Annotated in this window: 54 protein-coding genes (2 of these 54 cut by a window edge); 39 read left to right on the top strand and 15 right to left on the bottom strand. The window is 61.9% G+C overall.

What is annotated here, in order from left to right; translation table 11 throughout:
• Positions 1-1,263, bottom strand: partial view of a S8 family serine peptidase gene (locus CXR43_RS09125; protein ID WP_103333661.1) — the 5' portion only. 54 nt of this gene lie to the left of the window's left edge; only the first 1,263 of its 1,317 coding nucleotides appear in the window; it begins with the start codon at positions 1,261-1,263; its stop codon lies off the left edge, out of view.
• A 189-nt stretch (positions 1,264-1,452) separates the two neighbouring features.
• Here CXR43_RS09125 and CXR43_RS09120 point away from each other — a divergent pair, with 189 nt between their 5' ends.
• From CXR43_RS09120 to CXR43_RS09100, 5 genes are all read left to right on the top strand, one after another.
• Positions 1,453-1,974, top strand: coding sequence for an RNA polymerase sigma factor (locus CXR43_RS09120; RefSeq protein ID WP_103334148.1), 522 nt, complete (start codon positions 1,453-1,455; stop codon positions 1,972-1,974).
• Positions 1,971-2,717 (top strand): anti-sigma factor family protein, encoded by a 747-nt coding sequence (locus CXR43_RS09115; protein ID WP_103333660.1) that lies wholly within the window; start codon positions 1,971-1,973, stop codon positions 2,715-2,717. Before CXR43_RS09120 ends, CXR43_RS09115 begins: the two co-directional genes overlap by 4 nt.
• A 104-nt stretch (positions 2,718-2,821) precedes the next feature.
• Positions 2,822-4,051 carry a putative DNA modification/repair radical SAM protein gene (locus tag CXR43_RS09110; protein ID WP_103333659.1) on the top strand — a complete coding sequence of 410 codons (1,230 nt, stop codon included), beginning with the start codon at positions 2,822-2,824 and terminating at the stop codon, positions 4,049-4,051.
• Positions 4,051-5,496 (top strand): UdgX family uracil-DNA binding protein, encoded by a 1,446-nt coding sequence (locus CXR43_RS09105; RefSeq protein WP_103333658.1) that lies wholly within the window; start codon positions 4,051-4,053, stop codon positions 5,494-5,496. The genes CXR43_RS09110 and CXR43_RS09105 overlap by 1 nt, the downstream gene beginning before the upstream one ends.
• Before the next feature lie 405 nt (positions 5,497-5,901).
• Entirely contained in the window at positions 5,902-7,563 is a 1,662-nt protein-coding gene (locus tag CXR43_RS09100) for an ATP-binding protein (protein ID WP_103333657.1), read from the top strand.
• A 75-nt stretch (positions 7,564-7,638) separates the two neighbouring features.
• Here the strand turns inward: CXR43_RS09100 and CXR43_RS09095 are convergent, their stop codons facing one another.
• The 3 genes from CXR43_RS09095 to CXR43_RS09085 form a co-directional block, all read right to left on the bottom strand.
• Positions 7,639-8,061, bottom strand: coding sequence for a VOC family protein (locus CXR43_RS09095; protein WP_103333656.1), 423 nt, complete (start codon positions 8,059-8,061; stop codon positions 7,639-7,641).
• Positions 8,062-8,538, bottom strand: a complete 477-nt coding sequence (locus tag CXR43_RS09090; RefSeq protein WP_168219787.1) for a nucleoside deaminase — start codon at positions 8,536-8,538, stop codon at positions 8,062-8,064.
• 290 nt (positions 8,539-8,828) lie between these two features.
• The gene (locus CXR43_RS09085; RefSeq protein WP_103333654.1) at positions 8,829-9,014 is read right to left on the bottom strand and encodes a hypothetical protein; all 186 of its coding nucleotides are present in this window, start codon (positions 9,012-9,014) and stop codon (positions 8,829-8,831) included.
• A 434-nt stretch (positions 9,015-9,448) separates the two neighbouring features.
• Here CXR43_RS09085 and CXR43_RS09080 point away from each other — a divergent pair, with 434 nt between their 5' ends.
• Positions 9,449-9,673 (top strand): hypothetical protein, encoded by a 225-nt coding sequence (locus CXR43_RS09080; protein ID WP_103333653.1) that lies wholly within the window; start codon positions 9,449-9,451, stop codon positions 9,671-9,673.
• A gap of 23 nt (positions 9,674-9,696) precedes the next feature.
• On the opposite strand, the gene CXR43_RS09075 is transcribed toward CXR43_RS09080, so the two are convergent.
• From CXR43_RS09075 to CXR43_RS09065, 3 genes are read right to left on the bottom strand one after another with little or no spacing between them, the layout of a single operon-like run.
• A complete protein-coding gene (locus tag CXR43_RS09075) occupies positions 9,697-11,529 on the bottom strand; it encodes a response regulator (RefSeq protein ID WP_103333652.1) in 1,833 nt (610 codons plus the stop codon).
• A complete protein-coding gene (locus CXR43_RS09070) occupies positions 11,516-12,382 on the bottom strand; it encodes a CheR family methyltransferase (protein WP_103333651.1) in 867 nt (288 codons plus the stop codon). Before CXR43_RS09070 ends, CXR43_RS09075 begins: the two co-directional genes overlap by 14 nt.
• Complete coding sequence (locus CXR43_RS09065; RefSeq protein WP_246831320.1) at positions 12,379-15,420, bottom strand: hybrid sensor histidine kinase/response regulator; 3,042 nt, start codon at positions 15,418-15,420, stop codon at positions 12,379-12,381. The genes CXR43_RS09070 and CXR43_RS09065 overlap by 4 nt, the downstream gene beginning before the upstream one ends.
• A gap of 495 nt (positions 15,421-15,915) precedes the next feature.
• Here CXR43_RS09065 and CXR43_RS09060 point away from each other — a divergent pair, with 495 nt between their 5' ends.
• From CXR43_RS09060 to CXR43_RS09045, 4 genes are all read left to right on the top strand, one after another.
• Positions 15,916-16,680 carry an ABC transporter ATP-binding protein gene (locus CXR43_RS09060; RefSeq protein WP_103333649.1) on the top strand — a complete coding sequence of 255 codons (765 nt, stop codon included), beginning with the start codon at positions 15,916-15,918 and terminating at the stop codon, positions 16,678-16,680.
• Positions 16,681-16,695: 15 nt separating this feature from the next.
• Positions 16,696-17,580, top strand: a complete 885-nt coding sequence (locus CXR43_RS09055; protein ID WP_103333648.1) for an ABC transporter permease — start codon at positions 16,696-16,698, stop codon at positions 17,578-17,580.
• A gap of 51 nt (positions 17,581-17,631) precedes the next feature.
• On the top strand, positions 17,632-18,690 hold the full coding sequence (locus CXR43_RS09050) for an ABC transporter substrate-binding protein (protein WP_103333647.1): 1,059 nt from the start codon (positions 17,632-17,634) through the stop codon (positions 18,688-18,690).
• Between the two features lie 77 nt (positions 18,691-18,767).
• Positions 18,768-19,184 (top strand): allophanate hydrolase-related protein, encoded by a 417-nt coding sequence (locus CXR43_RS09045; RefSeq protein WP_210402070.1) that lies wholly within the window; start codon positions 18,768-18,770, stop codon positions 19,182-19,184.
• A 17-nt stretch (positions 19,185-19,201) separates the two neighbouring features.
• On the opposite strand, the gene CXR43_RS09040 is transcribed toward CXR43_RS09045, so the two are convergent.
• On the bottom strand, positions 19,202-19,870 hold the full coding sequence (locus CXR43_RS09040) for a GntR family transcriptional regulator (protein WP_210402069.1): 669 nt from the start codon (positions 19,868-19,870) through the stop codon (positions 19,202-19,204).
• 225 nt (positions 19,871-20,095) lie between these two features.
• On the opposite strand from CXR43_RS09040, the gene CXR43_RS09035 reads away from it, so the two are divergent.
• The 3 genes from CXR43_RS09035 (at position 20,096) to CXR43_RS09025 (ending at position 23,385) form a co-directional block, all read left to right on the top strand.
• Positions 20,096-22,066 carry a heme lyase CcmF/NrfE family subunit gene (locus CXR43_RS09035; RefSeq protein ID WP_103334147.1) on the top strand — a complete coding sequence of 657 codons (1,971 nt, stop codon included), beginning with the start codon at positions 20,096-20,098 and terminating at the stop codon, positions 22,064-22,066.
• Between the two features lie 5 nt (positions 22,067-22,071).
• Positions 22,072-22,542, top strand: a complete 471-nt coding sequence (locus CXR43_RS09030; protein WP_103334146.1) for a cytochrome c-type biogenesis protein — start codon at positions 22,072-22,074, stop codon at positions 22,540-22,542.
• Positions 22,543-22,608: 66 nt separating this feature from the next.
• Entirely contained in the window at positions 22,609-23,385 is a 777-nt protein-coding gene (locus CXR43_RS09025) for an enoyl-CoA hydratase-related protein (protein ID WP_103333644.1), read from the top strand.
• 85 nt (positions 23,386-23,470) lie between these two features.
• On the opposite strand, the gene ilvN is transcribed toward CXR43_RS09025, so the two are convergent.
• The 4 genes from ilvN to CXR43_RS09005 form a co-directional block, all read right to left on the bottom strand.
• Complete coding sequence (gene ilvN / locus CXR43_RS09020; RefSeq protein ID WP_103333643.1) at positions 23,471-24,031, bottom strand: acetolactate synthase small subunit; 561 nt, start codon at positions 24,029-24,031, stop codon at positions 23,471-23,473.
• 76 nt (positions 24,032-24,107) lie between these two features.
• Positions 24,108-25,862 carry an acetolactate synthase 3 large subunit gene (locus CXR43_RS09015; protein WP_103333642.1) on the bottom strand — a complete coding sequence of 585 codons (1,755 nt, stop codon included), beginning with the start codon at positions 25,860-25,862 and terminating at the stop codon, positions 24,108-24,110.
• Between the two features lie 343 nt (positions 25,863-26,205).
• The gene (locus CXR43_RS09010; RefSeq protein ID WP_103334145.1) at positions 26,206-27,120 is read right to left on the bottom strand and encodes a calcium/sodium antiporter; all 915 of its coding nucleotides are present in this window, start codon (positions 27,118-27,120) and stop codon (positions 26,206-26,208) included.
• Positions 27,121-27,287: 167 nt separating this feature from the next.
• Positions 27,288-27,989, bottom strand: a complete 702-nt coding sequence (locus tag CXR43_RS09005; protein WP_146036498.1) for an aminoglycoside phosphotransferase family protein — start codon at positions 27,987-27,989, stop codon at positions 27,288-27,290.
• 224 nt (positions 27,990-28,213) lie between these two features.
• Here CXR43_RS09005 and CXR43_RS09000 point away from each other — a divergent pair, with 224 nt between their 5' ends.
• From CXR43_RS09000 to CXR43_RS08900, 21 genes are all read left to right on the top strand, one after another.
• Positions 28,214-28,999 (top strand): ThuA domain-containing protein, encoded by a 786-nt coding sequence (locus CXR43_RS09000; protein ID WP_103334143.1) that lies wholly within the window; start codon positions 28,214-28,216, stop codon positions 28,997-28,999.
• On the top strand, positions 28,996-30,048 hold the full coding sequence (locus CXR43_RS08995; RefSeq protein WP_246831319.1) for a Gfo/Idh/MocA family protein: 1,053 nt from the start codon (positions 28,996-28,998) through the stop codon (positions 30,046-30,048). The genes CXR43_RS09000 and CXR43_RS08995 overlap by 4 nt, the downstream gene beginning before the upstream one ends.
• 148 nt (positions 30,049-30,196) lie before the next feature.
• Positions 30,197-31,456, top strand: coding sequence for a beta-ketoacyl-ACP synthase II (gene fabF, locus CXR43_RS08990; RefSeq protein ID WP_103333640.1), 1,260 nt, complete (start codon positions 30,197-30,199; stop codon positions 31,454-31,456).
• A gap of 3 nt (positions 31,457-31,459) precedes the next feature.
• A complete protein-coding gene (mltG, locus tag CXR43_RS08985; RefSeq protein ID WP_103333639.1) occupies positions 31,460-32,638 on the top strand; it encodes an endolytic transglycosylase MltG in 1,179 nt (392 codons plus the stop codon).
• 210 nt (positions 32,639-32,848) lie between these two features.
• Entirely contained in the window at positions 32,849-33,184 is a 336-nt protein-coding gene (locus CXR43_RS17985) for a hypothetical protein (protein WP_210402068.1), read from the top strand.
• A complete protein-coding gene (locus CXR43_RS08975; RefSeq protein WP_103333638.1) occupies positions 33,135-34,487 on the top strand; it encodes a DNA-packaging protein in 1,353 nt (450 codons plus the stop codon). The genes CXR43_RS17985 and CXR43_RS08975 overlap by 50 nt, the downstream gene beginning before the upstream one ends.
• A 41-nt stretch (positions 34,488-34,528) precedes the next feature.
• Complete coding sequence (locus CXR43_RS08970; RefSeq protein ID WP_103333637.1) at positions 34,529-35,719, top strand: phage portal protein; 1,191 nt, start codon at positions 34,529-34,531, stop codon at positions 35,717-35,719.
• Positions 35,716-35,958 (top strand): GTA head formation protein, RCAP_rcc01685 family, encoded by a 243-nt coding sequence (locus CXR43_RS08965; protein WP_103333636.1) that lies wholly within the window; start codon positions 35,716-35,718, stop codon positions 35,956-35,958. Before CXR43_RS08970 ends, CXR43_RS08965 begins: the two co-directional genes overlap by 4 nt.
• 4 nt (positions 35,959-35,962) lie before the next feature.
• Positions 35,963-36,511 (top strand): HK97 family phage prohead protease, encoded by a 549-nt coding sequence (locus CXR43_RS08960; RefSeq protein WP_103333635.1) that lies wholly within the window; start codon positions 35,963-35,965, stop codon positions 36,509-36,511.
• Positions 36,512-36,545: 34 nt separating this feature from the next.
• Entirely contained in the window at positions 36,546-37,742 is a 1,197-nt protein-coding gene (locus tag CXR43_RS08955) for a phage major capsid protein (protein WP_103333634.1), read from the top strand.
• A gap of 154 nt (positions 37,743-37,896) precedes the next feature.
• Positions 37,897-38,499, top strand: coding sequence for a head-tail connector protein (locus CXR43_RS08950; protein ID WP_103333633.1), 603 nt, complete (start codon positions 37,897-37,899; stop codon positions 38,497-38,499).
• Positions 38,496-38,834, top strand: coding sequence for a head-tail adaptor protein (locus tag CXR43_RS08945; protein ID WP_103333632.1), 339 nt, complete (start codon positions 38,496-38,498; stop codon positions 38,832-38,834). Before CXR43_RS08950 ends, CXR43_RS08945 begins: the two co-directional genes overlap by 4 nt.
• Positions 38,831-39,229 carry a DUF3168 domain-containing protein gene (locus tag CXR43_RS08940; RefSeq protein WP_103333631.1) on the top strand — a complete coding sequence of 133 codons (399 nt, stop codon included), beginning with the start codon at positions 38,831-38,833 and terminating at the stop codon, positions 39,227-39,229. The genes CXR43_RS08945 and CXR43_RS08940 overlap by 4 nt, the downstream gene beginning before the upstream one ends.
• Positions 39,230-39,262: 33 nt before the next feature.
• Positions 39,263-39,676 carry a phage major tail protein, TP901-1 family gene (locus tag CXR43_RS08935; protein WP_103333630.1) on the top strand — a complete coding sequence of 138 codons (414 nt, stop codon included), beginning with the start codon at positions 39,263-39,265 and terminating at the stop codon, positions 39,674-39,676.
• Entirely contained in the window at positions 39,676-39,996 is a 321-nt protein-coding gene (locus CXR43_RS08930; RefSeq protein WP_103333629.1) for a gene transfer agent family protein, read from the top strand. Before CXR43_RS08935 ends, CXR43_RS08930 begins: the two co-directional genes overlap by 1 nt.
• Positions 39,993-40,205 (top strand): rcc01693 family protein, encoded by a 213-nt coding sequence (locus CXR43_RS08925; protein ID WP_103333628.1) that lies wholly within the window; start codon positions 39,993-39,995, stop codon positions 40,203-40,205. Before CXR43_RS08930 ends, CXR43_RS08925 begins: the two co-directional genes overlap by 4 nt.
• A complete protein-coding gene (locus tag CXR43_RS08920) occupies positions 40,189-40,842 on the top strand; it encodes an RcGTA-type gene transfer agent tail tape measure protein (RefSeq protein WP_103333627.1) in 654 nt (217 codons plus the stop codon). The genes CXR43_RS08925 and CXR43_RS08920 overlap by 17 nt, the downstream gene beginning before the upstream one ends.
• 11 nt (positions 40,843-40,853) lie before the next feature.
• Positions 40,854-41,486, top strand: a complete 633-nt coding sequence (locus CXR43_RS08915) for a DUF2460 domain-containing protein (protein ID WP_103333626.1) — start codon at positions 40,854-40,856, stop codon at positions 41,484-41,486.
• Entirely contained in the window at positions 41,486-42,343 is an 858-nt protein-coding gene (locus CXR43_RS08910; protein ID WP_103333625.1) for a phage/gene transfer agent baseplate hub protein, read from the top strand. Before CXR43_RS08915 ends, CXR43_RS08910 begins: the two co-directional genes overlap by 1 nt.
• A 4-nt stretch (positions 42,344-42,347) precedes the next feature.
• Entirely contained in the window at positions 42,348-42,821 is a 474-nt protein-coding gene (locus CXR43_RS08905) for an NlpC/P60 family protein (protein WP_103333624.1), read from the top strand.
• Complete coding sequence (locus CXR43_RS08900) at positions 42,822-46,730, top strand: baseplate multidomain protein megatron (protein ID WP_354001007.1); 3,909 nt, start codon at positions 42,822-42,824, stop codon at positions 46,728-46,730.
• A gap of 430 nt (positions 46,731-47,160) precedes the next feature.
• Here the strand turns inward: CXR43_RS08900 and CXR43_RS08895 are convergent, their stop codons facing one another.
• Positions 47,161-50,850: a vitamin B12-dependent ribonucleotide reductase gene (locus CXR43_RS08895; RefSeq protein WP_103334141.1), complete on the bottom strand. Its 3,690-nt coding sequence runs from the start codon at positions 50,848-50,850 to the stop codon at positions 47,161-47,163.
• Between the two features lie 694 nt (positions 50,851-51,544).
• Between CXR43_RS08895 and CXR43_RS08890 the strand changes: the two genes are divergently transcribed.
• The 5 genes from CXR43_RS08890 to rarD all read left to right on the top strand — a co-directional run bounded on the left by CXR43_RS08890 (position 51,545) and on the right by rarD (position 55,671).
• Complete coding sequence (locus CXR43_RS08890) at positions 51,545-51,964, top strand: Fur family transcriptional regulator (protein WP_103334140.1); 420 nt, start codon at positions 51,545-51,547, stop codon at positions 51,962-51,964.
• Positions 51,961-52,860, top strand: a complete 900-nt coding sequence (locus CXR43_RS08885) for a DMT family transporter (RefSeq protein ID WP_103333623.1) — start codon at positions 51,961-51,963, stop codon at positions 52,858-52,860. Before CXR43_RS08890 ends, CXR43_RS08885 begins: the two co-directional genes overlap by 4 nt.
• 39 nt (positions 52,861-52,899) lie before the next feature.
• Positions 52,900-54,177 carry a phosphopyruvate hydratase gene (gene eno / locus CXR43_RS08880; protein ID WP_103333622.1) on the top strand — a complete coding sequence of 426 codons (1,278 nt, stop codon included), beginning with the start codon at positions 52,900-52,902 and terminating at the stop codon, positions 54,175-54,177.
• Positions 54,178-54,263: 86 nt separating this feature from the next.
• The gene (locus CXR43_RS08875) at positions 54,264-54,680 is read left to right on the top strand and encodes a cupin domain-containing protein (RefSeq protein WP_103333621.1); all 417 of its coding nucleotides are present in this window, start codon (positions 54,264-54,266) and stop codon (positions 54,678-54,680) included.
• Between the two features lie 58 nt (positions 54,681-54,738).
• A complete protein-coding gene (rarD, locus tag CXR43_RS08870; protein ID WP_103333620.1) occupies positions 54,739-55,671 on the top strand; it encodes an EamA family transporter RarD in 933 nt (310 codons plus the stop codon).
• On the opposite strand, the gene xth is transcribed toward rarD, so the two are convergent.
• Both xth and CXR43_RS08860 read right to left on the bottom strand, forming a co-directional pair.
• Entirely contained in the window at positions 55,655-56,434 is a 780-nt protein-coding gene (gene xth / locus CXR43_RS08865; protein ID WP_103333619.1) for an exodeoxyribonuclease III, read from the bottom strand. The two genes, rarD and xth, sit on opposite strands and share 17 nt — an antisense overlap.
• Before the next feature lie 68 nt (positions 56,435-56,502).
• A protein-coding gene (locus CXR43_RS08860; RefSeq protein ID WP_103333618.1) for a HesB/IscA family protein crosses the window boundary here: on the bottom strand, positions 56,503-56,539 show its end. The gene runs 311 nt beyond the window's last position; 37 of the gene's 348 nt are visible here — the last part of the coding sequence; the start codon falls outside the window, past its right edge — the gene reads right to left on this strand; its stop codon occupies positions 56,503-56,505.

The following is a 56,539-nucleotide window of genomic DNA, read 5'->3' as shown; positions in this document are numbered from 1 at the left end:
CGCGGTCAGCAGCCCGTGGCCAAAGGTTGTGTCAAACCCGGCCTCTCCCAGATCACGGGCACAGGCGAATAGCCTTTGCGTCACCTCGGGCACGGCCAGGTCTGGAGTGCGCAACCGTTCCACCGCCAGTGCCGCCGTGACGAAAGGGGCGGCGTAAGAGGTGCCCGACCGCAACCGTCCGCCCGAGATGGATGCCGCCGTCCAGAGCGATACCCCCGGTGCCGCCAGCATGACATAGGGGCCGCGATTGGCTTGCCGGTACGGTTGCTCGGCCGAATCTACGGCTGTCACCGCAATCACCTGCGCCCATGCGGCGGGATAGGCCGGCGCCGCGCCCGGCCCGCCGTTTCCGGCAGCGGCAACCATGGCGATACCCGCGACATCGGCGCGGACCACCATGCGTTCCAGTACGGCATTGGCCGGGCCCGAGAAGGACATGTTGATCACACTGACCCCTTCGGCCAGCAACAGCTCCAGCCCCTGGATCAGGGCAAAGGCATCGGCCACCTCACCGCCTGCGTCCTGATGAAACACCTCTACCGCGATAAGGTCTGCAAATGGCAGCAACCCCGGCACCCGCCCGGTGACTGTGCCGATCAGCAGGGCGGCAATGGCCGTGCCATGCGCGCGCCCCGCAGCGTCGCGGTCGGCCAGGTCGATCTGATGCACGGTCAGCTTCTGGCCGATCAGCGCCGGGTGATCGACATTGATCCCGGTATCGATCATCCCGATCTTGGGGGCCATCGCACTGGGCCAGCCTGACCAGCCGATCATGGCCTGCGCGGCACAGTCCTCGGCGGTGCAGGTGAAGTCGTCGGGTGTGTAAAGATGGTTTTGATCTGCCAGGGCCCCTGGGATCAGCCCTGCCAGTTCGACCAGCGCGGTATCGACCGTTCGCCCTTGCGGCAGGGACAGTCGCGCCAGCCTGCCGGACAGTGCCGCTGTCTCGGCTTCGGCCAGCAGCGTATAGCCTGCGGCAAGTGCCGGGGTCAAATTCTGCTCTGGACCAAGCAGGATCAGGATTTCGGGACGGGCCGGCACTGCCACACGGCGCGGCGGCTGGCTCCGACGGGGGCGTGGCTGGCCGGGTCTGGACCCGCCGCTGTCGCGCGACGCCCCCGAGGCCCCGGACCCTCCGCTCGACGAGGCGCGGGCAATCCCGAGGCCTGTCAGGCTGGGGGCGACATAGGCCAGGCCGGACGCCAGGCCGATGCGGCGCAACAGGGCGCGGCGGGTGGTCTTTTGGCGCGGATCACTGTCCATGGTCTGTCCTTTCGCGGGCGGCCTTGATCAAGGGGGGCAAGCCTGAATAACGCCACAGCCGGGCCTTTTATTCCTGCACAGCTCCGTGAATGGCAGAAAGAGGATTTTTTCTGGCGGCCATCGGAATAAATGATGACCAGCAGCCGTTACACCGGCACCAAAAACAGATTTTGCCGGGATGGACCACGTGTGACCACCGATAGTCGCAGCGAAATGATCACATTGTTGCCCCGGTTGCGCGCCTTTGCCCGCAGCCTGACAGGGGCCGCCGATCTGGCCGATGATCTGGTGCAGATCACGGTGGAAAAGGCCCTGCGCCATCTGGACAGCTACGCGCCTGACACACGGATGGACGCATGGCTGTTTCGCATCATGCGCAATGCGTTCATCGACATGGTCCGCGCCCGCCGCGACACCCAGCCGCTGGACGATGCCGGGGCCGATACGGTGATGGGGGAAGATGGCCGCAGGACAACCGAAAACCGCCTGCATCTGGCCGAGGTCCGACGCGCCATGGCAGGGCTGCCGGAAGAGCAGCGCACGGTGCTGATGCTCGTCTGTGTCGAGGGCATGCGCTACCGCGAGGTGGCCGCTGCACTGGGTATCCCCGAAGGCACGGTGATGAGCCGTCTGTCGCGCGCCCGCCTGTCTTTGGCCCATAGTCTGAACGCCACGCCCGATACGGGACCACACCGAGGGATTGCCCGATGATCCGAACCGATGAAGTGAGCACAGAGATGTTGATGGCCCTGGCTGATGGAGAGCTGCCCGAACCGCTGGCACGGGATCTGCGGGCGCGTGTTGCAGCCGACCCGGGTCTGGCGGCGCGTTTCGCGGTCTTCAGCGAAACGCGGGCCTTGATGCAGGCGGCCTTCCCGCCGGAGCCGGTGCCGCAGCACCTGATCGCTGCGGTGATGCAGGGAGGCGGCGTGCCGACAAGTGCGACCCATGCGGCTGATGCCGGTGTGGCTGGCGAAACGGGAGCTGCGGTTTTGCCCTTTGCTCAGCGGATACAGCGTGCCGCAAACAGCTGGGGCCTTGCGCTTGCTGCATCGCTGGTGCTGGCGGTGGGGGCCGCCGGTTTTGTGGTGGGACGCAGCGCCGCCCCGCCGACCCTGGCCGAGGCAAATGGACCAGAGGCCGCGGCCCTGGCTCTGGCTGCCGTACCGACGGGTGGAGAGGTCACGCTGACCGATGGCACTCAGGCCCGGGCCTTGGCCAGCTATGAAACCGATCTTGGTCTGTGCCGGCTGATCAGCACCCAAACCAGCCGTGCCATTGCCTGCCGGGCAGAGGCAGGTTGGGACATTGCCCTGGCCGTGTCCGCAAGGGGGGGCGAGGCCTATCAGCCGGCGTCCGAGATTGGCACCGCGCTGATCGACCGCTTCCTTGATGACGTCGCCGCTTCGCCGGCCCTTGACCCTGCCGCCGAGGCGCAGGCGCTGCGCCGCTGACGGCGTCCCCGCAGGGCTTTGGCCTGCTGCCTGGTCACGCAGATGTCAGCTTGCCCGCGACGGTTTCGCTTAACAAGAACATAAAGCGAACATATACAGGGCGCATGGCGCAAAGGACACTTCAGGACAAACTGGCAATTCTTGCCGATGCCGCAAAATACGATGCGTCCTGCGCATCATCGGGCGGTGAAAAGCGCAATTCCGGCGATGGAAAAGGCCTTGGGTCATCGGGCGGTGCGGGGATCTGCCATGCCTATGCCCCGGACGGGCGCTGCATTTCGCTGCTCAAGATCCTGATGACGAATTTCTGCATCTATGACTGTGTCTATTGCGTTAATCGGGTGTCCAGCCACGTTCAGCGGGCGCGCTTCACGGTGGATGAGGTGGTGCAGCTGACCGTCGAATTCTATCGCCGCAACTATATCGAGGGTCTGTTCCTGTCATCGGGCATCATCCGGTCCCCCGATGACACGATGGCCGATATGGTGCGCATCGCCCAGACCCTGCGGGAGCGCGAGAATTTTCGTGGTTATATTCACCTCAAGACCATCCCTGATGCTGCGCCCGAGCTGATCGAGGCGGCGGGCAAATGGGCGGACCGGCTGTCGATCAATGTGGAACTGCCGACAGAGGCCGCGTTGACCGCCCTTGCCCCCGAAAAATCGGCGCAGACCATCCGGCGGGCGATGGCCGATGTGCGCAGCCGGCGCGAGGCGGCGCGCGATGTCAGCCATGGCGGCAAGAAGGCCAGCCGCTTTGCGCCGGCGGGACAGTCGACGCAGATGATCGTCGGGGCGGACAGTGCCACGGATGGGCAGATCCTGGGCACGGCCTCGCAGCTCTATGGCGCGTACAGGCTGGGGCGGGTCTATTATTCGGCGTTTTCTCCTATCCCTGACAGTTCGCGTCTGTTGCCGCTGATCCGGCCGCCGTTGATGCGGGAACACCGGCTGTATCAGGCAGATTGGATGATGCGCTTTTACGGGTTCACCCATGATGAAATCGCGCCGAAATCCGGGATGCTGGATCTGGCGATCGATCCGAAACTGGCCTGGGCGATTGCGAACCGGCAGAGCTTTCCTGTCGATGTGAACAAGGCCCCGCGCGAGATGCTGTTGCGCGTGCCCGGTTTTGGCCCAAGGTCGGTGGACCGCATGCTGGCGGCGCGCAAACACCGCAGCCTGCGCTATGAGGATCTGATCCCGCTTGGCTGCGTGTTGCGTCATGCGCAGCCGTTCATCTCGCTGCCGGGCTGGTCGCCCCGCGCGCTGACGGATGACGAAAATCTGCGGGCGCGCTTTGCACCGCCGCCCGAGCAGCTGTCGTTGTTCTGATGCGCGTGATCCGGCTGCCGCTGATCGGAACGGTTGCCGCGTGGCGCGGTCATGTTCGCCAGCTTGCGCGCAGGTCGGTGCCGCCAGAGGCGGTGCTGTGGCAGGTGGGGGAGGGCGGGGCAGATCTGTTTGCGGCAGATCCGCCCGGTGGGGACGGCCCGGTGCCGGACCCCTCGGTCCCACCGCTGACCCTGCCGCGCGAAGTGATCGGCGCGATCGAAACGGCGTTGTGCCATTCTGATCCGCAGCGCTTTGCCCGCGCCTATGCCCTCGCCCTGCGGCTGTTTGGCAAGGCGTTGCGCTGGGGGGACAGGTCGGATGCGCCTTTGCGACGCTTGCTGGACCAGGAAAAGGCGGTGCGGCGCGACATCCACAAGATGCACGCTTTCGTCCGCTTCCGCGATGTCACGCCGCCCGATGCAACACGGCGGGCCTTTGCGGCCTGGTTTGAACCCGAACATGCCATCGTCGAAGCCGCCGCGCCGTTCTTTGCCAGACGGTTTGGCGATATGGACTGGGTGATTGCCACCCCGTCGCTGACCGCCCGGTTTGAAGACGGTCTGCTGACCTTCGCGCCAACCGCCCATCACGCCCCGCCACCCGAAGATGCGACAGAGAAATTGTGGTGCACCTATTTCGCCAGCATCTTCAATCCAGCCCGGCTGATGGTGTCGGCGATGACGTCAGAGATGCCGAAGAAATACTGGAAGAACCTGCCCGAAGCCGCATTGATCCCCGATATGATCCGGGCCGCCCCCGCGCGGGCACGGGGGATGCAGGAGGCGATGCCGACGCTGGAGCTTGCCCATGTTGCAAGGCTGCGGCCGCAGCGTCCCGCGCTGACGGCTGACGTCGGTCTGGAGGATCTGAAGCCCGCCCTTGATGCCTGCCGACGCTGTCCGATCGGGGCCTGCGCCACGCAGGGCGTGCCGGGCGAGGGGCCGCGCCATGCCCCGCTGATGATTGTCGGAGAACAGCCCGGCGATGCGGAAGATCTGGCCGGGCGGCCCTTTGTCGGGCCGGCGGGGCAGGTATTTGACCGCTGCGCCACAGCGGCAGGGCTGGACCGGGCGAAGGTCTACGTTACGAACGCGGTCAAGCATTTCAAGTTTCAACCGCGTGGCAAGCGTCGGCTGCATGAGCGCCCGACCCAGGATGAAATCTCTCTGTGCCGCTGGTGGCTGGATCTTGAGCGGCAGGCCGTGAAGCCGGGGCTTCTGGTTGCGATGGGGGCGACTGCCGCCGCGGCGCTGACCGGAGATGGCACGCGTCTGACCTCCCGTCGGGGCAGGTTGGAAACGACAGCGGACGGCAGCCCGGTGCTGATCACCCTGCATCCCTCCTACTGTCTGCGCTTGCCCGACCGAGCGGCACAGGTGCGCGCGGAAACACAGCTGACAGATGATCTGCGGCTTGCCCTGCAGATCGCGGCAGGAAGCCGGTAGGGAGGTTTCCCGTGTTGATGCGGGATGTGGCACCTGCGTCCTGCGATCTGACCAAATCGCAGCAAGCTGCGCAGCAACCGCCGCAAGTGTGATCACAATTATGTGACATTTTTGCGGGAACGCTGGATTATTTTAGGCGTTATTTTCTTTGCAAAGGACCTGTGTGGTTGAACCCTGCCCGCTTTTCTGGTCAGGACCGCTTCATCTGTCTGTGTCGTGGAGCAACGGCGCGCAGCCCATGGCAGCTTGCCTGCCGGAAAAATGTGCGGTGCCGGACGGTGCTGCTCACGAATGAGCTGAATATCCATCGGATGTTCAGGCCACACATGATTGCCACCGGAAACGGATCCGACGGGTGCAGGCCCGTGGCGGGCGCTGCCTGCCTATTGGGTCGAGAGGGATACCATGCTGCATATTACAAGCAAAACACTGGCGTCGCTTGGTTTGCTCAACGGTACGTCCCACGAAGGGTTCGACCGGCAGACGCGCCTTGCACGACTTATTCTGGCCGCCGAAGCATCGGTGATGTCGGTGATCGATGATGAAGCGGACCGGCAGTTCTTTCGCAGTGCGAATGGCGTGAAGGAACCGCTGCAAAGCCAACGCGCAACGCCGTTGAGCCAGTCGTTTTGCAAATTGGTACGCGACGCAGATGGACCTCTGGTCATCGCCGACGCCCGCACCGATGACCGCGTCGCAGAGCATCCCGCCGTGGAAAAGCTTGGGGTGATCTCCTACCTCGGTGTTCCGATTCACGAACCTTCCGGTGCGCCGATCGGTTCGCTTTGTGTGTTCAACAGCGTGCCGCGCAGCTGGACACCCGAAGAGCAATCGCTGATCGCGGAACTCGCCGCCATGGTGGATGAGCAGATCCTGCTGATCAAAGCCGTGCAGGACAGGGATCTGGCCATGGCGCAAGCCTGCCGCGAATCCGAGGCTCGGGCGAAGTTCGTGGCGTCAGTCGGGCATGAGGTGCGCACGCCCTTGAATGGTGTGATGGGCTTGGCACAGGTTTTGGCGCAGGATCTGGTCGATCCGGTCCATCAAGGCAGGGTTCAGGCGATCATCGACTCTGGCGATGTGATGCTGCAACTGCTTAATGATCTACTGGATCTGTCCAAGATCGAAGCCGGCAAGATGGAATTCAACCCGGCTCCGTTCCGCCCTCTGGATCTGGCCAACAGGCTTGACACTGTCTATTTCGATGTGGCGGACCAGAAGGGCCTGACATTGGAGGTCATGTCCAATCCGGGGGCCGGGGCCTTGTGGATGGGGGATGAGATGCGGATCAATCAGATCCTGCAGAACCTTGTCAGCAACGCGATCAAGTTTACCGAGACCGGGACGGTTGCCGTCAGGTTCAGCTGTGTGCCGGGCCGTCCGTTCCGGGTGACGGTCAGCGACAGCGGCATTGGCATGGCACCGGAGGCTGCGGAGTCCTTGTTCACGCCCTTCGGACAGGCGGATGCAACGATTTCGCAACGCTTTGGCGGCACCGGTCTTGGCCTGTCGATCGTCAAGCATCTGGTCACCGCGATGGGGGGCACCATTTCCGTGTCCAGCGTCGAGAACAAGGGGACAGAGTTTCGGGTCGAACTGCCCCTGCAGATGGTGGATGGGCCTGCGGCCCCGCAAGAGTCCCAGACGCTGGAGGCTGTGGCCGGTCTGCCGGTGCTTGCCGTGGATGATAACGCGGCCAATCTGCTTGTGATCAAGGCGATGCTGGAACGGCTCGGGCTGGTTGTCGACACCGCGCGCGATGGATTGGAAGCCCTGGAAAAGGTCCGCGAAGGATGCTTCACGGCAGTGTTCATGGATATCTCGATGCCGCGAATGGATGGTGTTACGGCGGCGTTGGAAATCCGGGCTGCCGAAGAGGAGCAGAGCTTGCCGCCTGTGCCGCTGGTCGCGGTCACCGCCAATTCTCAGCCGGGACAGATCACCTCCTATCGCAGCAGTGGTTTTGACGATGTGATCTGCAAGCCGATCCAGATGGGGGAAATTACCCGTGCGGTGCGTGACCATGTCTTGCCGGTCGCGGTGAGCGACCGCCAGCCGCAATCCTGAGCCTTGGTTGGATGACCATTTCTGTTGAAGCGTCACCGGTTCCCTGTTGGGGGCGGGCAGCGCCGCGCGACTGCGTCAGAACCCCTGCCAAAGGCCCGGTAAGGTTGCCACTTCCAGCAGATTGCCATCCGGGTCGCGGAAATACAGGCTGTGGCCGCCGCGCCGCCAATCGGATGTGCCTTCGATCGGCACGTCATGCTGCGCCAGATGGTCGCGCCATGACGGCAAGGTTTCCGCTGTGATGGCAAAAGCCATGTGGATCTGGCCCGTGGCATCATGCGGTGGGATCAGGCCGCCGCCGGTTTGAACCGGTTGTGTTGTCGCACCGCGCAGAAACAGCAACAGAACGCTGACCCCGTTAACCTGATAGGCCCGCATCCGGTCATCCGCGTGCAGGCAGGACAGGCCCATGACGCCTTCGTAAAACGCGGCTGCCCGGTCAAGGTCGCTGACGTAAAGCGCGGTTTCCAGAATGCGCAGCAGGGCTGGGGCCGGCATCTATTCCTCTCCGGTGGCATAAAGGTGCAGCACCAGATCCTCGCAGACCCCGCCGATGGCGTCAAAGTCGTCCCCATGGCGAAAGTCGTCAAGGCTCAGGTGCGGGAACGCAAAGTATTTTGCCGCGACGCGCCCTTGCGTTGCCGCAAAGATCACCCGGCGTATGCCGGCAAAGCGCATCGCCGCCAGACACATTTCACAGGGTTGCAGGGTGGAGATCATGACGCAGCCCTTGAGATCTGTCGTGCCAAGCACTTCGGCGGCGCGCGCGATGGCTACCATTTCGGCATGCCGGGTAGGGTCGCCTTGCAAATGCACCTCGTTTTCGGCCTCTGCGATGGTCTGGCCGTCGCGCAGTATTGCCGCGGCGATCCCGGATTTGCCGCTTTGGTCCCGGGCCGCAAGCGCGCGCTGCGCTGCTTCGACAAGGGCAGTGTGTTCCGTCGGGCTGACGGGAACTGGGGTGGACTCTGGCATCATGACGTCTCCGTAAGGGGCTGGTGGCGGCTGTGCAGCTTTTGCACGGCGGACGGTATCAGGCCGCAACTCGTGCTGTCGCGGGGTCCGCTGTGCGAAAGCAGGCACGGCTATGTCATGCTTTGGTCGCAGGCCTGTTCCGAGGTTGATCAGCTTTGCCGGCCTCACCGCCCTGCGTTTGCGGGTTTATCGCATCAAATTCATCCGGACCATGGGCCGAGCCTTCATGGTCACCTTGTGCGTTCTGACGCTCTGGCGGGGGAGGGCGCTTTTGCTTGGCGGCGTCAGGACTATTCGGCATTGCCATCGTCCCGCTGCGGATCGCGCAGATCCTGCCCCGGTTGTTTTTGCGAGCGCTTGGCGCCGTCGTTCGGATCATCCCGATGCTGGCCCGCAGGATCGATCTGCTGCTTGCGCTGGTCAAGCAGCCCATCCTTGGTCCGCAAGGCCTCGTTTGAGGGTACTTTCTGTGACATGCTCGGCTCCTATTGCTTAGCGTTCAACGAACGGCGCAGGGTTACGTTCCCACCGATTGAGCTGCCCTTTGCGATGAGGAGCGCCGTTGGACGCCGTCTGGTGCCATAGGAAACAGCCCTGCTGGCAGAGGCGCGGGCAGATCGCTTCACAGCCAGGTACATTCCGAACCTGTTCCTGCGAGGGCCGTCATGCTATAAATTGATTTTAAACAGATAAGGGGAATGGTGCAGTATAAGAGGAAAGAGGCCCGGTGAAGCGGAGGCATGAGGGGGGAAAGGTTTCTGATTTCCATCAGCTTTCGTCGGACCGTAGCAGCGGTCCTTGTGCCACTGTTTCACGAAAGTCTCGGCGGGGTGCCATAGGTTGAAAAGCGCCGCGTGTTTTGCTGAGTTTTTGCAGTTGTAGAGTTTTTTATGAGTTTCGGGAGCGTGACATGCCCAAGGTGATCCCACCAGATCCATTCATCCAGCAGCTGGCCCAGGCCCTGGAAGACAATTCCGTCATCGGCAAGATAAACCTGTCGACACATGCCAAAAGCAATGCCGCACGGCTGCAGTCGGTGTTCCAGTCAGACCTTGATATTGCCTTGCAGTCGCTGGCTCCGATGGATCGGTCGCGGTCGGCACAGGGCCAGGAGCCTGAGCCGCGCGATCGGTAACGCGCCACGCACCTGACCCGGTGTCAGATTACCTCAGCGACGCGGGGGACACTGATCTGTTGCAGTACAGACAGCAATTTCGTCGGATCGACCGGCTTTTGCACGATGGGAACGGATTGAAAACCTGCAGGCAGGTGTTCGGGACCATACCCTGATACAAAGCAGAACGGGATTCCCCGCTGGCTGAGAATTTCAGCGACAGCATCCACCTTTTCGCCGCCCAGATTGCCGTCGAGCAAGGCAAGATCCACCATCTGGTCCTGTGCCTCGCGCAGCGCGTCGCGCAGGGTACGGGCAACAGCAACCACTTCGGCCCCGACCTCTTCCAACTCGAAGGTCAGATCAAGGGCGACAAGCGGTTCGTCTTCAATCATCAGAATCCGTCGACCCACCAGAGATTCTTCGCTCACGTGGACCGGTGCCTGTGTCTTTGGCACCGGTGTTTGCGCGGTAACGGGTGTGACGCCTTGGCTCAGGCGTATGGTCCAGACCACACCTTCGCGCTGCCAGTCCACGTCGACGCTGCCATCCTGACCGCCTGCGCTTGCGCCGATCAGGGTATGGCCAAAGCCCTTGCGAACCGGCGGGGTGACGCTGGGCCCGCCGCGCTCTTGCCATTGCAGCACCAACCCTTCCCCTTCGCAGTGCCAGGTCAGATGAATCTCGCCGCCGGGCTGCGACAGAGCACCGTATTTTTGCGCGTTGGTGCCAAGCTCATGCAGGGTCAGCGCAAGCCGCAGCATGTTTTCCGGTGAAATCTGTACCTTTGGCCCGGACCGTCGCAGCCTGTCGCCGTCCAGCGTTCCGGCCTTGATCTGATCCTCGATCAGATCATCCAGCGGCGCGCTGGACCAGGTGGCATCGGACAGGATGGAATGCGCGCGCGCCAGCGCCTGAAGCCTGCCGGAAAAACTGCGGTCAAAATCCGCCAAACCGGCTGACTGGCGCAGGGTCTGACGCGCGATGGCCTGCACATTGGCCAGAGTGTTCTTGATGCGGTGGTTCAGCTCGCCGATCAGCAGCGAGCGCATGGCCTCAGCCTGACGGCGTTCGGTGATGTCGAGCACCTGCAGGGTCAGCGACCTGTGCTGCCCTTCCGGTTCGCACAGCGAAGAGGCATAAAACTCGCACGCAATTTCGCGGCCATCCGCATGGAAGGCAATGGCTTCCGTGGTATAGCGGGGTGCGGCGTCCCGACCGTCATCCTCCGCAATCCAGCCCCGCAAGATCTGGATGGTCTCTTGCGACAGCCAGCCGCTGCCTTCCACCGGCTTTCCCAACATGTCCCGCGCCTTGTGGCCAAAGATGCGCTCGGCACCCTGCGACCAGACCCGCAGGTTCAAGGAGCAGTCCATCTCGATGGTCGCCAGCGGGGAATTGTCGGCATGGGCTTTCAGCCGCGCCATGGCCTGATCGCGGTGCAGGGCAATGGCGCGCATCTGGTCCCGCTGCCGCGCCAGATCAAGCGCCTGCCGTCCCAGCTGAAAAAACACCTCGGACTTGGATCTGAGGATGACAGGATCAATCGGCTTGAAGATGAAATCGACCGCCCCCGCCTCATAGCCGCGAAAGCGGCGGGTTTCGTCCATGTCGGATGCGGTCACGAAAATGATCGGCAACCTGCGCGTCCGCTCGGCTCCGCGCATCAGCTCGGCCAGTTCGTAGCCGTCGATGTCGGGCATATGCACATCCAGAAAGACCAACGCATAATCGTTGACCAGCATCAGCTCCAACGCCTGTGCCGCGGATTGTGCCGTGTGGATGTCCAGACCATCGCGACGCAGCAAAGCCTCGAGTGCGACCAGATTTTCCCTGATATCGTCGACCAACAGGTAGCGAACGTCATTGTCTGGCATGATCACCCTCTTGCCGCGCGGTGCGGCGCCAAATGCGCTGAGACTCGTCGAACGCAGAGAACAGATTTGAATAGGCAGAAAAGCGCAGCGTTTCATGCGACCCTAGGCCCAGGAATCCACCGCGGGCCAGTGACCCGGCGAACAGACCCAAAGCCCTGTCCTGCAGGGTACTGTCAAAATAGATCAGCACATTGCGGCAGGACACAAGATGAACTTCGGAAAACACCTGATCGGTTGCAAGATTGTGTTCGGTGAACACGGTTTTGCTGCGCAGACTGCGGTCAAAGGCGGCACGGCCATAGGCGGCAGTGTAATAGTCGGACAGTGAGGCCCGGCCGCCGGCTTGCTGATAGTTTTGTGAAAACTGGGCCATGCGGTCCATGTCGTAGATGCCGGCTTCGGCCTTGGCCAAGGCACGGCGGTTGATTTCTGTGGCGTAGAACAAGGTGCGGTCGAACAGCCCTTCTTCGCGGAACAGGATCGCCAGCGAATACAGTTCCTCGCCATCGGCGCAGCCGGCCACCCAGACCTTCAGCGACGGAAAGGTGCTCAGATGCGGGATGACCTCGCGGCGCAAGGACAGATAATAGGCCGGATCGCGAAACACCTCGCTGACCTGCACGGTCATGGCATCAATGACGGCGGGCAGCACATCAGGTTCCCGCAACAGGCGCCCTTGCAGATCTGACAGCGTGGCGCAGTCCAGCCGTTCACAGGCCACACCGGCGCGCCGGTGCAGCGAAACGCGGGAATAAGAGCGGAAATCGTAGTGGTAGAGCCGGTAGAGCGCTTCAAGAAACAGATCCAGCTCCACCTCTTCCGGGGCGGGGACGGGCACGGCGGCAGGGGTCATCGCGGCATCCAGACCCGGGTCAGCGACAACAGCTTGTCCACATCGAGCGGTTTGGACAGATAGTCATTGGCCCCAGCGGCAAGGCACTGGTTCTGGTCATCGGCCATGGCCTTGGCGGTCAGCATGATGATGGGCAGGTGTTTCCAGCGGTCGATCTTGCGGATCTCGCGTGTGGCGGTCATGCCATCCATCTCGGGCATCATGACATCCATCAGCACCAGATCGATCTTTGGCTGCGCCCCGTCTGCAATGCGGCCCAGCACGTCCAGAGCTTCGCGCCCGTTGCGGGCGATCTGCACGGTAGCGCCATGCGGCTCGAAGATGCCGGTCAGGGCATAGACATTGCGGATGTCATCCTCGACCACCAGAATCCGTCGCCCCTCCAGCATGGAATCACGGTTCAGCGAAGCGGCCAGCATTTCGCGCTGCCGCTCTGGCAGATCGGACACCACCTGATGCAGGAACAGGGTCACCTCATCGATCAGCCGTTCGGGCGATTTGGCCCCCTTGATGATGATGGATTTGGAATGACGCCGCAGGCGCTGTTCCTCGGCCTCGGACAGGGAGCGCGCGGTATAGACGATCACCGGTGGAAAGCTGGGATCATCATCGGAATCGAGCATTTCCAGCAGGTCAAATCCGGTTGCATCCGGCAGGGTCATGTCCAGAACAATGCAATCCACCGGCTGACTGCGGAACACCGCCAGGGCCTCGGCTGCCGTCGGGGCACCAACGGTTTCAACTTCGCTGTTGCCCAGCAGGGCCTTGAGCCCTTCCAGCTGCGCCGGATCATCCTCGACGATCAGCACACGCCGCACACGTTGTTCCAGCCGTTGCTCCAACCGTTGGATGGCTTGTGCCAGCTCGTCGCGCTGAACCGGTTTCATCATATAACTGATGGCACCCTGGGACAGCGCCTCGACAGTGTAATCTTCGGCAGAGACCATGTGCACCGGGATGTGGCGCGTCGCCAGATCGCGCTTGAGCTGATCAAGCACCGACAAGCCGGAATGGTCGGGCAGGCCCACGTCCAGCACGATGGCATGGGGCAGGTAAAACCGCGCGGCCGCCACCGCCTCATCGGCGCGGCCCACGCACAGGCATTTGAACCCAAGCTCGGCGGCAAGGTCGGTCATCACTTGCGCAAAGGCGGTGTCATCCTCGACCACCAGCATGATACGGTCTCCAGTGGAAATCGTGTCGCGGTCGTCGGTGACTCCCGGCAGGGGTGTCAGATGGGGGGCTTTTGTGACGCCTGTCGTCGTTGCGGGGGCAAAGGACGGGGAAGGCCTGGTCACCGCCTCGCTGACGCCGATGCCGCGGGTCTGTTCGCCACGGGCGGGCAGGTCGCGCGGGATGGTCAGGGTAAAGGTGCTGCCCTTTCCGGGGGTGCTGGCAAGCGCGATGCTGCCGCCCAAAAGATCTGCCAGCTCACGCGAGATCGACAGGCCAAGGCCCGTACCGCCGTAGCGGCGCGAAATCGTGCCATCCGCCTGGCGGAAAGCATCGAAGACCGCCTCCTGCTCGGCCTCGGCGATCCCGATGCCGGTATCCTGCACTGAAAAGGCAATTCCGCTTTCTGCGGGCGCAATGTGCAGCGACACCCGGCCACGATCGGTGAATTTCAGCGCGTTCGACAGAAAGTTGCGCAGAACCTGCTCCAAGCGGTTGATGTCGGTGTAGAAAGTCCCGACCCCCGGCGCGACCTCGGCTGTCAACTGCAGGCCCTTTGAGCGTGCCTGCACCTCAAACCCGCGCATCAGCTTGCGCACAACCGATTGCGGGTCCACCTCGGCGCGGATCACGTCCAGTTTGCCTGACTCGATCTTGGACAGATCCAGAATGTCGTTGATCAGGGTCAGCAGATCCTGCCCCGAACTTTCGATGGTCTGCGCCCAACGCACCTGTTCGGCAGTCAGCGTCCGGCCACGGTTTTCGGCCAGAAGCCGTGACATGATCAGCAGCGCATTCAGCGGCGTGCGCAATTCATGCGACATATTGGCGACGAATTCCGATTTGTAGCGGCTTTCGCGTTCCAGCGTCTTGGCCTGTTCCTCCAGCGACTTGCGCGACTGGACCAGGGCATTGCGCTGCTCTTCCAGCAGTTGTGTCTGGCTTTCAAGCTGGGCGTTCTGGCTTTCCAGTTCTGACTGCTGATGTTCCAGAAGTTGCTGGCTTTGCTGCAAGGCGCGGGTCTGTTCTTCCAGCTCTTCGTTGGTGGAAGCCAGTTCTTCGCTATAGCTGCGCAGTTCTTCGGTCTGACGGCGGCTTTCTTCCAGAAGTTGCTGCAATTGGGCGCGATATTGCGCCGAACGGATGCCGACACCAACCTTTTCGCCAACCCGTTCCAGCAGGCGCTGGTGGTATTCGGCCGGCAGGTTGTCGAGACCGATCTCGATCACCCCGTTGCAGGAAATGCCGTCATGGGTGGGAATGATGACGGTATGGGCCGCCTTGCCCCGCATCAGCCCCGAGCCCCAGCCGAGCGCAGTTTCCGGTGGTGCCGTCAGGGTGATGATGCTGTTGGTCTGGATCGCGCGCGACAGGTGGCCCCCATCTTCGGGAACAGTCTGGGGAAGGGCCTGCCCGTCGCCGCCCCAATGACCGATCCGCTCGAAGGTGCGCCCTTGTCGGACATAGATCACACAGGCCCGCGCATCCAGCTTTTCGGCCAGGTTGCCAAGCACCTGTGCGCCCAGCTTTTCCAATGTCAGATCGCCTTGGAGCGCGCGTGCCAGCTGCACCTGCCCCTGTTGCACCCAATCTGCCTCGGCCAGACGATTGCGACTGTTGATCAGATAGCGCCCGGCCCAGCCAAGGATGAACCCGACGCTGGCAGCCATGGTCCGGTTTGCGGCCGCTATGGTGGAATCGATGTCGGCAGGGTCACTGCCCAACTGGTCGAGACCAAACCCCACCAAGAGCCCGATTGCGACGGTGACAGAAATGGCCACCGGCAGCCACGACCGCGACGAGGCGAAACTGAGGACGAGAGGAAGGAAATACCCCAGCCAGACCGCCGTTCCCAATGGGAACATGAGGTCCAGAACAAAGACCGCGACCAGCGAGACAACGACCAGTATTGATACGAATGCCCGAGGGTCTGAGATCGCAAATCGTGTGTCCAGATTGGTCCGCATATCGGGCTGTCCAGTCCTCAAAATAAAAGGCACCCAAAGCGCAAGGCGCCATGGTGCCGAGCACTTAACGCAGATTTGCCAGAAATGTTCCATGCAACCGGGAATTTTTTTACGCCCGTATTTTCCTGTGGGCGGGGGATGGGTGCGGCACTGTGGGACGCAGATCGAAGCCGCATAGGGTCGGCTGAGCCTGTCGCTAGATCACATGGCGCAAGGTGTCCTTCGCAAGGGGAGATATGCTGTAAACGCCGTTTGCGTGGTCAGGCAGGCCTGTTTTGCGCTGAAATCTTGATCATCAACGGTTTTTCGCGGCTTTCCCTGCGGCGGGCGCGGGGTAGAGCGTTGTGGTTCGGCAAATTGCATTCATGATTGCATGCAAATAGGGATGACGCGATGACACAAAGTCTGATACAGGGACAGAACCTGAGCAAGGTTTACGGCACGGCCACCGGGCCGCTGGTTGCGCTGGATGATGTGTCGTTTCACATCGAAGAGGGCGAATTCATCTCTTTGGTCGGGCCATCAGGCTGCGGTAAGTCAACCCTGCTTTCGATCCTTGGCGGTCTGGAGGCAAAGACCGAAGGCACGCTGGTGGTGGGGGGCAAGCATCACGACGCGCCGCGCGCCGATATCGGCATGATGTTTCAGACCTCGGTGCTGTTTCCCTGGCGCAGCATCCGCGAGAATGTGCGGCTTCCCGGACTCATCCTTGGGCTGGACAAGCGGCAGCAGGCGCAGCGGAGCGAGGAATTGCTGGATATGGTCGGCCTCAACGGCTTTGGCGACCGCTATCCGGGGGAGCTGTCGGGCGGCATGCGCCAGCGGGTGGGGCTGGCGCGGCTGTTGGCGCATGATCCGCGTATGTTGCTGATGGACGAACCCTTTGGCGCGTTGGATGAATTCACGCGTGAGACGATGAACCTGGAACTGCTGCGGATCTGGGAAAAGACCCGCAAGACGGTGATCTTTGTCACGCATAACATCGGCGAGGCAGTGTTCCTGTCGGACCGGGTGTTTGTGATGACCCCGCGCCCGGGGCGGCTCGAAGGGATCGTGGAGATCGATCTGCCACGCCCCCGCACCACCGCAATGATGCGCGACCCGCGCTATTCCGAACTGGTTTTCGAGATCCGGCGCATGCTGGGCGTCGATCATTGACCCTGGAGTGACAGTATGACCATGGCACATATCGAACCCGTAGCCCTCAATCCCACCGCGCTGCCGCGTGATCCTTCCGGTCCATCCGCCGCGCGCAAGGCCACCGTTGCCGCGTTCATCGAGGCCGAACGGCGCAACGCAAAGCGACAGGTGCTGATCAACCGCGCCTTGGCAGCGGGGTTTGGGGTGTTTGTCATCGCGGTCTGGGCAATTGCTACGATGGGTGGCTTTGTCCATGCGCTGATCATCCCCACGCCGATGGACACGTTCTGGGCCACCGGGCGGGTGATGTCGGCGGATTACTTCTGGCCCAATGCCTGGGTGACCCTGCAAGAGATTTTCTGGGGTTTCCTGATCGGGGCTTTGGCCGGGGTGATCCTTGGCATCGGGGTGGCGATGTTCGGGCCAGTGCGGGCCACGCTTTACCCTTATCTGGTGGCGTTGCAGGCCCCGCCAAAGATCGTGTTGGCCCCGATCTTCATCACCTGGTTCGGCTTTGACATGGCGTCCAAGATCGCGATTTCGGTGGTGATGTGCTTTTTCCCGATGTTCCTGAACACCCTGACCGGGCTGTCCAGTGTGGACCCCAACGCGGTGAAGCTGATGCGGTCGCTGACCGCCAGCCGCTGGCAGACCTTCCGCTACCTTTTGTTGCCCAATGCGCTGCCGATCATGATGGCGGGGGTCAAACTGTGCTGGACGCTTGCCGTGCTGGGCGTGATCGTGGGTGAATTCGTCGGGGCGTCTGCCGGGATCGGCTATCTGATCTATGCGATGAACTTCCAGCTCGACATCGCGGGCGTGTTCTCGCTGATCATCCTGCTCTCGCTGTTCACACTGGTGATCTACAATCTGATCGAGGCTTTTGAGGCCCGGATCATCTTCTGGAGCCAGCTTTGATATCCGCCGGTCTGCAAGGCCCGGTTTCCCCCAAACCCAACGGAGACTGAAATGACCCTATTCGCAGATGGAAGACGCATGATCCGGGCGGCCGCTCTGGTGGCGCTGGTCACCGCAGGGGGCGCGCAGGCGCAGGAGCTGACCCCGTTCAACGGGGTGACAGCCCAGGGCGGGCCAACCGCGCAGATGTTCCCGATCTTCATGGCGCAGGAAAAAGGGTTCTATGCCGAAGAAGGGCTGGAGGTGACCCTGAACTATTCCAAGGGATCATCCGATGCCGCGCGTCAGCTGGCGGCCGGCAATGCCGACTGGGGCATCTTTTCGGCCGCCGCCACCATGCAAACCACACAGCGCGGCTTTCCGCTGAAGGCGATCATGCAGATCTACTATCCCGATACCTTTGACATCGTGGTGCCTGCCGACAGCCCGGTGCAGTCGATGGCCGATATGGTGGGCAAGACCATCGGCGTATCCGATCTTGCCGGGGGCGAGGTGCCGATGGTGCGCGCCTCGATCGTGGAAAGCGGGCTGAGCGAGGGCAGCGATGTCCGGCTGGTCATCGCGGGCGAGGGCGACCCCACCACGGTGCGGTCGTTCAATGAAGACCGCATTCAGGCCTATGCCGGGGCCAAGCGCGACCTTTTGCTGATCCCGGCACAGGGCATTGCCACACGGTCGATCACCCCGGCGGCGATTGCGGCGTTTCCGGGGGATGCGCTTGCCGTGCGGTCCGAAACCTTTGCCTCAGACCCCGAACTGCTGACCAAATTCGTGCGCGCCACGCTGAAAGGGCATGCCTGGGGCATGGCCAACCCGGATGCGGCCTTTGAGTTGTTGAAGACGAAATATGCCGCCGCATCGCTTGGGGACAATCCGGTGGCGGCCGAGTTCTGGGCGCTGGTGCAGAGCTATTACACGGCCCCCGAGGGGGTGACCCAGCACGGCACCTTCCTGCCCGCATCCTGGGATATCTACATGACCTATCTGCAACTGGGCGAAGGCGAGCAGAAGGCGCTGCAGGGCCCGGTCGATCTGGCCGATCTTCTGAGCGACGAGGTCGTGAGGAAGGCCTGGGACGGTCTGGATATCGAAGCGGCAAAGGCTCCTTGAGCTGTGACCTTCCGGCCCGGACATCAGCTTCGGGCCGGAGCGACGGCAGAGACAGCAAGCAGTGAATGAGGCACAGAGTGACAGACAAGACCCTTGATGCGACCATAGATCTGATCGTGGTCGGCGCCCATCTGAGCGGGATGCCGCTGAACCGCGAACTGGTCGATCTGGGTGGGCAGCTGGTGGCACCAACCCGCACGGCACCGACCTACCGGCTGTATCAGCTGCCGGGGGGAGGGCCGCGCAAACCGGGGCTCCTGCGGGTGGCCGAGGGCGGCGCGGCGATCGAGGTCGAGATCTGGTCGCTGGATGTGGCCGCTTTCGGGGCCTTTGTCGCCGCCATCCCGCAGCCGCTTGGCATTGGCACGGTGCTGCTGGAAGATGGCAGCAGTGCCAAGGGGTTTCTGGTCGAGGCGGTTGCCGTCACCACCGCCCGCGACATTACGAGCTTTGGAGGCTGGCGCGGGTTTGTGACCAGTGAAGCGGCGGCCTGAGGCCCCCGCTAATCGGGTCAGTCGTCAACGCCCAGACCTTGCATGATCTTGCCGACCGAATTGCGTACCACGCGCAGATGGTCGCGCATGTGGTGCGCCGCCGCCTCGCCATCGCCGTTCAGGATCGCCTCTACGATGATGTCATGTTCGGTGATCGACCCCATCAGCCGTCCGGTATGGTTGAACTGCGCCTTGCGGAACGGGGCAAGGCGGTTGCGCACGCCGCGCGTCACTTCGGCCAGAAAGACATTGCCGCTGAGTGTATAGATCGCCTCGTGGAAATGGCGGTTCGCCTCCTGATAGGCGGTGATGTCGCCGCTCTGCGCGACCTGACGACAGTCATGATGCGCCGCCTTCAGCGCCTCGCGCAAGGCAGGGGATGGATTGGCGGCGGCATAGCGGGCACATAGCGCCTCCATCTCGGCCATCACCGTGAACATCTCGGTCAGCTTTTCCGGGGTGAAATGCGGCACCACCGCCCCGCGATGCGGGCGGGCCTCGGCAAAACCGATGGCTTCCAGCTGACGGATCGCTTCGCGCACGGGGGTGCGCGATACGGAAAACCGCTCGGCCAGCGAGGCTTCGTCCAGAATGACACCGGGGCCGATGTCGCCGCGGACGATTTCATCAGCCAAGGTCGCGCGGATGCGCTCCGTGGCAGTCGGTTTCTTGCTGGCGGGTTTCACGGTCACAGGGGCCTGACGGGTTGCATGCAATTGCAGTGCAGGTGTCGTAGCGCGCAGGCGTTCCCCTGTCCATGGCAATGCGCTGCGCGGCGAGGATCGGCCAGACGGCGGGCGCATCCATCGCCCGGGTCCGCCCCGCGCAACCGTGACCGCGACACGGGCGCACATCCCATGGTGTGTGGTGCAAATTCGGCCTATCATGGCACCGGAACGTGGGAGATGCGCATGATCGTTGAATTTGGTCACTTTGCCTTGGTTCTGGCGCTGGCGGTTGCCTTGGTTCAGACGGTTGTCCCGCTATGGGGGGCGTACCGGCGCAACGCGGCGCTGATGGCGGTGGCAGAACCGGCGGCGATGATCCAATTCGTGCTGATCGCGGCCAGCTTTGCGGCATTGACCTATGCCTTTGTCACTTCAGACTTTTCGCTGGTCTTGGTGGTGCAGAATTCCCATACCCTGAAACCCATGCTCTACAAGATTTCGGGCGTCTGGGGCAATCATGAGGGGTCCTTGCTGCTTTGGGCGCTGATCCTCGCGCTGTTCGGGGCCTGTGCGGCCTGGTTCGGCGACAACCTGCCGCCAACCTTGAAAGCGCGGGTGATCGCGGTGCAGGGGTCGATCGGCGTCGCCTTCCTGATGTTCATGCTGTTCACCTCGAACCCGTTTTTGCGGCTGGAAGTGCCGCCGCTGGACGGGATGGACCTCAACCCTCTGCTGCAAGATCCGGGCCTCGCCTTCCATCCGCCCTTCCTCTACCTTGGCTATGTCGGCCTCAGCATGGCGTTTTCCTTTGCGGTGGCGGCCCTGATCGAGGGCCGCGTGGATGCTGCCTGGGGCCGCTGGGTGCGGCCATGGACGCTTGCGGCCTGGATCTTCCTGACCATCGGCATCGCCCTGGGGTCTTGGTGGGCCTATTACGAACTGGGTTGGGGCGGGTTCTGGTTCTGGGACCCGGTCGAGAACGCGTCCTTCATGCCATGGCTGCTGGCTGCCGCCCTGCTGCATTCGGCCATCGTGGTGGAAAAGCGCGAAAGCCTGAAGGCCTGGACCATTCTGCTGGCGATCATGGCCTTCGGGTTTTCGCTGATCGGCACCTTTATCGTGCGCTCTGGCGTGATCACATCCGTGCATTCCTTTGCCAATGATCCAGAACGCGGCGTGTTCATCCTGTTGATCCTGGCGGTGTTCATGGGTGGCGCGTTGACCCTGTTCGCGTTTCGCGCAGGCTCGATGGAGGCGAAGGGACTGTTTGCCATGGTCAGCCGGGAGTCTGCGCTGGTGGCCAACAACCTTTTGCTGTCGGTGGCGGCTTTTGTGGTGTTCATCGGCACGATCTGGCCGCTGCTGGCCGAACTGTTCTTTGGCCGCACGCTCAGCGTGGGCGAGCCGTTCTTCAACGCGGCGTTTTCGCCCTTTGCCGTGGCGCTGGCGGTGATCCTGCCCATCGGCGCGATGATGCCGTGGAAACGGGGAGAGCTTCTGCGCGGGTTGCGGCCGCTGATCCCGGCGATGCTGCTGGCCTTTGCGCTTGGAGCCTTGGCCTGGGCCATGCAGACCGGGCGCACGGCGCTGGGTCCGGTGGGTGTGGCCCTCGGGATCTGGGTGGTACTGGGCGCAGTGCTCGACCTGTGGACCCGCACGGGGCGCGGGGCCGTGGCTGGCCGCATCGCGCGGCTGGGCCGGTTGCCGCGGGCAGACTGGGGCAAGGCCACGGCCCATGCCGGCATGGGGATCACGGTCTTTGCCGTCTGCGCCATGCTGGCGTGGAAGACCGAAGACATCCGCATTGTGCGCGAAGGCGGCAGCTATGCGCTGGGGCCTTATGAGGTGACTCTGACTTCGGTGGATGAGGTGCAGGGCCCGAATTACCAAAGCACCATGGCCACCATGGTCGTGCGCAGGGATGGGGCCGAGGTGGCGGTGCTGACGCCCGAAAAGCGCTTCTATCCGGTCCAGGGCATGCCCACGACCGAAGCCGCCATCGACTACGGTTTCTTGCGCGACATTTATCTGGTGATCGGTGATCCGCAGGATGGCGGCGGCTATGCGGTGCGCTCCTACATCGAGCCCTTTGCCAACTGGCTGTGGGGCGGCTGTCTGATCATGGCCTTCGGTGGCCTGCTCAGCCTGACCGACCGGCGCTACCGCGTGGCGGCGGGGGCATCCCGGCGCAGAGCGGCGGTTCCGGCGGAATGATGGCCATGAAACGCATCCTGTTGGTCCTGCTGCTCGCGGTCGCCCCAGTGTCTTCGGCACAAGCGGTGCAACCTGATGAGGTGCTGGCCGATCCAGGGCTGGAGGCGCGGGCCCGTGCCATCAGCCGCGATCTGCGCTGCCCGGTCTGTCAGGGCGAGTCGATCGACGATTCCAATGCGCCGATCAGCCGCGATTTGCGGCTGGTGGTGCGCGAACGCATCATGGCGGGCGATACCGATGCAGAGGTGCTGGCCTTTGTGGTGGACCGCTATGGCGAGTTCGTGCTGTTCAACCCCAGGGCCGAGGGCGCCAACCTGATCCTGTGGCTGGCCGGGCCGGGCGTGTTTCTTCTGGGGGCGGCGGGGGCCTTGGTCTATATCCGCCGGCGCGGTCAGCCGGTGGCGACAGAGTCTGCGACCGAAACTGCGCTGACCGCAGACGAACAGGCCCGGCTGCGGGATCTGATCGGCAAGTGACGCCGCGTTTGGCCTTTTCTTGCGCGCCGGGGGCGGTAGTCTGGCACCGGATCTGAGGGGGCCAGAATGACGTATCAGACAATTTCCGTCACCGAAGACGGTGGCATCACCACAGTGGCGCTGAACCGGCCCGAGGTCATGAATGCGCTGTCCACGCAGATGCGGGCCGAAGTGCTCGATGCGTTGCGCCTTGCCGGCAAAACCGCACGGGTGATCGTGCTGACCGGCACCGGGCGGGCCTTCTGCTCGGGTCAGGATCTGGGGGACCGTGCGAAAATCGCCGAGATCGATCTGGAACGCACCCTGCGCGATGAATACGAACCCTTGTTGCGTGCCCTCATGGACTGCCCGGTGCCGACCATTGCGGCGGTCAATGGTGCGGCGGCGGGGGCAGGGGCCAATCTGGCACTGGCCTGTGATGTGGTGATCGCGGCGGAAAGCGCCAGCTTCATTCAGGCCTTCACTCGCATCGGTCTGATGCCGGATGCCGGCGGCACCTATTGGCTGCCGCGTCAGGTGGGGTTTGCCCGCGCCATGGGGGCGATGCTGTTTGCCGACAGGATCAGCGCGCGGCAGGCCGCCGACTGGGGCATGATCTGGGAAGCGGTCCCGGACGCGGATTTCCCTGCCCATATTGCCGCGCGGGCGCGAACACTGGCCACCGGGCCGACGGTGGCCTATCGCGGTGTCAAGAAGGCGCTCCGGCAAAGCTTCAGCAATGATCTGGAGGCGCAACTGGCGCTCGAGGCGCAGCTGCAGGGTGCCTGCGGCCAGACGCGTGACTTCATGGAAGGTGTCGTGGCCTTCCTCGACAAGCGTCCCGCAGCCTTTGAGGGGCGCTGACACCCGGGCCCCGCGCCGGCTGTTCCTTTGACCGGGAGCCGTGCCAGGGCACTGCGACGCAGTCCCCCGGCGCGACAGGAGTGGCTCAGAGCCCGCGTGACAGGGCCGCCACACCGGTCCGCGCAATTTCGCGCAAGCCAAGCGGGCGCATCAGTTCGGCAAAGCTGTCGATCTTCTCTGGCGTGCCCGTCATCTCGAAGACAAAGGATTCCAGCGTGGAATCCACCACATGGGCGCGGAAAATCTCGGCCAGCCGCAGCGCCTCGATCCGGTGCTCGCCCTTGCCTGCCACCTTGAACAGCGCCAGTTCGCGCTGCACGGAGGGGCCTTCTTCGGTCAGGTCATGCACGTCATGCACCGGCACCATGCGCGCCAGCAGCGCCTTGATCTGCGCAATCACCTGCGGCGTGCCCCGGGTGACAATGGTGATCCGGCTCAGATGCCCGGTATGGTCCACCTCGGCCACGGTCAGGCTGTCGATGTTGTAGCCACGGCCTGAAAACAACCCGATGACGCGGGCCAGAACCCCGGCCTCGTTCGCCACGATCACGGCCAGGGTGTGGCTCTCGATCACCTCGGCATTGGGATCGCGCAGGTCATAAGCCGAATGGCTGGACGAACCGGATTTGATATTGAGCGGCGACATCGCCTCTCCCTTCCTTATCTGTTCACAAATATCCTGGGGGTCCGGGGGCAAAGCCCCCGGGGTTGGCGGCAAGACATCACACCAGCACGGCGCCGCGTGCCCCGATGGCATTCTTGGTATCGGCGTCGCCAAGCAGCATCTCGTTGTGGGGCTTGCCCGAGGGGATCATCGGGAAGCAGTTCTCGTGCTTTTCGACCAAACAGTCAAAGATCACCGGCCCGTCATAGCGGATCATCTCCATGATGGCGTCGTCCAGATCCTTGGGATCACTGACCTTGATGCCCTTACAGCCAAAGGCCTCGGCCAGTTTGACGAAATCGGGCAGGGATTCCGACCAGCTTTGGCTGTAGCGCTCGCCATGCAGCAATTCCTGCCACTGGCGCACCATGCCAAGCCGTTCGTTGTTCAGGATGAACTGCTTGACCGGGGCGCGGAACTGCATCGCCGTGCCCATTTCCTGCATGTTCATCAGCCAGCTTGCCTCACCCGCCACATTGATCACCAACGCGTCCGGATGCGCGATCTGCACACCGATGGATGCCGGCAAGCCATAGCCCATGGTGCCCAGACCGCCGCTGGTCATCCAGCGGTTTGGTCCTTCAAAGCCCAGAAACTGCGCCGCCCACATCTGGTGCTGGCCAACTTCGGTGGTGATATAGCGGTCCATGCCCTTGGTCAGGGCCTCCAGCCGTTCGAGCGCGTATTGCGGTTTGATGATGCTGGTGGAGGGGTTGTAGGTCAGGCATTTCACCGCCCGCCATTCGTTGATCTGCTTCCACCACGTTGCCAGCCCGGCCTTGTTCACCTTGCGGCCCCGGGATTTCCAGATCCGCAGCAAATCTTCCAGCACATGGCCGACATCGCCCAGGATCGGCACGTCGACCCGCACCACCTTGTTGATGGATGAGGCGTCGATGTCGATATGGGCCTTGCGGGAATTGGGGCTGAAATCCTTGATCCGTCCGGTGATCCGGTCATCGAACCGGGCCCCGATATTGATCATCAGATCACAGCCGTGCATGGCGAGGTTCGCCTCATACAGGCCGTGCATGCCCAGCATGCCCAGCCAGTTCTTGCCGCTGGCCGGATAGGCCCCCAGACCCATCAGGGTCGAGGTGACGGGAAAGCCGGTGGCTTCGGCCAGTTCGCGCAGCAGCTGGCTGGCGGCGGGACCAGAGTTGATTACACCGCCGCCGGTATAGAACACCGGGCGCTCGGCGGTTTCGATCATCTCGACCAGACGGGTGATCTGTTCGATATCGCCCTTTACCTTGGGCTGGTAATGGCTTGGCTTGATTTTCTCACGTGGCACATAATCGGCGTCGGCAAATTGCACATCCTTGGGAATGTCGATCAGCACCGGGCCGGGGCGGCCCGAACGGGCGACGTGGAACGCCAGATGAATGGTTTCCGACAGTTTCGCGGTGTCTTTCACCAGCCAGTTCATCTTGGTGCAGGGCCGGGTGATGCCCACTGTATCGGCTTCCTGAAACGCATCGGTGCCGATGGCAAAGGTGGGCACCTGGCCGGTCAGCACCACGATCGGAATGCTATCCATCAGCGCATCGACCAGACCTGTCACCGCATTGGTTGCCCCGGGGCCGGACGTGACCAGCGCCACACCGACCTTGCCGGTAGAGCGCGCATAGCCTTCGGCCATGTGGATGGCACCCTGTTCATGGCGCACCAGAATGTGGCGGATGTCATTTTGCTGAAAGATCTCGTCATAGATCGGCAGGACTGCGCCGCCGGGGTAGCCAAAGACCACTTCGACGCCCTGATCCTTGAGCGCTTGCACCACCATCCGTGCGCCTGTCATCGACTGTGTCATCGTCCGTCTCTCCGCCTGTATCCGTCTGGCCTGATCGCAACAAAAAGCCCCCGGGGTTTCCGGGGGCGCATGGGAACCTGCTATGGTCAACCGTTACCGGCCCATGCACCCAAAACCCCCAAGTACGAGAATGTGCAGCACTGCCGCCCCCTCTAAGCTCTACGCTGGGCAAACTATGGTGGCGCATTGGGGGCGTCAACCGCAAAAAGGCAAATAATGTGTCGCCATGCGCGGCTATTTTTGGTTTTTTCTTACGTTTGGGTCGGTCTTGCGGAAACTAATGCAAATATTGCAGGCCGCGGGCCGCCGTCCGGGACTGAGTCGCGGGCGGCGGCTCGGAGTCTCAGGCCATCATCAGCGCGACATATCCGGCGTAGATCGCCAGCAAGGCCACGCCCGCAAGCCGCGGAATGCCCTTCAGCACGACGGCAAACAGCACCAGCAGGATTGCGGTGCCGGCGACCCATGGCATGTCGGCACCGGCAAAGCGCGGGTCGGCGGGGATGGGGGTGATCAGCGCGGTGATGCCGAGGATCGAGAAGATATTGAAGATGTTCGACCCGATCACATTGCCGACCGCGATTTCGGTCTGCTTGCGAAAGGCAGCAATCACGCTGGTGGCCAATTCCGGCAGGCTGGTGCCGACGGCGACGACAGTCAGGGCGATCACCGCTTCGGACACCCCGAAGGACTGAGCGATCAAGGTGGCGCTGTCGACCAGAAGCCGTGCGCCGATCACCAGAACCACCAGACCGCCAAGGGTCTGCGCAATGCTGATCGGCATGCCGGCAGGCGGGGCGGCATCCAGATCAGGCTCTTCCTTGCCCAGCACGAAGGCCATCACCATGAAGATCGCAAGGCCGACCAGCAGGATGACACCGTCCAGGCGCGAGATGACACCGTCGAGCAGCATCACCCAAAGGGCCGCTGTGGCCAGCACCATGATGCCAAGATCACGCCAAACCTTCTGCAACGGGATCATCAGCGCGGCGATCACGGCAGAGGTGCCAAGGATCAGCAGGATATTGGCGATGTTGGACCCCAGCACATTGCCGATGGCAATCGCGGGCTGACCGGCAAGTGCTGCCTGCACCGAGACCAGAAGCTCGGGGGCCGAGGTGCCGAAACCCACGATGGTCAGGCCAATCACCATGGGGGACAGGTTGAAATGGCGGGCGATGTTGGACGCACCGCGCACCAGGTATTCGCCGCCAAAGAACAGGGCGACAAGGCCGATGCAGAACAGGATATAGGTCAAGATGATGTCCCCGGTTGTGTTTTTGCTTTGCGGCCGGTCTGTGTCTCGCCCCGCCACGATGTGGCCCTCACTTTGGGGGGGCGGGGCGAAATACAAGGGGGCAGGGCAAAGTTCCTCGCTGCTTTGGCGCTCGGGGGCGGTTTTTGCTGCAGGGTGTGGCCTGCGGGTCAGAACCGGGCCAGCAGCTGCCGAGCGTGGTCAGGCTCTGCCTGCCAGCAGGACGCGATCTCCAGCGCCAGATGGGCGCGGGTGATTTCGGCTGGCAAGGCTGCACTGTGGATCAGGTCAAGTCCGGGTAGATCGACGCGGGATTCGTCCCAGTCGATCAGGCCGGGCCCTTGATCGGACAGGATCAAGTTGCCCGGTCCAAGATCGCCATGGATGGCCTGAACCGGCGCATCGGCCAAGCCGGCCCACGCCTGTCGCAGACCGGGCAGGACATCGTCGGGCAGGGCGGTCAGGTCGATGTCGCCGCTGTTCAGCTGCTGCAGCAGATCGGGGAGCGCCCAAAAACCGGGGCGCTGTGACAGGACAGGGCAGGCCGCGTGAAAGGCCCGGATGCGCGGGGCGAGGGCAGGCATGTCTGTGACAAGGGCCGTGGTGCCCTCCACAACAGGCTCGACGGTCCAGCCATCGTACAGCAGCCTGCCGTTTGAGCCTTGCTGGGGTTCGGGCACAATAAAGCCTGCCATGCGGGCGGCGGCATAGAGCGGTGCCAGCCAGCGCAACTGCGCCTCGGTCCGGCGGGTGGATTTGGCGACAACAGGGCCTTGCGGACTGTCGCAAAGCCAGACCGTATTGCGGTGCCCTCCGGTCAGGCGCTGCCGTGGCTGCAGGCCAAGCGCAGCGGGCGGGGTGGGGCAGATCATGTCAGGCAGACCTTTGCTGGCTGGAGGCACCTTCAGGCCCCGCTGGGCCGAGGATACCACCGGGCCGAACACCGTTCAAACCCTGGCATAAGGACGGGCTGTTGCGTGACCAAAGGCGTTTGGCAAGATCATCGTAGAGGCGCAGCCTCAGATAATCCCCACTGCCAAAGCGCTTTGGATGATGCTATTCAGCGCTGTGACGCAAAAGCATGGAGGGATTCGCCATGGCGATCCGGGTAACGGTCTGGGGCGAGAATGTTCACGAGCGGGAAAACAAGGTCGTGGCGGGTCTTTATCCCGAGGGCATGCATCGGGCGATTGCCGATGCGCTGAACACGGACGCCGGGGTATCGGCAAGCACCGTGACGCTTCAGGACCCCGAACACGGCCTGACAGCGCAAAAGCTGGCCGAGACCGATGTGCTGATCTGGTGGGGCCATGCCGCGCATGGCGACGTGGCCGATGCGGTGGTCGACCGGGTCTGCGAGGCGGTCTGGTCCGGCATGGGCGCGATTTTCCTGCATTCGGCGCATTTCGCCAAGCCGTTCAAACGCCTGATGGGAAGCCCCTGCAACCTGACCTGGCGCGAGGCGGGCGAGCGGGAGCGGATCTGGCTGACCAGCCGCAACCATCCGATTGCTGCCGGACTGCCCGATCATTTCGAGCTTGAGACCGAAGAGATGTATGGCGAGCCCTTTGGCGTGCCCGAACCGATGGAGACGGTGTTTGTCTCGTGGTTTCAGGGGGGAGAGGTGTTCCGCTCCGGTCTGACCTACAAACGCGGGGCGGGGTCGGTGTTCTATTTCCGTCCGGGGCATGAAACCTATCCGACCTATCACAACGCCCATGTGCAGCGGGTCATCCTCAACGCGGTGAAATGGGCGCATAATCCGGGCGCGCGGCTGGCAGAGCCTTCGGCGGCCCCCAATGTGCCGGTGGATCAGGCGCTGGAGCCGATCACCGAGCGCGGACCACGCCTGCATCAGAATGGCGAAGAGGGGTTCCGGTGACAGTCCGTCTGCTGATCCTCGGCACCGGGGGCATGGCGAACAACCATGCCGAAGGCTTTGCCGCCATTGACGGCGTGCAGCTGGTGGCGGGGGTGGATACACGCCCCACGCAGCTGGCCACGTTTTGCGAAAAACACAATATCGCCAACGGCTTTTCGTCCATAGCTGAAGCACTGTCCTGGGGCGCTTTTGACGCGGTGACCAATGTGACGCCGGATGGCGCGCATTTTGCCACCACCATCCCGGCGCTGGCGGCGGGCAAGCATGTCCTGTGCGAAAAGCCGCTGGCCACGACAGCGGCGGATGCCGAAGCGATGGCGATTGCGGCCGCGACGGCGGGCGTGGTCAATATGGTCAACCTGACCTATCGCAACGGCGCGGCGCTGCAACGGGCCGCGCAGATGGTGCAAGACGGGGCCATTGGCAAGATCCGCCATTTCGAGGCGTCCTACCTGCAAAGCTGGCTGACGCAGCCTGCCTGGGGCGAATGGTCGATCGAACCGCAATGGCTGTGGCGGTTGTCCTCGTCGCATGGGTCAAAGGGCGTGCTGGGCGATGTGGGCATTCATATCCTTGATTTCGCAACCTTTATCGCCGGCGAGGCGGCGGTCGACGTCTCGGCGCGGCTGGCCACCTTTGACAAGGCCCCGGATGGCCGGATCGGGGAATACACGCTGGACGCCAATGACTCTGCCACGATGCAGATCCGGCTGGAGGGCGGTGCCCTGGGTGTGGTGCATGCGACGCGCTTTGCCAGTGGTCACTTGAACGACCTTCGCTTGCGGATCTACGGTGATCTGGGCGGGCTGGAGGTGCGGTCTGATAACCATGTCAGCAGGTTGTATGCCTGCACCGGAACGGATCGTCTGACCGCGAGCTGGACCGAGGTGGACTGCCCGCCCACAGCTTCGGTCTACGAGCGGTTCATCGCGGCGATCCGGCAAGGGGCCCCGGCGATCCCTGATTTCGCGCGCGGCGCGGCATTGCAGCGTCTGCTGGACCGTGCCGAGCAGAGCGCACGGCAGGATGGTCTGGTTCTGTCGGTCTGATCATTATCTGTTCAAAAATATCCCGGGGGGTTTGGGGGGCTGGCCCCCCAATCCGCCGGTCTGCCCCCCTCAGACCGCCCCGGCGGTTGCGCTGAACAAGGGCCGCGTGTATCAGGCGCAAAAGCGGTGTCGGGCTGGGAGAGATCGAATGCGTCGTGTCGTGGTCACGGGTCTGGGGATGGTAACGCCTTTGGCCTGCGGGGTAGAGGAAACCTGGAGCCGTCTGATCGCCGGGCAATCCGGGGCGGGGCCGATCACGCGGTTTGATGCCAGCAATGTGGTGACGCAATACGCTTGCGAAATTCCGCTCGGCGATGGCACGGACGGCACCTTCAACCCGGATGACTGGATGGAGCCGAAGGACCGCCGCAAGGTGGATGATTTCATTCTTTACGGCATGGCGGCGGCAGTGCAGGCGGTGCGCGATTCCGGTTGGGAGCCGCAGACCGACGAAGACCGTGAGCGGACCGGCGTGATGATCGGGTCGGGGATCGGCGGGTTGTCCTCGATTGCGGAAACGGCTGTGCTGATCAAGGAAAAGGGGCCCAAGCGCGTGTCGCCCTTCTTTATCCCCGGCGCGCTGATCAATCTGGTGTCGGGGCAGGTGAGCATCCGCTTTGGCTTCAAGGGGCCGAACCATGCAGTGGTGACAGCCTGTTCCACCGGCGCGCATGCGATTGGCGATGCGGCGCGGCTGATCATGCTGGATGATGCCGATGTGATGGTGGCCGGTGGGGCCGAAAGCCCGATTTCAGAGATCGGGATTGCCGGTTTCAACGCCTGCAAGGCGCTGTCCACCAAGCGCGGCGATGATCCCACCAAGGCCAGCCGGCCCTATGATACCGACCGGGACGGCTTTGTGATGGGCGAAGGCGCGGGCTGTGTGGTGCTGGAAGAATATGAGCATGCCGTGGCGCGTGGGGCAAAGATCTATGCCGAGGTGCTGGGCTATGGGCTTTCGGGCGACGCCTATCACATCACCGCGCCCTCCGAGGATGGCGATGGCGGCTATCGCAGCATGGCGGCGGCGCTGAAACGGGCCGGGTTGACGCCTGCGGATGTGGATTACATCAACGCGCATGGCACCAGCACGATGGCGGATACGATTGAGCTGGGTGCGGTGGAGCGGCTGATGGGCGATGCGGCGGCAGGGGCTACGATGTCATCGACCAAATCCTCGATCGGCCATCTGCTGGGCGCGGCTGGCGCGGTGGAGGCGATTTTCTGCATCCTTGCCATTCGTGATCAGGTGGCACCGCCGACGATCAACCTGGATACCCCGGCGGTCACGCCAAGGCTGGATCTGGCCCCGAATGTGGCGCGCCACCGGAAAATTGACGTGGCGCTGTCCAATTCCTTCGGCTTTGGCGGCACCAATGCCAGCCTTGTCCTTGGCAAGGTGCGCTGAGCGATGTGGCGGTCCATCGCCTCGAATGCGCTGACGCTGTTCATTGTGGCTCTGGTGGTCGCGGCGGGCATTCTGGCCTGGGGGCGAGAGGAATATACCGGTCCGGGGCCGCTGACCGACGCGATTTGTTTCCGGGTGGAGCGCGGCGCATCGCTGAGTCAGGTCAGCCGGGCGCTGGAGGCGCAGGGTGCGGTGTCGGATGCGCGGATCTTCCGGATCGGCGCGGATTATTCCGAAAAGGCACAGCTGCTCAAGTTCGGCAGCTATCTGATCCCGCCGGGCGCGTCGATGGTGGATGTTCTGGCATCGCTGACGATGGGCGGACAATCGACCTGTGGGCGCGAAGTGAATTTCCGCATCGGGGTGAATGCGGCGGATGTGGTGCTGCGCGAGTTGGATGCGACGACAAACCGCTATGTCGAAGTGGCGAAATTCGATCCGGCGGTGGAGGCCTTGCCGCAGGCCTATGTCGATGTGGTGGAAGAACCGGATCTGCGGTTCCGGGTGACACTGGCCGAAGGCGTGACCAGCTGGCAGGTGGTCGAAGCGCTCAAGCGCGCCGATTTCCTGACCGGCGAAGTGACAGAGGTTCCGCCTGAAGGGTCGCTGGCGCCCGACAGCTATGAGGTGGACAAAGGGTCTGACCGGGCGGCGTTGCTGGCGCGGATGACGACCGCGCAGGAGCGCATTCTGGCCGAGCTTTGGGCAGCCCGCGCCGAGGGTCTGCCCTATGAGACGCCCGAGGAGGCGCTGATCATGGCGTCGATCGTGGAAAAGGAAACCGGGGTCGCCGAAGAGCGGCGGCAGGTGGCAAGCGTGTTTGTGAACCGGCTGGAACTGGGGATGCGGTTGCAGACCGATCCTACGGTGATCTACGGGATCACCCAAGGGCAAGGCGTGCTGGGGCGCGGCATCCGGCAGAGTGAACTTCGGCGTGCAACCCCCTATAATACCTATGTTATTGACGGTATGCCGCCGACGCCTATTGCCAACCCGGGCCGGTTGAGCATTGAGGCGGCGCTGAACCCGGACAGCACGGATTACATCTTCTTTGTCGCCGATGGCACGGGTGGCCATGCCTTTGCGGTGACGCTGGAGGAGCACAACGCCAATGTGGCGCGCTGGCGCGAGATTGAGCGCACACAGGGGGCCGAAGGCCAGACCGGGGTGCAGGGGGAATAGGCTGTGGCTGCGGTCAGGGTTAACAACCGGTAAACGCGGGGCGCGGTAAACCATTGGTATTGCTGCGATTTTCGCTTGACTTGCCGCGCGGTCCGATGTATCACTTGTGACATGCTAGAAGACGTGTCGAGAGCGGCGGGGTAACACCCCTGACCGCTCTTTTTCATATCTGCTCGACCGGAGGGACAGCGAGGCGGGTGGCAGCACAGCATGACAATCAACTTAATTGCGACGGAAGCGGACAAGACTGAAGCGCCAGAGGCTCTGATGTGGGTGGCCGAACAGCAGTTGGGGCGCGCGGTCGTCAGGCTGCATCAGGTGATGGAAGCAGTAGAGGCAGGCAAGTTTGAGCAGTTGGCCGAGGCGAAGCGTGTCGCGGACAATCTGACCGGCTTTGTCCGGCTGTTTATGGATGAGAGGAACAAAGTTGACAAACTCCGCAAAACGCTTGCCGGGGCTGTCGGAACCGGCGAGCTCGACTTTCAGGCCGCGCGAGATGAGATCGGGCGGCGTCTGGCTCTCCTCCGCGACGCCGGAAGTGATTGACGATTTTCTGAATGGCCTGTCCGATGCGGCGCTGCTGGCGCTGCCGTGGATGTTCGAATTCTGGGCGCTGCCGCATCAGTTGCCCCCTGATGGGGCCTGGAAATCCTGGGTCATCATGGGCGGGCGCGGGGCCGGCAAGACACGGGCCGGGGCCGAATGGGTGCGCGCGCAGGTGGAAGGGGCGCGGCCGTCAGACCCCGGCCGGGCGACCCGCGTGGCGCTGGTGGCGGAAACGCTGGATCAGGCGCGCGAGGTGATGGTGTTCGGGGAAAGCGGGATTCTGGCCTGCTCACCTCCGGACCGGAGGCCGGAGTGGAATGGCTCGCGGCGGATGTTGACCTGGCCCAACGGGGCGGTGGCGCAGGTGTTTTCGGCGCATGACCCGGACAGTCTGCGCGGGCCGCAGTTCGATGCGGCCTGGGTGGATGAGCTGGCGAAATGGAAAAAGGCACAGGAGACCTGGGACCAGTTGCAGTTTGCGTTGCGACTGGGGGCCAACCCGCAGCAGGTGGTGACAACGACGCCGCAGAACATTCCGGTGTTGAAGGCCATTCTCAAGAACCCGTCGACGGTGATGACCCACGCGCCGACCGATGCCAACCGGGCCCATCTTGCGAAGTCGTTCCTTGACGAGGTGCAGACCCGCTATGGCGGGCAGCGGCTGGGGCGGCAGGAGCTGGAGGGGGAGCTGATCGAGGACATCGAGGACGCGCTTTGGACCACACAGATGCTGGAAGCGGCGCGGGGGCCGTTGCCCGACCGGCTGAGCCGGATCGTGGTGGCGGTGGATCCGCCGGTGACGAGCAAATCCACATCGGATGAATGCGGGATCGTGGTCGTAGGTGTGCTGACGGAAGGCAATCCGCGCGACTGGCGGGCGGTGGTGCTGGAAGATACCAGCATCAGCGGCACCCCCACGGACTGGGCGCGGGCCGCGGTGGCGGCCTATGAGCGCCACGGGGCCGACCGGATGGTGGCGGAGGTCAATCAGGGCGGCGATCTGGTGGAATCGGTGATCCGCCAACAGGGGGCGTTGGTGGCTTATCGCGGGCTGTCGGCCTCGAAGGGCAAGGGGTCTCGGGCCGAGCCGGTGGCGGCTTTGTATGAACAGGGCCGGGTGGTGCATTCGGGCTATCTGCGCAAGCTGGAGGATCAGATGTGCCTGATGACCCGCACCGGATTCAGGGGCGCAGGCAGCCCGGACCGGGTGGATGCGCTGGTCTGGGCGCTGCAGGAAGCGATGATCGAACCGGCCAAGGCCTATGGCGGCACTCCGCAGATGCGGGTGCTGGAACGGCGCTGACGCGCGTCGGGGGCAACCCTGAAAAACGGAGATCTGAAAACATGGTGTTCAACTTTCTGCGGCGGGGCGAGGCTTCGTCCGCCCCCCTTGCTGTGCCGGAAACCAAGGCGAGTGCGACCGGTCGGGTCGCAGCCTGGGGATCGGCGGGTCGGGTGCGGTGGAGCCCGCGCGATGCGGCATCGCTGACGCGGACCGGGTTTCTGGCCAATCCGGTGGGGTTTCGCGCGGTGAAGCTGGTGGCCGAGGCGGCGGCGGCGCTGCCGCTGGTCTGTCAGGATGCCGAGCGGCGGTTTGACAGCCACCCGGTGCTGGGGGTGATCAACCGCCCCAATGGCGCACAGGGGCGGGCCGAGTTTCTGGAGGCGGTCTATGGGCATTTCCTGCTGAGCGGCAATGCCTATCTGGAAGCGGTGCCGGGCGCGGGTGCCTTGCCCGGCGAATTGCATGTGCTGCGGTCGGACCGGATGTCTTTGGTGCCGGGGCCCGATGGCTGGCCGGTGGCCTATGACTATACGGTGGGCGGGCGGACGCATCGGTTTGACATGCGCGGCGCGGTCAAGCCTATCTGCCATCTGAAAGCGTTTCATCCGCAGGATGACCATTACGGGCTGTCGCCAATGCAGGCGGCGGCGGTGGCGGTGGATGTGCATACCGCGGCGAGTTTCTGGTCGAAGGCGCTGCTCGACAATGCGGCGCGGCCTTCGGGGGCGATTGTCTACAAGGGGGTAGACGGGCAGGGGTCTTTGTCGAACGACCAGTATGACCGGCTGGTGGGCGAGATCGAGGCCAATCATCAGGGCGCGCGCAATGCCGGGCGACCGATGTTGCTGGAGGGGGGCCTGGACTGGAAGCCGATGGGCTTTTCGCCCAGCGATATGGAATTCCAGCAGACCAAGGAGGCGGCGGCGCGGGAGATCTCGATCGCCTTTGGCATTCCGCCGATGCTGCTGGGGATTCCGGGGGATGCCACCTACGCCAATTACCAGGAGGCGAACCGGGCCTTCTACCGGCTGACGGTGCTGCCTTTGGCGGCAAAGGTGATGGCGGATGTGAGCCATTGGCTGGCCGGGTTTACCGGCGAGGCGGTGGAGGTGAAGGTGGATCTGGACCAGATCCCGGCGCTGGCTGCCGAGCGCGACCAGCAATGGGCGCGGGTGGGCGCGGCGGATTTCCTGACGCAGGCCGAAAAGCGCCGGTTGCTGGGCCTGCCTGCGGTGACGGACGAACCATGACGATCCGCAAAACCGAAGGGTCACGGTTCCTGTTCGACAGCTTTGACGCGGCGGCGGCGCGGATTGAGGCGAATGAGCGGGTTGCCGCAGAGCGGTGGGCCGCGCTGGACTACCGGTTGGGACAGATTGATGCGGTGCTGGAGCGGTTGGAAAAGCGCATCTGGCTGGGCGTTTACGGGGTTGCGGCCTTTTTGCTGACGCAGGGGGCCGAGGCCATTCTTCAGGCGGCGATGAGGTGACGGAATGAGTGAATATGGCGCGCCGGAGCGCAAATTTCTGCGGCCGGAGCAAGGGTTGACGGTGACGGATGGCCAGGTGGTCGAAGGCTATGCAAGCTTGTTCGGGGTGCAGGACCAGGGCGGCGACATGGTTGTGGCCGGTGCCTATGGGGCCAGCCTGAAGCGGCTTGCCGGTGCGGGGGCCAAGGTCAAGATGCTGTGGCAGCATGATCCGGCGCAGCCGATCGGTGTCTGGGAGGAGGTGCGGGAGGATGGGCGCGGGTTATGGGTCAAGGGGCGCATCCTGACTGAGGTGGACCGGGGTCGCGAGGCTGCGGCCCTGCTGGCGGCGGGGGCGATTGACGGGCTGTCGATCGGCTACCGGACGGTGAAAGCCGAACGCAATGGCAAAGGCCAGCGGCTTTTGTCGGAGCTGGAGCTTTGGGAAGTGTCTTTGGTGACCTTTCCGATGCTTTCTGAGGCGCGGGTGCAGGCAAAGTCGGATGACGGCTGGCACTGGCGGCAAATGGTGCAGGTCTTTGACGACGCGCGCCGGCAACTGGCCGAGCGGTAACGCCCCGGCTTTCGTTCAAACATCAGGAGTGACGATGACCGAGACAAAGGCTCGGGCCGGGGAAGGTTTGCCCACGGCCCTGCATCCGGGAGCGGAGATTAAATCTGCAATGGCCGGATTTGTAAATGAACTCAAACTGTTTCAGGCCGAAGTGAAACAAACGCTGCAACATCAGGAAGAGCGACTGACCATGTTGAACCAAAAGACCATGAGCTATGGCCGTCCGGCCCTTTCGGCGGCGGCGGATCTGGATGCGCCCCATCACAAGGCCTTTGATGCCTATCTGCGGTCGGGTGATGATGACGGGCTGCGCGGGCTGGTGCTGGAAGGCAAGGCGATGACCACCGCCGTGGCCGCTGAGGGCGGCTATCTGGTGGACCCGCAGACCGCTGATACGATCCGGTCGCTGCTGGTATCGACCTCATCGCTGCGGTCTGTCGCCAATGTGGTCCAGGTGGATGCCGTGTCGTTTGACGTGCTGATTGACCGGACCGAAGTGGGATCGGGCTGGGCCACCGAAACGGCGGCGCAGGCCGAAACCGCGACTCCCGCCATCGAACGGATTTCCGTCAAGCTGCACGAGCTGTCGGCGATGCCGAAGGCCAGCCAGCGGCTGCTGGACGACAGTGCCTTTGATGTGGAAGGCTGGCTGGCCGGCAAGATTGCCACGCGGTTCATCCGGGCCGAGGCGGCGGCATTCATCAATGGCGATGGCGTCGACAAGCCGCGCGGCATTCTGCTGCCGGCGAAAGTGGCAAATGCGGCCTGGACCTGGGGCAGCCTGGGATATGTGCCGACCGGGGCCGAGGCGGATTTTGCATCGAGCAATGCAGCAGATTGCATCGTCAATCTGGTCTATGCGCTGGGGGCAGATTACCGGGCCAATGGGGCCTTTGTGATGAATTCGAAAACCGCCGGCGCCGTGCGCAAGATGAAGGATGCCGATGGCCGCTTCATGTGGTCGGACGGCCTGCAGGCCGGGGAGCCGCCGCGCCTGATGGGCTATCCGGTGCTGATCTGTGAGGATATGCCGGATGTGGCGGCCAATGCCTATCCGATCGCCTTTGGCGACTTTGCCTCGGGCTACACGGTCGCCGAGCGCCCTGATCTGCGCATTCTGCGCGATCCGTTCAGTGCCAAGCCGCATGTGCTGTTTTATGCCAACAAGCGCGTGGGCGGCGACATCACCGATTATGCGGCGATCAAGCTGCTGAAAGTGGCGGTGTCGTAACACTTTGGTCAACGGCTGGCCTGTTGCCTCAGGCTGGCCAGTTTTCGGGCGCGCGCAACCAAACCCATACCGTCTAGCTGCTCCCCCCTCTGACCGAGCGGTATGGGGCGCGCGCCCGATCCTTGCGTGGAGACGGGACAATCGGAGAGTGAACATGATGTTGACCGAGCTGACCACGGTGCTGCCGGATGCGCTGCCCGTGCAGGGAATGAAAGACCACCTCCGGCTGGGCACAGGCTTTGCGGATGATGGATTGCAGGATGGGCTGGTGGCGGCCCATCTGCGGGCTGCCATCGCAACCATCGAAGGCCGTACCGGCAAGGCCCTGTTGACGCGTCGCTTTGTGCTGCGGCTGACCCGCTGGCGCAATGACAAGGGCGGCCAGGCGCTGCCGGTGGCACCGGTCACGGCGCTGGTGTCTGTGACGCTGATCGATGCCTTTGGGGGGCTAAGCCTTGTGCCAGCGGAGAGCTATGTGCTGGAGCCTGACACTGCCCGACCGCGGTTGCGCGGCGTCGGCTTGGCCCTGCCGCCGGTTCCGGCCGATGGCGCAGTCGAGATCGTGTTCGATGCGGGTTTCGGGGCGGATTGGGCCGCTGTTCCCGCAGACCTGGCACAGGCGGTCTTTTTGTTGGCGGCAGAGTTTTATGAAGCACGGCATTCGGGGGGACGGGGCGGGCCGGCCCTGCCGATGGCGGTGCAGGCGCTGATCGAACGCTGGCGCACGGTGCGGGTTCTGGGTGGGGGCAGCGCATGACGGCTTTGCACCTGAATCGGCTTCTGACCTTGGAAGAGTCGGTCTTCACACCTGACGGCGCAGGGGGCTTTGCCACCACCTGGCAGGCGGTGGGCACGCTGTGGGCCCATGTGGCACCGGGGGCGGGGCGCGAGGCCACGGGAGAAGAGGTTACGGTGTCGAGGGTGCCTTACCGGATCACGGTGCGGGGCGCGCCCGTCGGATCTCCGCAAAGGCCGCTGCCCGGCCAGCGACTGACACAGACGGGGCGGGTGTTTCAGGTGCTTGCGGTGACCGAGCAGGACGCGTCGGGGCACTATCTGACCTGCTTTGCGCAAGAGGAGGGACCGGCATGAGCTATGGTGCGGCGGCGGCCTTGCAGACGGCCATCTATGCCTTGCTGACCTCGGCCCCCGCGCTGAGCGGGGTGCTGGTGGTTGACGCCCTTCCTCCTGCGACTGTGGCTTCGGCCTTTGTGCTGATCGGCCCGGAAGAGGTGGTGGACCGATCGGACAAGAGCGGGGACGGTGCCGAGCACCAGATCGTCATCAGCGTGATCAGCGAGGTCACGGGATTTCTGACCGCCAAGGTTCTGGCGACCGGCGTCTCCGACTGCCTGACCGGTGCCACGCCGACCCTGAGCACAGGGCGGGTTGTGAGCATCCAGTTTCTGAGGGCGGTCGCACGGCGGCTGGACGATGGCGGCGTGCGCCGGATTGACCTGACCTTCCGCGTGCGGGTCGAGATCTGATGATCTGAATTTCAATTATTTCTGGAGACGGACATGGCGGTACAAAGCGGCAAGGATCTGCTGTTGAAAGTGGATCTGACAGGGGATGGCACCTTCGAGACGGTGGCGGGGCTGCGGACGACGCGGATCAGCTTCAATGCCGAGACAGTGGATGTGACCAGTCTGGAAAGCACGGGTGGCTGGCGTGAGTTGCTGGGTGGAGCCGGGGTGAAATCGGCGATGATTTCAGGGTCGGGCGTGTTTCGTGACGCCAACACCGATGAACGGGCACGCCAGATCTTTTTCGATGGCGAGGTGCCGGACTTTCAGGTGATCATCCCCGATTTCGGCGTGGTGGAAGGGGCCTTCATGATCACCTCCATCGAATATGCAGGCAGCCACAATGGCGAAGCGACATATGAGATGTCCCTGGCGTCTGCGGGTGCACTCAGCTTTGTGGCGCTGTGATGGCCAATCCATGGGCCGGGGAAGTGGCCGTGGTTCTGGACGGGCAGCGCCATGTGGCCAAGCTGACCCTGGGGGCGCTGGCTGAACTGGAAGAGACGCTGGCGGCGGGCTCGCTGATTGACCTGGTGCAGCGGTTCGAGGCCGGGCGGTTTTCATCGCGCGATGTTCTGGCCTTGCTTGTGGCGGGGCTGCGCGGGGCCGGCTGGCAAGGCACCGCGGCAGATCTGCGGAGCGTCGAGATCGGGGGCGGTCCGCTGGAGGCTGCGCGCGTGGCGGCGGAACTGCTGGCACGCGCCTTTGCGCTGCCGGGGGAGGGATGAGTGGCATCGACTGGCCCGGCCTGATGCGGGTGGGGTTGCATCAGCTGGGCCTGGAGCCGGCCGCGTTCTGGCGGCTGTCCCCGGTGGAATTGCGGATCATGCTTGGGGCGGATGCGGCTGGTCCGCCCCTGACGCGGGCGCGGCTGGCGGAATTGGCGGCGGCGTTTCCTGACAGAGTGAAAGAGGCAAAAGATGGCACGGATCGATGAGATTCAGGAGCAGATCGAGGCGCTGGACACAGCCTTGGGTGGCGCATCTGTGATGGTGAGCGCCTTTGAGGGCGAGCTGGCACGGATGCAGGAGACGATGGTGTTCACAGGCCGTGAGGTGAATACGCTGTCAAGGAGCTTTGGCGGCGGGTTGCGGCGGGCGTTTGACGGGCTGATCTTTGATGGGTTGAAGCTGTCGGATGCGTTGCGGATGGTGGCGCAATCCATGATCAACGGGGTCTACAGCACCGCCATGCGCCCTGTGCAGAACGCGCTTGGCGGATTGGTTGCGCAGGGCGTGAACTCGGCGATGAGCAGCATCATGCCATTCGCAAACGGCGCGGCCTTTTCACAGGGACGGGTGATGCCCTTCGCCAAGGGCGGCGTAGTGGCCAGTCCGACCAGTTTTCCGATGCGTGGTGGACGCGGGTTGATGGGCGAGGCAGGGCCAGAGGCGATCATGCCGCTGGCGCGCGGTGCGGATGGGCGGCTTGGGGTTCAGGCGGCGGGCGGTGGCCGTGCCGTAACAGTGGTGATGAACATTCAGACTCCGGATGTGCAGGGCTTTCAACGCAGCCAGAGCCAGATTGCGGCGCAGGCCTCGCGGGCATTGTCCCGCGGGCAACGGAACCGGTGAGGAGAGGGCAGATGGCATTTCACGAGGTCAGATTTCCGGCGAACCTGAGCTTTGGGTCGGTTGGCGGACCCGAACGGCGAACCGATGTGGTGACGCTGGTCAATGGCCATGAAGAGCGCAATACGCCCTGGGCCCATTCGCGTCGGCGCTATGAGGCGGGGTCCAGTCTGCGCACCTTGGATGACATCGACGCGCTGATCGCGTTTTTTGAAGCGCGACGGGGCAAGTTGCACGGGTTTCGCTGGAAAGACTGGGCAGATTACAAATCCTGCGTCCCGTCATTGCAACCAACGGCGATCGATCAGGTCATCGGAACTGGCGATGGCGTGCAGACAGTGTTTGGTCTGACAAAGACCTACCGCTCGGGGGAGCAGACCTATACCCGCCGCATCAGCAAGCCGGTGGCGGGAACAGTTCTGGTGGCTGTGGCCCGTGACCCCAAGGTGGAGGGTTTGGAATTCACGGTCGATACCCTGCGTGGAGAGGTCAGTTTTGTCGTCCCGCCGGATCTTGGCGTTACGGTAACTGCCGGGTTTGAATTCGATGTGCCAGTGCGGTTTGACACCGATATGATCATGACCTCGATCGCTTCCTTTCAGGCTGGTGAAATTCCTGATGTGCCGGTTCTGGAGGTGCGACTCTGATGCAGGCAGCGCTGGACGAGCATCTGAAGAGCGGCGTGACGACAGTGTGCCGGACCTGGCTTTTGCGCCGGAAAGACGGCGAGACCTATGGGTTCACCGATCATGATTGCGACCTGACCTTTGATGGGGTGATCTTTTCCGCCAAGACAGGCATGACCGCCGGTGCAATTGAAAAAAGCAACGGTATGGCAGTCGACAACACCGAGGTCACTGGTGCCTTGTCTGACGCGTCGATCAGCGAGGAGGACATCCTTGCCGGTCGGTATGACGGGGCGGACGTGACAACCTTTCTGGTCAATTGGACCGACGTGACCCAGCGGACAATCTTGTTCCGGGGCACATTTGGCGAAATGAGCCGCAGCAATGGTGAATTCCGGGTTGAATTGCGTGGCCTGACCGAGAAGCTGAATGTCCCGCATGGGCGGGTGTATCATTCGGAATGCAGCGCTGTTTTGGGTGACCGTCGCTGCCGGATTGATCTGAACGCAGCTGTCTACAGCTGTGAAAGCACGGTGGCGGCCGTGATTGACGGCCGTGTCCTGCATGTTCCGGCTGCCGATTTTGCCGAAGGCTGGTTTGTGGACGGACAGGTTTTGATCCAGTCGGGTGCGGGCAGGGGCCAATCGGGTCGGATCAGGTCGGACAGGTTGCAAGATGGAGGCCGGGTCATCGAACTGTGGCGGACTCTCGCTGTGCCTCCTGCACCGCAGGATCAGATCAGGTTGATCGCGGGGTGCGACCGGAGGGCCACCACTTGTCGTGAGAAGTTCGGCAACTTTCTCAATTTCCGGGGGTTTCCGCATATTCCGGGCGAAGACTGGCTGCGCTCAAGCCCTGACAGAGCCGTAAAGAGGTGATGGCATGGCTGCTTTCACAAGTGCTGCATCGCTTGACCCGACTTTCGGTGGCAAAATCGTCGAAGAGGCGCGCAGCTGGATTGGAACGCCCTATCGCCACCAGGCCACAACCCGGGGTGCCGGCACAGATTGTCTCGGCTTGATCCGAGGCGTGTGGCGTGCCCTGATCGGGCCGGAACCGCTGTGTCCTCCTGCCTATTCAATGGATTGGTCGGAGCCTTCGGGTGAGGAAATCCTGATGCAAGCGGCGGGGCAATGTCTTTGCCGCAAGCCTGACCTCTCGCTGTCAAAGGGTGATGTCCTCCTGTTCCGGATGCGCAACGGTGCGGTTGCCAAGCATCTTGGCATCGTCTCCGAGGACGCGCCCACCCCGAAGTTCATCCATGCCTACACCGGCTACGGCGTGGTCGAGAGCTCTCTGTCCGGACCATGGCTGCGTCGCATCGTGGCTGTTTACTGTTTTCCTGAAAAAGGTTGAATGATGGCTACGATCCTTTTTTCTGCAGCCGGTGCCGCATTGGGGGCTGGTGCAGGCGGTACTGTGCTGGGGCTCTCGGGCGCCGTGATTGGCAGAGCAGTCGGCGCGACGATCGGGCGCGCCGTAGACCAGCGGATCATGGGTACGGGCTCTGATGCTGTCGAAGTGGGAAAACTCGACCGTTTCCATATCATGGGGGCCAGCGAGGGCGCAGCTATCGCCAAATGCTGGGGCCGGATGCGCCTTGCCGGTCAGGTCATCTGGGCATCGCCGTTTCGGGAGAGCCGCAGCACAAGCGGCGGCAAAGGCATGCCCTCGCCCAAGGCTGTGCAATATTCCTATTCCGTCAGTCTGGCTGTTGCATTGTGCGAGGGCAACATTCTGGGTATCGGCAGGATCTGGGCTGATGGTGATGAAATTGCGCCAACGTCCCTGAATTTGCGCGTCTACACCGGAAGTGAGGATCAACTTCCCGATCCGTTGATCGAGGCGCAGATGGGATCGATGCATGCGCCAGCCTATCGGGGCATTGCCTACGCAGTCATCGAGGACCTTCAGTTGTCGGCCTATGGCAACCGCGTCCCGCAACTGAGCTTTGAAGTCATTCGACCGGCGCAAGGTACCGAGGCAGAACGGGTAGCAGACCTGCAAGATGCCATCAAGGCGGTCACCCTGATTCCGGGGACGGGTGAATATGCGCTTGGAACCAAGAAAGTCTGGGAGGAACAAGGTTTTGGGGTGACACGCACGCTCAATGTGAACACACCCAGTGGTGAAACGGATTTGTCCACATCGTTGAACCAGTTGCAGCAGGAACTGCCCAACTGCAAGGCTGTGTCCTTGGTCGTATCCTGGTTTGGCAATGATCTGCGGTGCAATCAGTGTGAGGTGCAGCCCAAGGTCGAACAAAAAGACTTGGAGGCCGTGAAAAACCCCTGGCGATCAGGTGGGGTTACACGAAGTGAAGCCGCCGAAGTTCCACGCCGCGAGGGAAGATCAATTTACGGTGGCACCCCGGCCGATTCCACCATCATCGAAGCGATTGCTGCCCTGCACGCAAGGGGCCAATCAGTGATGTTCTATCCGTTCATCCTTATGGATCAAATGGACGGCAATACGCTGGCTGATCCCTATTCAGATAACGAGTTTCAGCCTGCATTGCCTTGGCGGGGACGTCTTACCCTTTCTGTTGCGCCTGGGCGTCCGGCCAGCCCCGATCTCACAGCATTGGCAACCCTGGAAGTCGCGTCATTCTTTGGCGACGCACAAGCTGACGACTTTTCAATCTCTGAACAGAACCAGATCTTTTATCATGGAGAAGAAAAGTGGGGGTATCGGCGCTTTATCCTTCACTATGCTCACTTGTGTAAGATTGCAGGAGGGGTGGAGGCTTTTTGCATCGGATCTGAAATGCGCGGCCTCACGCAGATCAGAGGGGAAAATCATAGTTTCCCCGCCGTTCAGGCCCTCATCAAACTGGCAGCAGATGTGCGTGGCATCTTGGGAGCGGATGTCAAAATCAGCTATGCTGCCGATTGGAGTGAGTATTTTGGCTATCACATAGGTGACAACGTCTATTTTCATCTTGATTCGCTTTGGTCTGATCATAACATTGATTTTGTTGGTATTGACAACTACATGCCCATATCTGACTGGAGAGATACGAGAAGACACGCTGATGCAGATTGGCTGTCGATCTATAATCTAGATTATCTTAAATCAAACGTTATGGGTGGAGAAGGGTTTGACTGGTACTACTCTGGTCAAGAGGGCTTCAATGCCCAAAGGAGGATAGAGATTCGAGATACCCTGCAAGGCGAGGATTGGGTTTTCCGGTATAAGGATCTCAGGTCCTGGTGGGCCAATGTACATCACAACCGCATTGATGGCGTCCGTCAGGCATCACCCACGTCTTGGAGTCCAAGATCCAAACCGTTCAGGTTTACTGAATACGGCTGTGCTGCAATTGACAAGGGTACCAACGAGCCCAACAAGTTCATTGACGATAAATCATCTGAGTCTGCCATTCCTCGTGCCTCGACGGGAGTCCGGGACGACTTTATCCAGATGCAATATTTTCGGGCACAGCACGAATTCTGGTCGGATACTGATCATAACCCACGATCGGAATTTTATGCGGGTCGCATGGTGGATATGGATCATGCCTATGCATGGGCTTGGGATGCACGGCCTTTTCCTGCGTTTCCCCGCGCCACGGATCTCTGGTCAGATGGAGGTAATTATTACCGTGGTCACTGGTTGAACGGCCGTGCAAGCTCTGCGCCGCTTGACAAAGTGGTTAGAGAAATTTGTGCAGATTGTGGTGTCGAACGGATTGACACAAGGTATTTGTTTGGATTGGTGCATGGTTACGGAGTGTCCGATACCCAATCAGGGCGCGCCAGACTGCAGCCACTGCTCGTCACTTACGGCTTTGACTGCACAGAAAAGAACAGTATCCTGAGTTTTCAGACGCGTGGGCTGCTTTCTGATGTTGCAATTGACAAGGGCTTGATCGCGGTCGCTCAAGATGAATCTTCAAGTCTTCAATTGATCCGCCTTTCGAACAATGATGCGCCTGAAAAGCTGCGCTTTACTTATGTTTCTGCAGATGGAACATTCGGGGCGTCTGTTGTGGAAATCTCACTTGCAGAGTCGGACTCTCCAAACGTGGTTGAAACTGAATATCAGTTGGTATTGCCGGGAGAGATAGCCAAGGCAACTGCGCAGAATTGGCTGATTCAAGCCCTGGCTTCACGCGATCAGTTGAAGCTGGAATTGCCGCTATCCTATATGTTTCTAGGGGTCGGTGACACAATTTCTACAGACGGGTTAACCTACAGAATCGACAGCGCTGAACTTGATCAAAAGGTTGCAATAATTGCAAGTTGCGTCGAGACTTGGAGCTACCGTGTTCAAGAACAAGAGATCGACTATCAAGGCTGGACCTCATTCCGTGACTCTGGCCCTGTCTCGCGGATCTGGATCGATCTGCCTCTTTTCAAAGACACTCAAGTTGCTGCAGCGCCGTTTATAGCCGTTGCCGCAGAACCCTGGACCGGATCAGTTGTTTTGTGGTCTGCGAATGAGGATTCTGACTATACTGTAAATACCAGATTTTTCGCTGCTTCAAATGTCGGGAAAACACGGTCTGACTTGCCCGCCTGCGCCCCTGGCATTACTGATCGAGGGGCAGGCCTTATTGTTGAAATGCAGACTGGAATTCTGGAGTCAACGTCATCCTCCGGATTGCTTGCGGGGAAAAACCTAATTGCAATCGGTGGCGACGATCCGACCCGCTGGGAGATTTTTCAGTATCAGACCGCTGAACTAATTTCCCCCGGCGTTTACTCCTTGACGGCTCGTCTCAGGGGATTGATGGGAACAGATTCAGTGATGCCTGCCTCCTGGCCCATCGGAAGTTACGTTGTGCTTATCAACGATTTTTTAACTCAGATTTCACTTTCAAAAGAACAAGTGAATGTTGAACGTCACTATCGATTGGGTTTCTCAAGCGAGGATATCGGGGCTGATACGGTGGTTCACGATGTCTTAGCATTTAAAGGTGTGGTACTCCGCCCTTTCTCGGTCTCGCACTTGCAGGTTGCCTTGGACACATCAGAAAGTCACATCTTCACCTGGATTCGGCGGTCTAGACTTGGTGGCGACTCTTGGGAGGGGTATGATGCGCCACTCGGTGAAGAGCGCGAGCTTTATGAGGTCCGTATCTTTTCTTCAGATGGCCGTGTTTTGCATAGCGAAGTTGTGACTGAGCCGCGGTATATGATGTCTACTGAGCAAAGAGGGCTGATCGGAATTTCCTCGATCTATTCATTGGAAGTCAGTCAAATCTCAGCAGTCTACGGGGTGGGACCAGTCAAGCGGATTGATGTCAACTACAGTAACTAGGCCAGTTTTTTGATTCTTCTACCAAATTCGATTTGACGGCATCTGCGCGACTTGCGGCCACTGTCCCGATGTCGATCAACAAACTGGGCGAATTTTAAAATCTTTGTATTCCTGACCAGAAGTTTCGCGAAGAGAAAGCCTTTTACGGTGACTGACGCTAATCGCGAACAAACCGGATGCGACCATTGATGGTGACCTCAAGCATTCCCGCAGCATCTTAAAGCGCCACAGCAGATGTTCGCAGGTCTTCTATGGAATCGTCGCCTGTGCTGATTCCGTCATGTCTGGCCAGATCACTCGTTGGCTAAAGACAAAAGTGAAAGCCACCACGTCTCACCGTGGCGGCTTTCGTTTCAAGGAATTATGGGTTCGTTTGGAAGCTTAAGTTGGCAGTCATTTGATCGATCATATCACTATACCTAATGTCACGTCAGCTACAGCCGCTCGTGCCACCGCAGGTGTTGCACTTCATGCAGGTTCCGTTGCGGACCAGCGTGAAATTACCGCATTCACCACAGGGGTCGCCCTCATAGCCCTGCATTTTTGCCTTTGTCCGGGCATCAATGCTGTTAGCCGCACCGATTGCGAAAGCTGAAGCGCCGTCAGCCGTGCCTGCAGCGCGTCCCTGTGGCATCAGGGTGTTCAATACATACATTGGATCGATGCTGGCGGCTTCGTCGGTCTCTCCCATCCCGCCTTGAAGCAAGACCAAGTCTTGCGGCAGGCGCTTGCGAAGATAGCCTGTCGAGGAGATCTGACGCAGCACCTTCAACCCTCGTGACGCCGTGGCGTCGGTCATCGGGGCCAAATTCGGCTTTGCCTCGTCTTCGCCGCGCCCCAGATCGTCGAAAGATGCGCCCGTTGGCTTGACATGCGCCAGATCTGTGCGGTCGAGGTAGGAAATGGCCAGCTCTCGGAAGATATAGTCAAGAATCGATGTTGCATTCTTGACGCTGTCATTCCCCTGCACCATGCCCGCCGGTTCAAACCGGGTAAAGGTAAAGGCCTCAACGAACTCTTCCAAAGGCACGCCATACTGCAGACCCACCGAAACCGCGATGGCGAAATTGTTCATCATCGCGCGGAAGCCGGCCCCTTCCTTGTGCATGTCAATGAAGATTTCTCCCAAAGACCCGTCCTGATATTCGCCGGTGCGCAGGTATACCTTATGGCCACCGACAATGGCCTTTTGCGTATAGCCCTTGCGACGTTCTGGCAGCTTTTCACGATGGCTGCGGATGATTTCCTTGACGATCACCTTTTCGACGATCTTTTCTGCGATCACCTTTGCCTTTTCCTGCATCGAGCCGGAGGCAAGGATCTCTTCAGCCTCCTCATCGTCTTCGATGAGCGCAGAGGCCAGCGGCTGCGACAATTTGGAACCGTCACGGTACAGCGCATTGGCCTTGATGCCGAGGGAGTGTGACAGTTCATATGCGGCCAGGGTTTCTTCGATGCTGGCCGAGTTTGGCATGTTGATGGTTTTGGAAATCGCACCCGAGATGAAGGACTGGGCCGCAGCCATCATATAGATATGGCTGTCAACTGAGAGGTAACGCTTGCCTTTTTTGCTGCAGGCGTTGGCGCAGTCGAACACCGGGTAATGTTGTTCCTTCAGGAAGGGGGCACCTTCCAAGGTCATCGTGCCACAGACATGGTCGTTGCAGGCGTCAATCTGGGCACGCGTGAAGCCCAGGTGACGCAAGAGATCGAAGCTCGGATCCGCCAGTTTGTCTGCTGGTATCCCCAATGTGCCTTTGCAGAAATCTTCGCCGAGTGTCCATTGGTTGAACACAAAGCGGATGTCGAAGGCAGAGGGTAGAGCAGCCTCGATCTTCTCAATCTCGCGCGGACCGAAACCATGGCCAACCAGTGCGGTATGGTTGATGGCAGGCGCCTGCGCGATAGAGCCGTGACCCACGGCATAGGCGACGATTTCAGCGATCTGATGGCTGGGGTAACCCAAGGCCTCCAGTCCTGCCGGGACAGATTGGTTGATGATCTTGAAGTAGCCCCCGCCCGCCAACTTCTTGAACTTCACCAGCGCAAAATCCGGTTCGATCCCGGTGGTGTCGCAATCCATGACCAGACCGATGGTGCCGGTGGGGGCGATCACGGTGGTCTGCGCATTGCGAAAACCGTGCGCCTCCCCCAGCGCCAGCGCCTCATCCCAGGCAGATTTCGCAAGCGAAACAAGGCGCTGATCGGGACAATTGCGGTGATCCAACGCCACCGGGTTCACATTCACACCGTCATAGCTGCCGCTGGCCTGGGCCGCGGCGCGGTGGTTGCGGATGACGCGCAACATATGGTCGCGGTTGCGGTCATAGCCTGCAAATGCGCCCAACTCCCGAGCCATCTCGGCGCTGGTGGCATAGGCGACACCCGTCATCAGCGCCGTCAGCGCGCCGCACATCGCCCGGCCCTGATGCGAGTCGTAGCCAAGACCCATATTCATCAGCAGCCCGCCGATATTGGCATAGCCAAGCCCCAGCGTGCGGAAATCATAAGAGCGTTGCGCAATCTCCTGGCTGGGGAACTGCGCCATCATCACCGAAATTTCCAGCGTCACCGTCCAAAGCCGCGTGGCGTGGATATAGGCATCTGAATCGAAAGCGCCATTGGCAAAGAAGGTCAACAGGTTCATCGACGCCAGATTGCAGGCCGTATCGTCAAGGAACATGTATTCAGAACAGGGGTTCGAGCCGCGGATCGGGCCATCTTCGGGGCAGGTGTGCCATGCATTCACGGTGTCGTGGAACTGGATGCCGGGGTCGGCGCAGGCCCATGCGGCATGGCCCACCTGATCCCAAAGATCGCGCGCCTTGATGGTCTTGGCCGGTTTGCCATCGGTGCGGCGGATCAGGGCCCAGTCGGCATCGTCCTTCACCGCCGTCAGAAATGCATCGGTGACGCGGACCGAGTTGTTGGAATTCTGGCCCGAGACCGTGACATAGGCCTCGGAATCCCAGTCCACATCATAGGTCGGAAATTCAATCGAGGTGTAGCCCTGACGCGCATATTGCAGGATGCGGTTGGTGTAGGTGTCGAGGATCATCGACTTCTTCGCCGTTTTGATCGCCGCCTTCAGTGCCGCATTCTTTGCCGGATCAACCGAGTCTTCGGCAGACCCATCCCACTCCCGGATTGCGGTGAAAATCTCGTTCAGCCGTACCTCGTGCAGCTTGGACCCTGCGACAAGGCTGGCGACTTTCTGCTCCTCGATCACCTTCCAGTTGATGAAGGCCTCGATATCGGGGTGATCCATGTCGCAGATCACCATCTTGGCTGCCCGCCGCGTGGTGCCGCCTGATTTGATCGCCCCTGCAGCCCGATCACCGATCTTGAGAAAGCCCATCAAGCCAGAAGACTTGCCGCCCCCCGAAAGCTTTTCGCCCTCACCACGCAAGGACGAAAAGTTGGTCCCGGTGCCCGAGCCGTATTTGAACAACCGCGCCTCACGCACCCAAAGGTCCATGATGCCGCCATCGCCCACCAGATCATCCTTGACCGACTGGATAAAGCAGGCATGCGGCTGCGGATGTTCATAGGCGCTGGTCGAACGGGTCAGCTTGCCCGTCTTGTGATCCACATAGAAATGACCCTGTGATGGGCCGTCAATGCCGTAGGCCCAATGCAGCCCGGTGTTGAACCATTGCGGGCTGTTGGGGGCTGCCATCTGTCGGGCCAGCATGAAGCGCATCTCGTCATAATAGGCCCGCGCATCGGCTTCGGTGGTGAAATAGCCGCCTTTCCAACCCCAATAGGCCCAGGCCCCGGCCAGACGGTCAAACACCTGTTTGGCGCTGGTTTCGCCCACAATGCGCTGGTCTTCGGGCAGGGCGGCAAGCGCTTCTTCATCTGCAACGGACCGCCACAGGAATTCGGGAACGCCTTTTTCCTTGACGGGTTTCAGGCGCGCCGGCACGCCGGCCTTGCGGAAATACTTCTGCGCCAGCACGTCTGACGCGACCTGGCTCCACCCTGTTGGCACTTCGACCGCGTCGTTGCGAAACACCACCTTGCCGTCAGGATTGCGAATCTCGGACACCGTTTTGGTGAATTCCATCGCCCCATAGGCGCCGGTTGCTTCGCTCGTGAAATTCCGCTCGATTTTCATCTGCCCCGCCTTTGCTTTCATGGCCCCGGTTCACATCCGGTTGTGGCCTGTTGGTCCCGATCACAGCCCTGTCGGATGCGGCAGCCAGACAGATTTCGCGGGCCCGACCGTTTTCGCAAACGGGGGCGCAGTGCCTCTGAGCACTGTCGTACGAAGAATGTTTAGCTTGGCCTTGGATGACACCACATTTAGTGTCCCGTCAGGATCGCCTGTCAAACTGTCGTATAGCCTCAGGTCCTTCAACCGAATTTTTATCGATTCATCACAAAAAATCGCTTGACCAGACCCAGGTCGCGTTCCGCCTGACGACAGGGTAACCTCGCGTCGATGCGCAGATTTTTGCGGGGTCGGGCGTAGAGGCAGAGTGGCACTGGAACAGATTCTCGTTCATTGCCGCAGGGTTGTGCCGAAACGTTTCCATCACCTGAGGCTGCACCACCGATGCAAGTGCGCAGCCGTTTTCGGGTGCGCCCTGATTCCCGCCGCGATGCCTGCTGTGGCACCAGCCGATCCACCGTGTCCTCTGTGCCATGATCCTGTGGCAACTGACGGACAAGGGGCCTTGGCCGGCATGGCCCATCCGCTTGGCCTGACCCTGACTTGCCCCACCATCACGCAGCATCGGGCTTTGGGGTGGCGCGCCCTGCGCCACTGGGCTAAAGCAAAGGAACACTGGTTCCGCAAAAGCAAGCCCATGACCGACATCATCGCCCGTTGTGAGGCCAAGGGCCTCCGAATGACCGAACAGCGGCGCATCGTCGCCCGCGTCGTGGGCGAGGCCGAAGACCATCCCGATGTCGAAGAGCTTTATGCCCGCGCGGCGCGGGTCGATCCGCGCATTTCGCTGGCCACGGTCTACCGCACGGTCAAGCTGTTTGAAGAGGCCGGCCTGCTGGAAAAGCTGGAATTCGGCGATGGCCGGGCCCGCTATGAAGATGCCGAACGCGACCATCATGACCATCTGATCGATGTGAATTCGGGCGAGGTGATCGAATTTGTCGATCCCGAGATCGAGGCATTGCAGGAACGCATTGCCGCTCGGCTGGGCTACCGGCTGATCGGACACCGGCTGGAACTGCTGGGCGTACCGGTCAACAAACCGCCAAAGGGATGAGCAGCGCCGACAACCCGCGTGCGGCGGCCCTGATGGTGGCCAGTATGGCGGCCTTTGCCTTTGAAGATCTGTTTCTCGTGCGCGCCGCGACCACGATGCCGCCGGGGCAAGTGATTGCGTTGATGGGGGCAGGCGGGGCCTTGGCGTTCTGGCTGTGTGCCGCGCGCCTTGGCCAGCCAATCCTGACCCGCCGTGCCCTGACCGGGGCTGCCGGTCTGCGCAGCCTGTCCGAGGCGGGGGCGGCGATGCTCTATATCACGGCACTGGCCCTGCTGCCCCTGTCGGTCAATTCGGCCCTTCTGCAAGCCTCCCCGCTGGTGGTGACAATGGGGGCAGCGCTGGTGCTGAAGGAAAAGGTCGGCTGGCGGCGCTGGAGTGCGATTGCGGTTGGCTTTGGGGGCGTCCTGATCATCTTGCAACCGGGGACGGAGGGCTTTCGCCTCGCGGGCCTGCTGACGGTGGCCTGCGTGGTCCTGATGGCGGCGCGCGATTTGTCGACGCGGGTGATGGATGCCAGCATCGGCACCTTTCAGTTGACGACATGGGCCTATCTTTCGCTGGTGCCGGCAGGGCTGATCTTGATGGCGCTCCAGGGGCAAAGGTTGCAAGCCATTGATCCGTCTCAATGGTTTGATCTGACGGGCGCGCTGATCACCGGGCTTTTTGGCTATTACGCGGTGACGGCGGCGATGCGGCTGGGCGAGGTGTCGGTGGTGGCGCCCTTCCGGTATGCGCGGCTGGTGTTTGCCATGATCTTGGCGATGATTTTTCTGGGCGAGCGGCCGGATGTCTGGATGCTGACCGGAGCGGCACTGGTGATCGGTTCGGGTCTTTACACCTTCGCCCGCGAGGCACAGCGCAGGCGCGCCCTTTCCATAAAGGCCGACGCAAGGTAAAGACGGGGCCGAGAGCATCATCCGCCATACGGAGCCCCCATGAGCACGATCATTGACATTCACGCCCGCGAAATCCTCGACAGTCGCGGCAATCCCACCGTTGAAGTGGACGTGACACTGGAAAGCGGTGCCATGGGCCGCGCCGCCGTCCCCTCGGGTGCCTCGACCGGTGCACATGAGGCCAATGAAAAGCGCGATGGCGACACATCGCGGTATAAGGGCAAGGGCGTGCTGGATGCCGTGGCCGCCGTGAACGGCGAGTTGGCCGAAGAATTGGTGGGCTATGACGCGACCGAACAGGTCGGCATCGACCGCACCATGATTGAAATGGACGGCACCCCGAACAAATCCCGGCTGGGGGCCAATGCCATTCTGGGCGTATCGCTGGCCGTGGCCAAAGCAGCCGCCGAATTTACCGCACAGCCCTTGTTCCGCTATGTCGGCGGCACCTCGGCCCGCATGCTGCCAGTGCCAATGATGAACATCATCAACGGCGGCGAACATGCTGATAATCCTATTGATATTCAGGAATTCATGATCATGCCGGTGGGCGCGGACAACATCCGCGACGCGATCCGCATGGGATCGGAAGTGTTCCATACGCTCAAGAAAGAGCTGCAGCAGGCCGGGCATAACACCAATGTCGGCGATGAGGGTGGCTTCGCACCCAACTTGAACTCTGCCCGCGATGCACTTGATTTCATTCTGAAATCCATCGAGAAGGCCGGTTTCAAGCCGGGTGTCGACATGTATCTGGCCCTTGATTGCGCCGCGACCGAGTATTTCAAAGGCGGCAAATATGAGATGAAAGGTGAAGGACGCTCGCTAACCATCTCAGAAAACGTCGATTTCCTTGCATCTCTTGCAGCAGATTACCCGATCATCAGCATCGAGGACGGCTGTTCCGAAGATGATTGGGAAGGTTGGAAGCTGCTGACCGACACCATCGGTGACAAGATCCAGCTGGTGGGGGATGACCTGTTCGTGACCAACCCGAAACGTCTGGCCGAAGGCATCAAACAGGGCGTGGCGAACTCGATGCTGGTCAAGGTGAACCAGATCGGCACGCTGACCGAAACGCTGCAGGCGGTGGATATGGCACATCGTGCGCGTTACACCAATGTGATGAGCCACCGCTCGGGTGAGACCGAGGACAGCACCATTGCCGATCTTTCGGTCGCCACCAATTGCGGCCAGATCAAGACCGGCTCGCTGTCGCGCTCTGACCGGCTGGCGAAGTACAATCAACTGATCCGGATCGAGGAAATGCTGGGCGAGACGGCGGAATACGCCGGCCGGTCGATCCTGAAGGGCTGAGACAGCCTCCCGGCGGGGGCGGTCGCGGCGGATGCCGGGCGCCTTCGGCGGGAGATTTCACAAAAGTGCAAAGGGCGGGGGGCGCGATGACAGAGGCTGACCGGATCATTGCCCGTCTGGGTCTTGCGCCGCATCCCGAAGGGGGCTGGTATCGCCAGACCTGGGTGGGGCCTGTTGTCAACGGGCGTCCCTCTGGCACGGCCATCCTGTTCCTGCTGAAATCGGGCGAGCGCAGCCATTGGCATCATGTTGATGCCGATGAGATCTGGCTTTGGCATGCGGGCGCGCCGGTGGTGTTGTCGGTGGGCCGGGATGTGGCAGTCGATCATCTGCTGGGGCCGGATGTGCTGGGCGCGCAGATGCCGCAGATTGTGGTGCCGGCGGGGGACTGGCAGGCGGCGCGCTCGACCGGAGACTATTCTTTGGTATCCTGCACTGTCAGCCCGGGCTTCGACTTTGCCGGCTTTGTGCTGGCCCCGCCGGAGTTCGATCTGCCGCGCTGATTGTTCCGGTCACAAATTGGCATTGGTGGCGGCGCGGCCAAAGCGCTAAGCGGGTGGCATGAGTGCCGCACCCCCCGCCCAAGATGATGACAGCCGCGCCGGCTTTTATTTCGCCCTGATCGCCTATCTGATCTGGGGTGTCATGCCGCTTTACATGAAGCTGCTGGCGCATGTTCCGCCGGTAGAGGTCATCGCGCACCGCGTGCTGTGGTCCTTGCCGATTGCCTTCGTGGTGATCTGGTGGCTGGGGCGGACGCAGGATCTGCGCCGCGCCTTTCAGACCCCGCGCACGCTGATCATGGGGGCGGCCACTGCGGCCCTGATCTCGGTGAACTGGGGGATCTATGTCTGGGCCATCGGGGCAGGCTTTGCGCTGGAGGCGGCGCTTGGCTACTACATCAATCCGTTGTTTTCGGTGCTGCTGGGGCGGCTGCTGCTGAACGAGCGGTTGAGCCGCGCGCAATGGGCCGCGCTTGGCCTTGCCGCCGCAGCGGTGGTGCTGCTCACCTATGACGCGGGGCGGGTGCCGGTGGTGGCGCTGGGTCTGACGGTGACCTGGGGCTTTTACGCCTATCTCAAGAAATCGCTGCCGATCGGGCCCAATCAGGGCTTCACGCTGGAGGTGATGCTGCTGGCCCCGATCGCGCTTGGCTATCTGCTGTGGGTGCAATGGCAGGGCACGGCGCATTTCGGCCAGGGCATAACGCGCGATGACCTGCTCTTGATCGGGACCGGGGCGGTGACGGCGATTCCGCTGATGGTTTATGGCAGCGGGGCCAAGCGCCTGCGGCTGTCGACCATTGCCATGATGCAATATATTTCGCCCACCATGGTGTTCCTGATCGCGGTCTTTGTCTTTGGCGAGCCGTTTGGCACCGTCCGGCTGATCGCCTTTCCGATGATCTGGGCGGCGCTGGTGATTTACACCGTGGCGATGCTGCGCGCCCGGGGCCGCGCCCGGGAGTCGGCCAAGATCAATCGGCCAGTGTGATCCAGACCGGCACGTGATCTGACGGCTTTTCGCCCGCCCGCACCTCGCGGTCGATGCCGGCCCCGGTCAGCCGGTCGGCGGCCTGAGGCGACAAAAGCAGATGGTCGATGCGGATGCCGTTGTTGCGCTCCCAGGAATTGGCCTGGTAGTCCCAGAAGCTGTAATGCCCTGCGCCCTGTTCGCGGGCGCGGAAGGCATCGGTCAGGCCAAGGTTCAGCATCCGGCGAAAGGCTTCGCGGGTGTGCGGCAGATAAAGCGCGTCATCCACCCAGGCCTCGGGCCGGGCGGCATCCATCGCCTGCGGGATGACGTTATAATCACCGGCGCAGATGAAGGCCTCTTCCAGCGCCAGCAGGGCACGCAGGCGGGTTTCCATCCGCGCCATCCATGCCAGTTTGTAATCATACTTCGGCCCGGGTGCCGGGTTGCCGTTGGGCAGGTAGAGCCCGCAGACCCGCACCGGGCGCCGCGCCATCACCACCGCCTCGATCCAGCGCGATTGCGCATCGCTGTCATCTCCCGGCAGGCCGCGCGTGACATCTTCCAGCGGCAGGCGTGACAGGATGGCGACCCCGTTGAAACCCTTTTGGCCATGGGTTTCCACCCGGTAGCCCATGTCTTCAAACAGGTCGCGCGGGAACCCTTCGTCGACAGATTTGATTTCCTGCAGGCAGACCACATCCGGGTTTTGCGCCTGCAACCACCGTGGCAGCGCCTCGATCCGGGCCTTGATGCCGTTGATGTTGAAGGTTGCAATGCGCATGGGCCAGCCTTTCGATGGTGCGGTCCCAGCTATCGGTCAACCGCAGGCCCAAGGCAAGCGGTCAGGCGTCACATGGAAAACGATGTGCCGCAGCCACAACTGCTG

The organism is Pseudotabrizicola formosa (genome assembly GCF_002900965.1).
In the GTDB taxonomy this organism is placed as follows: domain Bacteria; phylum Pseudomonadota; class Alphaproteobacteria; order Rhodobacterales; family Rhodobacteraceae; genus Pseudotabrizicola; species Pseudotabrizicola formosa.
This window is presented reverse-complemented; position numbering and strand designations above follow the sequence as displayed.

Bases quoted from the DNA above. Each gene is read 5' to 3' on its own strand.
- CXR43_RS09115 (WP_103333660.1), top strand. From the start codon at position 1,971: ATGATCCGAACCGATGAAGTGAGCACAGAGATGTTGATGGCCCTGGCT.
- CXR43_RS09110 (WP_103333659.1), top strand. From the start codon at position 2,822: ATGGCGCAAAGGACACTTCAGGACAAACTGGCAATTCTTGCCGATGCC.
- CXR43_RS09105 (WP_103333658.1), top strand. From the start codon at position 4,051: ATGCGCGTGATCCGGCTGCCGCTGATCGGAACGGTTGCCGCGTGGCGC.
- CXR43_RS09100 (WP_103333657.1), top strand. From the start codon at position 5,902: ATGCTGCATATTACAAGCAAAACACTGGCGTCGCTTGGTTTGCTCAAC.
- CXR43_RS09095 (WP_103333656.1), bottom strand. From the start codon at position 8,061: ATGCCGGCCCCAGCCCTGCTGCGCATTCTGGAAACCGCGCTTTACGTC.
- CXR43_RS09090 (WP_168219787.1), bottom strand. From the start codon at position 8,538: ATGCCAGAGTCCACCCCAGTTCCCGTCAGCCCGACGGAACACACTGCC.
- CXR43_RS09085 (WP_103333654.1), bottom strand. From the start codon at position 9,014: ATGTCACAGAAAGTACCCTCAAACGAGGCCTTGCGGACCAAGGATGGG.
- CXR43_RS09080 (WP_103333653.1), top strand. From the start codon at position 9,449: ATGCCCAAGGTGATCCCACCAGATCCATTCATCCAGCAGCTGGCCCAG.
- CXR43_RS09075 (WP_103333652.1), bottom strand. From the start codon at position 11,529: ATGCCAGACAATGACGTTCGCTACCTGTTGGTCGACGATATCAGGGAA.
- CXR43_RS09070 (WP_103333651.1), bottom strand. From the start codon at position 12,382: ATGACCCCTGCCGCCGTGCCCGTCCCCGCCCCGGAAGAGGTGGAGCTG.
- CXR43_RS09065 (WP_246831320.1), bottom strand. From the start codon at position 15,420: ATGTTCCCATTGGGAACGGCGGTCTGGCTGGGGTATTTCCTTCCTCTC.
- CXR43_RS09060 (WP_103333649.1), top strand. From the start codon at position 15,916: ATGACACAAAGTCTGATACAGGGACAGAACCTGAGCAAGGTTTACGGC.
- CXR43_RS09055 (WP_103333648.1), top strand. From the start codon at position 16,696: ATGACCATGGCACATATCGAACCCGTAGCCCTCAATCCCACCGCGCTG.
- CXR43_RS09050 (WP_103333647.1), top strand. From the start codon at position 17,632: ATGACCCTATTCGCAGATGGAAGACGCATGATCCGGGCGGCCGCTCTG.
- CXR43_RS09035 (WP_103334147.1), top strand. From the start codon at position 20,096: ATGATCGTTGAATTTGGTCACTTTGCCTTGGTTCTGGCGCTGGCGGTT.
- CXR43_RS09030 (WP_103334146.1), top strand. From the start codon at position 22,072: ATGAAACGCATCCTGTTGGTCCTGCTGCTCGCGGTCGCCCCAGTGTCT.
- CXR43_RS09025 (WP_103333644.1), top strand. From the start codon at position 22,609: ATGACGTATCAGACAATTTCCGTCACCGAAGACGGTGGCATCACCACA.
- ilvN (WP_103333643.1), bottom strand. From the start codon at position 24,031: ATGTCGCCGCTCAATATCAAATCCGGTTCGTCCAGCCATTCGGCTTAT.
- CXR43_RS09015 (WP_103333642.1), bottom strand. From the start codon at position 25,862: ATGACACAGTCGATGACAGGCGCACGGATGGTGGTGCAAGCGCTCAAG.
- CXR43_RS09005 (WP_146036498.1), bottom strand. From the start codon at position 27,989: ATGATCTGCCCCACCCCGCCCGCTGCGCTTGGCCTGCAGCCACGGCAG.
- CXR43_RS09000 (WP_103334143.1), top strand. From the start codon at position 28,214: ATGGCGATCCGGGTAACGGTCTGGGGCGAGAATGTTCACGAGCGGGAA.
- fabF (WP_103333640.1), top strand. From the start codon at position 30,197: ATGCGTCGTGTCGTGGTCACGGGTCTGGGGATGGTAACGCCTTTGGCC.
- mltG (WP_103333639.1), top strand. From the start codon at position 31,460: ATGTGGCGGTCCATCGCCTCGAATGCGCTGACGCTGTTCATTGTGGCT.
- CXR43_RS17985 (WP_210402068.1), top strand. From the start codon at position 32,849: ATGACAATCAACTTAATTGCGACGGAAGCGGACAAGACTGAAGCGCCA.
- CXR43_RS08975 (WP_103333638.1), top strand. From the start codon at position 33,135: ATGAGATCGGGCGGCGTCTGGCTCTCCTCCGCGACGCCGGAAGTGATT.
- CXR43_RS08970 (WP_103333637.1), top strand. From the start codon at position 34,529: ATGGTGTTCAACTTTCTGCGGCGGGGCGAGGCTTCGTCCGCCCCCCTT.
- CXR43_RS08965 (WP_103333636.1), top strand. From the start codon at position 35,716: ATGACGATCCGCAAAACCGAAGGGTCACGGTTCCTGTTCGACAGCTTT.
- CXR43_RS08960 (WP_103333635.1), top strand. From the start codon at position 35,963: ATGAGTGAATATGGCGCGCCGGAGCGCAAATTTCTGCGGCCGGAGCAA.
- CXR43_RS08955 (WP_103333634.1), top strand. From the start codon at position 36,546: ATGACCGAGACAAAGGCTCGGGCCGGGGAAGGTTTGCCCACGGCCCTG.
- CXR43_RS08950 (WP_103333633.1), top strand. From the start codon at position 37,897: ATGATGTTGACCGAGCTGACCACGGTGCTGCCGGATGCGCTGCCCGTG.
- CXR43_RS08945 (WP_103333632.1), top strand. From the start codon at position 38,496: ATGACGGCTTTGCACCTGAATCGGCTTCTGACCTTGGAAGAGTCGGTC.
- CXR43_RS08940 (WP_103333631.1), top strand. From the start codon at position 38,831: ATGAGCTATGGTGCGGCGGCGGCCTTGCAGACGGCCATCTATGCCTTG.
- CXR43_RS08935 (WP_103333630.1), top strand. From the start codon at position 39,263: ATGGCGGTACAAAGCGGCAAGGATCTGCTGTTGAAAGTGGATCTGACA.
- CXR43_RS08930 (WP_103333629.1), top strand. From the start codon at position 39,676: ATGGCCAATCCATGGGCCGGGGAAGTGGCCGTGGTTCTGGACGGGCAG.
- CXR43_RS08925 (WP_103333628.1), top strand. From the start codon at position 39,993: ATGAGTGGCATCGACTGGCCCGGCCTGATGCGGGTGGGGTTGCATCAG.
- CXR43_RS08920 (WP_103333627.1), top strand. From the start codon at position 40,189: ATGGCACGGATCGATGAGATTCAGGAGCAGATCGAGGCGCTGGACACA.
- CXR43_RS08915 (WP_103333626.1), top strand. From the start codon at position 40,854: ATGGCATTTCACGAGGTCAGATTTCCGGCGAACCTGAGCTTTGGGTCG.
- CXR43_RS08910 (WP_103333625.1), top strand. From the start codon at position 41,486: ATGCAGGCAGCGCTGGACGAGCATCTGAAGAGCGGCGTGACGACAGTG.
- CXR43_RS08905 (WP_103333624.1), top strand. From the start codon at position 42,348: ATGGCTGCTTTCACAAGTGCTGCATCGCTTGACCCGACTTTCGGTGGC.
- CXR43_RS08900 (WP_354001007.1), top strand. From the start codon at position 42,822: ATGATGGCTACGATCCTTTTTTCTGCAGCCGGTGCCGCATTGGGGGCT.
- CXR43_RS08895 (WP_103334141.1), bottom strand. From the start codon at position 50,850: ATGAAAATCGAGCGGAATTTCACGAGCGAAGCAACCGGCGCCTATGGG.
- CXR43_RS08890 (WP_103334140.1), top strand. From the start codon at position 51,545: ATGACCGACATCATCGCCCGTTGTGAGGCCAAGGGCCTCCGAATGACC.
- CXR43_RS08885 (WP_103333623.1), top strand. From the start codon at position 51,961: ATGAGCAGCGCCGACAACCCGCGTGCGGCGGCCCTGATGGTGGCCAGT.
- eno (WP_103333622.1), top strand. From the start codon at position 52,900: ATGAGCACGATCATTGACATTCACGCCCGCGAAATCCTCGACAGTCGC.
- CXR43_RS08875 (WP_103333621.1), top strand. From the start codon at position 54,264: ATGACAGAGGCTGACCGGATCATTGCCCGTCTGGGTCTTGCGCCGCAT.
- rarD (WP_103333620.1), top strand. From the start codon at position 54,739: ATGAGTGCCGCACCCCCCGCCCAAGATGATGACAGCCGCGCCGGCTTT.
- xth (WP_103333619.1), bottom strand. From the start codon at position 56,434: ATGCGCATTGCAACCTTCAACATCAACGGCATCAAGGCCCGGATCGAG.